At 70.9% G+C, this 57,671-nt stretch carries 48 protein-coding genes (1 of these 48 running past the window's edge); 16 read left to right on the top strand and 32 right to left on the bottom strand.

The annotated features are described in order from the left end of the window. From ABZ840_RS28370 to ABZ840_RS28355, 4 genes are all read right to left on the bottom strand, one after another. A protein-coding gene (locus ABZ840_RS28370) for a hypothetical protein (protein WP_361563747.1) crosses the window boundary here: on the bottom strand, positions 1-930 show its start. 1,158 nt of this gene lie to the left of the window's left edge; only the first 930 of its 2,088 coding nucleotides appear in the window; the start codon lies at positions 928-930; the stop codon falls past the left edge of the window. Positions 931-1,095: 165 nt separating this feature from the next. After that, positions 1,096-1,560, bottom strand: a complete 465-nt coding sequence (locus ABZ840_RS28365) for a DUF6113 family protein (protein ID WP_361563744.1) — start codon at positions 1,558-1,560, stop codon at positions 1,096-1,098. After that, a complete protein-coding gene (gene mshB / locus ABZ840_RS28360) occupies positions 1,557-2,492 on the bottom strand; it encodes an N-acetyl-1-D-myo-inositol-2-amino-2-deoxy-alpha-D-glucopyranoside deacetylase (RefSeq protein ID WP_361563741.1) in 936 nt (311 codons plus the stop codon). Before mshB ends, ABZ840_RS28365 begins: the two co-directional genes overlap by 4 nt. 147 nt (positions 2,493-2,639) lie before the next feature. After that, positions 2,640-2,834, bottom strand: a complete 195-nt coding sequence (locus ABZ840_RS28355; protein ID WP_052867828.1) for a hypothetical protein — start codon at positions 2,832-2,834, stop codon at positions 2,640-2,642. Positions 2,835-3,041: 207 nt separating this feature from the next. Between ABZ840_RS28355 and ABZ840_RS28350 the strand changes: the two genes are divergently transcribed. The 6 genes from ABZ840_RS28350 (at position 3,042) to ABZ840_RS28325 (ending at position 11,863) form a co-directional block, all read left to right on the top strand. Beyond that, the gene (locus ABZ840_RS28350) at positions 3,042-5,213 is read left to right on the top strand and encodes a prolyl oligopeptidase family serine peptidase (RefSeq protein ID WP_361563738.1); all 2,172 of its coding nucleotides are present in this window, start codon (positions 3,042-3,044) and stop codon (positions 5,211-5,213) included. 415 nt (positions 5,214-5,628) lie between these two features. Continuing rightward, positions 5,629-6,660 carry an ABC transporter permease gene (locus ABZ840_RS28345; protein WP_361563735.1) on the top strand — a complete coding sequence of 344 codons (1,032 nt, stop codon included), beginning with the start codon at positions 5,629-5,631 and terminating at the stop codon, positions 6,658-6,660. A gap of 89 nt (positions 6,661-6,749) precedes the next feature. Further along, on the top strand, positions 6,750-8,549 hold the full coding sequence (locus ABZ840_RS28340) for an ABC transporter substrate-binding protein (RefSeq protein ID WP_361563732.1): 1,800 nt from the start codon (positions 6,750-6,752) through the stop codon (positions 8,547-8,549). A 114-nt stretch (positions 8,550-8,663) separates the two neighbouring features. Continuing rightward, positions 8,664-9,641, top strand: a complete 978-nt coding sequence (locus ABZ840_RS28335) for an ABC transporter permease (protein WP_361563729.1) — start codon at positions 8,664-8,666, stop codon at positions 9,639-9,641. Positions 9,642-9,652: 11 nt separating this feature from the next. Then, complete coding sequence (locus ABZ840_RS28330) at positions 9,653-10,714, top strand: ABC transporter ATP-binding protein (RefSeq protein WP_361563726.1); 1,062 nt, start codon at positions 9,653-9,655, stop codon at positions 10,712-10,714. 15 nt (positions 10,715-10,729) lie between these two features. Continuing rightward, a complete protein-coding gene (locus ABZ840_RS28325) occupies positions 10,730-11,863 on the top strand; it encodes a dipeptide ABC transporter ATP-binding protein (protein WP_361563723.1) in 1,134 nt (377 codons plus the stop codon). A gap of 192 nt (positions 11,864-12,055) precedes the next feature. On the opposite strand, the gene ABZ840_RS28320 is transcribed toward ABZ840_RS28325, so the two are convergent. The 6 genes from ABZ840_RS28320 to ABZ840_RS28295 all read right to left on the bottom strand — a co-directional run bounded on the left by ABZ840_RS28320 (position 12,056) and on the right by ABZ840_RS28295 (position 18,530). Next, positions 12,056-13,120, bottom strand: a complete 1,065-nt coding sequence (locus ABZ840_RS28320) for a dipeptide ABC transporter ATP-binding protein (RefSeq protein WP_361563720.1) — start codon at positions 13,118-13,120, stop codon at positions 12,056-12,058. After that, complete coding sequence (locus ABZ840_RS28315; RefSeq protein ID WP_361563717.1) at positions 13,110-14,159, bottom strand: ABC transporter ATP-binding protein; 1,050 nt, start codon at positions 14,157-14,159, stop codon at positions 13,110-13,112. Before ABZ840_RS28315 ends, ABZ840_RS28320 begins: the two co-directional genes overlap by 11 nt. A gap of 81 nt (positions 14,160-14,240) precedes the next feature. Next, complete coding sequence (locus ABZ840_RS28310; protein WP_361563715.1) at positions 14,241-15,215, bottom strand: ABC transporter permease; 975 nt, start codon at positions 15,213-15,215, stop codon at positions 14,241-14,243. Continuing rightward, positions 15,208-16,131, bottom strand: a complete 924-nt coding sequence (locus tag ABZ840_RS28305) for an ABC transporter permease (protein WP_361563712.1) — start codon at positions 16,129-16,131, stop codon at positions 15,208-15,210. The genes ABZ840_RS28310 and ABZ840_RS28305 overlap by 8 nt, the downstream gene beginning before the upstream one ends. A 4-nt stretch (positions 16,132-16,135) precedes the next feature. Then, positions 16,136-17,764 carry an ABC transporter substrate-binding protein gene (locus ABZ840_RS28300; protein WP_361563710.1) on the bottom strand — a complete coding sequence of 543 codons (1,629 nt, stop codon included), beginning with the start codon at positions 17,762-17,764 and terminating at the stop codon, positions 16,136-16,138. A 211-nt stretch (positions 17,765-17,975) separates the two neighbouring features. Next, a complete protein-coding gene (locus ABZ840_RS28295) occupies positions 17,976-18,530 on the bottom strand; it encodes a hypothetical protein (protein WP_361563707.1) in 555 nt (184 codons plus the stop codon). 65 nt (positions 18,531-18,595) lie between these two features. On the opposite strand from ABZ840_RS28295, the gene ABZ840_RS28290 reads away from it, so the two are divergent. After that, a complete protein-coding gene (locus tag ABZ840_RS28290) occupies positions 18,596-21,250 on the top strand; it encodes a hypothetical protein (protein WP_361563704.1) in 2,655 nt (884 codons plus the stop codon). A 57-nt stretch (positions 21,251-21,307) separates the two neighbouring features. Here the strand turns inward: ABZ840_RS28290 and ABZ840_RS28285 are convergent, their stop codons facing one another. The 7 genes from ABZ840_RS28285 to ABZ840_RS28255 all read right to left on the bottom strand — a co-directional run bounded on the left by ABZ840_RS28285 (position 21,308) and on the right by ABZ840_RS28255 (position 32,186). Then, entirely contained in the window at positions 21,308-22,369 is a 1,062-nt protein-coding gene (locus ABZ840_RS28285; RefSeq protein WP_361563701.1) for a dipeptide ABC transporter ATP-binding protein, read from the bottom strand. Further along, positions 22,362-23,399: an ABC transporter ATP-binding protein gene (locus ABZ840_RS28280; protein ID WP_361563698.1), complete on the bottom strand. Its 1,038-nt coding sequence runs from the start codon at positions 23,397-23,399 to the stop codon at positions 22,362-22,364. The genes ABZ840_RS28285 and ABZ840_RS28280 overlap by 8 nt, the downstream gene beginning before the upstream one ends. Before the next feature lie 11 nt (positions 23,400-23,410). Then, positions 23,411-24,337 carry an ABC transporter permease gene (locus tag ABZ840_RS28275; protein ID WP_361563695.1) on the bottom strand — a complete coding sequence of 309 codons (927 nt, stop codon included), beginning with the start codon at positions 24,335-24,337 and terminating at the stop codon, positions 23,411-23,413. Then, positions 24,330-25,253, bottom strand: coding sequence for an ABC transporter permease (locus ABZ840_RS28270; protein ID WP_361563692.1), 924 nt, complete (start codon positions 25,251-25,253; stop codon positions 24,330-24,332). Before ABZ840_RS28270 ends, ABZ840_RS28275 begins: the two co-directional genes overlap by 8 nt. A gap of 141 nt (positions 25,254-25,394) precedes the next feature. Next, on the bottom strand, positions 25,395-27,023 hold the full coding sequence (locus ABZ840_RS28265) for an ABC transporter substrate-binding protein (RefSeq protein WP_361563689.1): 1,629 nt from the start codon (positions 27,021-27,023) through the stop codon (positions 25,395-25,397). Positions 27,024-27,480: 457 nt separating this feature from the next. Next, on the bottom strand, positions 27,481-29,388 hold the full coding sequence (gene typA / locus ABZ840_RS28260) for a translational GTPase TypA (protein WP_361563686.1): 1,908 nt from the start codon (positions 29,386-29,388) through the stop codon (positions 27,481-27,483). 149 nt (positions 29,389-29,537) lie between these two features. After that, positions 29,538-32,186, bottom strand: a complete 2,649-nt coding sequence (locus ABZ840_RS28255; RefSeq protein ID WP_361563683.1) for an ABC transporter substrate-binding protein — start codon at positions 32,184-32,186, stop codon at positions 29,538-29,540. A gap of 308 nt (positions 32,187-32,494) precedes the next feature. Between ABZ840_RS28255 and ABZ840_RS28250 the strand changes: the two genes are divergently transcribed. From ABZ840_RS28250 to ABZ840_RS28235, 4 genes are all read left to right on the top strand, one after another. Then, positions 32,495-32,806 (top strand): hypothetical protein, encoded by a 312-nt coding sequence (locus tag ABZ840_RS28250; RefSeq protein WP_361563681.1) that lies wholly within the window; start codon positions 32,495-32,497, stop codon positions 32,804-32,806. Between the two features lie 72 nt (positions 32,807-32,878). Further along, complete coding sequence (locus tag ABZ840_RS28245) at positions 32,879-33,706, top strand: hypothetical protein (RefSeq protein WP_361563678.1); 828 nt, start codon at positions 32,879-32,881, stop codon at positions 33,704-33,706. 26 nt (positions 33,707-33,732) lie between these two features. Further along, positions 33,733-35,679 (top strand): fumarate reductase/succinate dehydrogenase flavoprotein subunit, encoded by a 1,947-nt coding sequence (locus tag ABZ840_RS28240; RefSeq protein ID WP_361563676.1) that lies wholly within the window; start codon positions 33,733-33,735, stop codon positions 35,677-35,679. Next, positions 35,676-36,449: a succinate dehydrogenase/fumarate reductase iron-sulfur subunit gene (locus ABZ840_RS28235; protein ID WP_361563674.1), complete on the top strand. Its 774-nt coding sequence runs from the start codon at positions 35,676-35,678 to the stop codon at positions 36,447-36,449. Before ABZ840_RS28240 ends, ABZ840_RS28235 begins: the two co-directional genes overlap by 4 nt. Before the next feature lie 24 nt (positions 36,450-36,473). Here the strand turns inward: ABZ840_RS28235 and ABZ840_RS28230 are convergent, their stop codons facing one another. The 6 genes from ABZ840_RS28230 to ABZ840_RS28205 all read right to left on the bottom strand — a co-directional run bounded on the left by ABZ840_RS28230 (position 36,474) and on the right by ABZ840_RS28205 (position 43,664). Next, positions 36,474-39,161: a SpoIIE family protein phosphatase gene (locus tag ABZ840_RS28230; protein WP_361563671.1), complete on the bottom strand. Its 2,688-nt coding sequence runs from the start codon at positions 39,159-39,161 to the stop codon at positions 36,474-36,476. Between the two features lie 290 nt (positions 39,162-39,451). Continuing rightward, positions 39,452-39,823, bottom strand: a complete 372-nt coding sequence (locus tag ABZ840_RS28225; RefSeq protein ID WP_361564074.1) for an ATP-binding protein — start codon at positions 39,821-39,823, stop codon at positions 39,452-39,454. Positions 39,824-40,048: 225 nt separating this feature from the next. After that, positions 40,049-40,459: a (deoxy)nucleoside triphosphate pyrophosphohydrolase gene (locus ABZ840_RS28220; protein WP_361563668.1), complete on the bottom strand. Its 411-nt coding sequence runs from the start codon at positions 40,457-40,459 to the stop codon at positions 40,049-40,051. Between the two features lie 51 nt (positions 40,460-40,510). Continuing rightward, positions 40,511-40,690: an SPOR domain-containing protein gene (locus ABZ840_RS28215; protein ID WP_361563665.1), complete on the bottom strand. Its 180-nt coding sequence runs from the start codon at positions 40,688-40,690 to the stop codon at positions 40,511-40,513. A gap of 269 nt (positions 40,691-40,959) precedes the next feature. Next, positions 40,960-42,651, bottom strand: coding sequence for an APC family permease (locus ABZ840_RS28210; RefSeq protein ID WP_361563663.1), 1,692 nt, complete (start codon positions 42,649-42,651; stop codon positions 40,960-40,962). A 260-nt stretch (positions 42,652-42,911) separates the two neighbouring features. Next, positions 42,912-43,664 carry a GntR family transcriptional regulator gene (locus tag ABZ840_RS28205; protein WP_361563660.1) on the bottom strand — a complete coding sequence of 251 codons (753 nt, stop codon included), beginning with the start codon at positions 43,662-43,664 and terminating at the stop codon, positions 42,912-42,914. 448 nt (positions 43,665-44,112) lie between these two features. Between ABZ840_RS28205 and ABZ840_RS28200 the strand changes: the two genes are divergently transcribed. Further along, positions 44,113-44,868, top strand: coding sequence for a PIG-L deacetylase family protein (locus tag ABZ840_RS28200; RefSeq protein WP_361563657.1), 756 nt, complete (start codon positions 44,113-44,115; stop codon positions 44,866-44,868). A 6-nt stretch (positions 44,869-44,874) separates the two neighbouring features. Here the strand turns inward: ABZ840_RS28200 and ABZ840_RS28195 are convergent, their stop codons facing one another. Next, positions 44,875-45,636: a MerR family transcriptional regulator gene (locus ABZ840_RS28195; RefSeq protein ID WP_361563655.1), complete on the bottom strand. Its 762-nt coding sequence runs from the start codon at positions 45,634-45,636 to the stop codon at positions 44,875-44,877. A gap of 45 nt (positions 45,637-45,681) precedes the next feature. Here ABZ840_RS28195 and ABZ840_RS28190 point away from each other — a divergent pair, with 45 nt between their 5' ends. Then, complete coding sequence (locus ABZ840_RS28190) at positions 45,682-46,152, top strand: DUF6194 family protein (RefSeq protein WP_361564071.1); 471 nt, start codon at positions 45,682-45,684, stop codon at positions 46,150-46,152. Positions 46,153-46,168: 16 nt separating this feature from the next. Here the strand turns inward: ABZ840_RS28190 and ABZ840_RS28185 are convergent, their stop codons facing one another. From ABZ840_RS28185 to ABZ840_RS28170, 4 genes are all read right to left on the bottom strand, one after another. Beyond that, the gene (locus ABZ840_RS28185) at positions 46,169-47,587 is read right to left on the bottom strand and encodes an amidohydrolase family protein (RefSeq protein WP_361563652.1); all 1,419 of its coding nucleotides are present in this window, start codon (positions 47,585-47,587) and stop codon (positions 46,169-46,171) included. A gap of 122 nt (positions 47,588-47,709) precedes the next feature. Beyond that, positions 47,710-48,567, bottom strand: a complete 858-nt coding sequence (locus ABZ840_RS28180; RefSeq protein WP_361563649.1) for an alpha/beta hydrolase — start codon at positions 48,565-48,567, stop codon at positions 47,710-47,712. A gap of 3 nt (positions 48,568-48,570) precedes the next feature. After that, positions 48,571-49,551 carry an alpha/beta fold hydrolase gene (locus ABZ840_RS28175; protein WP_361563646.1) on the bottom strand — a complete coding sequence of 327 codons (981 nt, stop codon included), beginning with the start codon at positions 49,549-49,551 and terminating at the stop codon, positions 48,571-48,573. Next, positions 49,548-51,161, bottom strand: coding sequence for an NAD(P)/FAD-dependent oxidoreductase (locus ABZ840_RS28170; protein ID WP_361563643.1), 1,614 nt, complete (start codon positions 51,159-51,161; stop codon positions 49,548-49,550). Before ABZ840_RS28170 ends, ABZ840_RS28175 begins: the two co-directional genes overlap by 4 nt. A gap of 152 nt (positions 51,162-51,313) precedes the next feature. Here ABZ840_RS28170 and ABZ840_RS28165 point away from each other — a divergent pair, with 152 nt between their 5' ends. Both ABZ840_RS28165 and ABZ840_RS28160 read left to right on the top strand, forming a co-directional pair. After that, positions 51,314-52,339, top strand: a complete 1,026-nt coding sequence (locus tag ABZ840_RS28165) for an AraC family transcriptional regulator (RefSeq protein ID WP_361563640.1) — start codon at positions 51,314-51,316, stop codon at positions 52,337-52,339. A 178-nt stretch (positions 52,340-52,517) separates the two neighbouring features. Continuing rightward, a complete protein-coding gene (locus ABZ840_RS28160; protein WP_361563638.1) occupies positions 52,518-53,387 on the top strand; it encodes an SDR family NAD(P)-dependent oxidoreductase in 870 nt (289 codons plus the stop codon). A 41-nt stretch (positions 53,388-53,428) separates the two neighbouring features. On the opposite strand, the gene ABZ840_RS28155 is transcribed toward ABZ840_RS28160, so the two are convergent. The 4 genes from ABZ840_RS28155 to ABZ840_RS28140 form a co-directional block, all read right to left on the bottom strand. Next, a complete protein-coding gene (locus tag ABZ840_RS28155) occupies positions 53,429-54,397 on the bottom strand; it encodes a hypothetical protein (protein WP_361563636.1) in 969 nt (322 codons plus the stop codon). After that, positions 54,387-55,598, bottom strand: coding sequence for a hypothetical protein (locus tag ABZ840_RS28150; protein WP_361563634.1), 1,212 nt, complete (start codon positions 55,596-55,598; stop codon positions 54,387-54,389). The genes ABZ840_RS28155 and ABZ840_RS28150 overlap by 11 nt, the downstream gene beginning before the upstream one ends. Positions 55,599-55,764: 166 nt before the next feature. Continuing rightward, positions 55,765-56,436: an MOSC domain-containing protein gene (locus tag ABZ840_RS28145; protein WP_361563631.1), complete on the bottom strand. Its 672-nt coding sequence runs from the start codon at positions 56,434-56,436 to the stop codon at positions 55,765-55,767. Positions 56,437-56,445: 9 nt separating this feature from the next. Further along, positions 56,446-56,856 (bottom strand): hypothetical protein, encoded by a 411-nt coding sequence (locus tag ABZ840_RS28140; RefSeq protein ID WP_361563628.1) that lies wholly within the window; start codon positions 56,854-56,856, stop codon positions 56,446-56,448. Between the two features lie 281 nt (positions 56,857-57,137). On the opposite strand from ABZ840_RS28140, the gene ABZ840_RS28135 reads away from it, so the two are divergent. Then, on the top strand, positions 57,138-57,470 hold the full coding sequence (locus tag ABZ840_RS28135) for a hypothetical protein (RefSeq protein WP_361563625.1): 333 nt from the start codon (positions 57,138-57,140) through the stop codon (positions 57,468-57,470). The last annotated feature ends 201 nt before the right edge of the window (positions 57,471-57,671 follow it).

The following is a 57,671-nucleotide window of genomic DNA, read 5'->3' as shown; positions in this document are numbered from 1 at the left end:
GCCGGCCGGCGGCTGCGGGGTCAGCTCGGCGGTGTCGTCGCTCCTCGGCGGCGGGGTGGCACCACCGGTCAGCGCACCACCGGCGAACGGGCCGCCGTGCAGCGCGCCACCGGTCTGCTCGCCGCCCGGCCGCTCGCCGGTGAGGCTGGCCGGCGGCAGCGTCTCGCCCGCCGCCAGCGCCTCCAGGCCGGAGCGCTGCCGGTCGCCGCCGGGGGCGGCCGGCGGGAAGGACAGGTCACCGGTGGCCGGGCCGGTCGTCGGACCCGACGGTCCGGGCGCGCCGGGGGTGGGGCCGCCGGGGCCCGCCGGACCGCCGCCACCGGGCGCCGCGGGTCCGTCGGAGAAGTACGGCAGGACGGAGTCCTGGCCCGGACCCTGCTGTGCCGGCCGGTCGGCGGGACCCGGGCGCTGCCCGGCACCGGGGCCCTGACCGGCACCGGGGCCCTGGCCGCCGCCGGCCGGAACGCCGCCGGCCGGGGTGCCGCCCTGCGGCGCGGCCTGGCCGCCCGCGGACCGCTTGGGCCGGCGCGGCGCGAACCAGTCGCTCGTGGCGGACGAGCCCGCGGACTCCTTCTTCTCCTCGGGCGCGCTCTCGGCGGGCGCGGCGGGCGCCGCCTGCGGGCGGGGCCGCGGCGTGCTGCCGGTGCGCTCGGCACCGGCACGGCCGCCCTGCGCCCCGTCGGCGCCGTTCGCGGCGGTGTCCTCGCCGACCGGCTTGCGCACCACGACCGGCGGGATCGGCCGCGATCCCGGAATGTTGATCTTGATGCGCGTGGTCAGCGTGGTCTCGGTCTTGGGCTCCTCCGACCGCGCTGCTACCGCCTCGTCGGCGTCGCCCTGGCGGGGCCCGTACGGCGGGGTACCCGAGGGGTAGGCGGCAGCGCCGCGCCCCTGGGGCCCGGAGGACGAACTCTCAGATTCACGACTCAAAGCAGGATCTCCCGGTTGGCTCCGCCGCTCGTCATCGACGTGCTTGGGCGGCTCGGCGGCGCGCACCACCATACTGTCCGGCGCGTGCGGGGTATCGGGGTGTGTGAGAACGCTCCCCGTACGGACGTCCGCACGCACCGCGGAACAACGGCCTCGGACGGCCCGTCACATGCCACGACGGGCCGCACCCAGGTTCGCGGAGCGGCCCATCGACGCCGTGGTGCAGATCACAGCGACGGCGATGCCGCCCAGCAGGAAGGCGTACGCGCCGAGGCCGGCGCCGAAGACGAAGTCGCCTTCCGCGCGCGTCGTACTGAGGCCGATCACCGTGATCAGCCAGCCGGCGGCCGGGACCAGCGCCCCGACGACCGAGACGGCCGCCCGCGCGCCGCCGGTGAACAGCGCGGCGGCGCCCGCCAGCGCGAGCAGCAGCCCGCCGGGGAACCACGCCCCCTGCACCAGCGCGCCGGCCACCGCGGTCAGCGCGCCCAGGACGAACAGCAGGACGTACAGCCCGGCCTTCAGCGCGCCGGCGGGCGGGGTCTCCGGCCGCGGCGCCGCGTCGGCGGACTTCCCGGCGCCTCCGCCGGCCGCCCTGCTGCGCTTGTTCGCGTCGTCGTTGCCGCTCATCGCCGTGCCTCCGACCGCTCCGCCGCCGTCTCCGGCCCGTCCTTCGTCCGTACGCCGGCGAACAGGTCGTCCTCCCGCTCGCCGTCCTTCGCGCCGGACGTGCCGCGCACGAGCCGGTAGTGCTCACCGCTGATCAGCGGCTGTCCGAGGTCGTTGGAGAGCGCGAAGAACGGGCCGTCGACCGAGATCTGGGTGACGTGCGCGCGCATCGCGGCGGCCTTGGCCGCGCTGTACTCCGGCGTGGCCGGGATCGAGGCCGTGACCTCCGCGTCCGCCACCACGCCCGGCACGTCGTCCACGTCGGCCACGCCGGGGAAGGACATTCCGGCGGCGCGCAGCCGCTCGAAGCCCTCCTCGACCACGGAGCGCGGGTTGCAGTTCCAGTAGATCTTCTCGATCGCGTGGGGCGCGCCGAGCTCCGGCCGGAAGGCGGGGTCGGCGGACAGGTCTGCCGCGCGCATCGCGACCCGGTGGGCCTGGATGTGGTCGGGGTGGCCGTACCCGCCGTCCGGGTCGTAGGTGACCAGGACCTGCGGGCGGACCTCGCGGACGACCTCGACCAGGTCTCCGGCGGCCGCGTCCAGGTCGGCCTGCCAGAAGGCGTCCGGGCGGTCGTTCTGCGGCGCGCCCATCATCCCGGAGTCGCGGTAGCGGCCCGGGGCGCCGAGCTGGCGGTGGTCGGTGACGCCCAGCTCCGCCATGGCCGCGGCCAGTTCGCCGCTGCGGTACGGGCCGAGCACGTCGTCCTTGTCGGCGGCCAGATGGGCGAGATCGGCGGGGATCACCTCGCCCTCCTCACCCAGCGTGCAGGTCACCAGGGTGACGAGGGCACCCTCGGCCGCATATCTGGCCATGGTGGCGCCGTTGTTGATCGACTCGTCGTCGGGGTGCGCGTGCACCAGGAGCAGACGGCGGGCGGGAAGCTCGGACATGAGGACAGCGTACGAGTCGTACGCACGGCACGGAGAACCCGACCGGGTGATCCACCCGGTCGGGCGCTTCGTCCGCCCGTCACGGCCGGGCGGGTGGTGGAGCCACGGGCGCGGGCGGCCGTACCGCGCGGGCCCGTGGAGTCGGGGTCAGAACTTGATGCCGCCGATCATCCCCGCGACATTGGTGGTGAACTCTCTGATGGTCGGCGCGATCGACGAGCTGGCGATGTAGAACCCCAGCAGTATGCAGACGACTGCATGGCCCGCCTTCAAGCCTGACTTCTTCACCAGCAGGAAGACGATGATCGCCAGCAGCACCACCGCCGAAATCGAGAGTGCCACGGCGGTCACCTCCAAGTACGCACGGACGGAACGGGATTGGGCGGGCAGGGCCCGGGCCGCTTTGGCCAATGGCTCCATACCCACACGCCTCAGCGATCATAACTATCGATCCGCGCGCATATGCCGGTGCACGGGTGCAGAGTGGGGGCGCACACGATCTTGACGAGTGCGGCTGCCGTGAGCCCCGGGGCCCTTACGCTCGACCGCATGACCGGACAGCTCTCATTTCCCCGGCAGCACGCGCGCACCCAGCGCTTCAGCCTGGGCGTACCGCGCGGCTTCAGCGTTTCGCCGGATGGTACGCGCGTCGCCTTCCTCCGCTCCCGATCAGGCACCGATCGGGCGAATCTGTTGTGGGTCCTTGACCTTGACGCCGGGCGCGAGTACGCCGCCGCCGACCCGGCGGAGCTGCTGGGCGGCGCCGACGAGGAACTGTCCCCGGAGGAGAAGGCGCGCCGCGAGCGGACCCGGGAGGGTTCGGGCGGCGTGGTCGGGTACGCCACCGACGCGGCCGTGGAGCTGGCCGCCTTCCCGCTCTCCGGCCGGCTGTTCGTCTCCGAGCTGCGGGCCGGCACCTGCCGCGAACTGCCCGTGCCGGGGCCGGTGGTGGACCCCCGCCCGTCCCCGGACGGCCGGTATGTGGCGTATGTCGCGGAGGGCGCGCTGCGGGTCGTGCCCGTGACGGGTGACGGCACGGCGGACGGCGACGGAGCGGCGCACGGCGACCGCGCGCTGGCGGCACCGGACGGGCCGAACGTCACCTGGGGCCTCGCGGAGTTCATCGCGGCCGAGGAGATGAGCCGGTACCGCGGCTTCTGGTGGTCGCCCGACAGCGAGCGGCTGCTGGCCGCGCGGGTCGACGACTCCCCCGTACGCCGCTGGTGGATCGCCGATCCGGCGCACCCGGACAAGGCGCCCGCCGAGGTGGCCTACCCGGCCGCCGGCACCCCCAACGCCGAGGTCGGCCTCGCCCTGCTGGACCTGAGCGGGGAGCGCACGGACGTCGTCTGGGACCGCGAACGCTACCCCTACCTGGCCCGGGTGCACTGGTCGGCGGCCGGCCCACCGCTGCTCCTGGTCCAGTCCCGTGACCAGCGGTCGCAGCGCTATCTGGCCGTCGACACCGAGACCGGCGCCACCCGGCTGGTGCACGCCGACGAGGACCCGGTGTGGGTCGAGCCGTATCCGGGCGTGCCGGCCTGGACGCCGGACCGGCGGCTGGTGCGGATCGCCGACGAGGGCGGCGCGCGCAAGCTCTTCGTCGGGGACCGGCCGCTGACGTCCGCGCCGCTGCACGTGCGCGCGGTGCTCGATATCGGCCAGGAAGATGTCCTGTTCTCGGCGAGCGCCGAGGATCTGCACGACGTCGGGATCTACCGGGCCTGGTACCGGGGCAGCGGCGACCAGGGCGGCTGGGAGCGGGTGACGGAACGCCCCTACGCCTCGTACTCCTCCGCGGTGCGGGTGGGCGAGACCGCGGTCGTGTCGCACATGAGCGCGGACCGGCCCGGGGCGCGGGTGGAGGTGCTGCGGCTGGCCGCCGACGGCAAGGAGACCCGGCTCGCCGAGATCCCCTCGTACGCCGAGACGCCGGTGCTCACCGCCCGGCCGCGGTTCGTGACGGCGGGCGAGCGGGACATCCCCTGTGCCGTGCTGCTGCCGACCGGCTACCAGGAGGGGGACGGGCCGCTGCCGGTCCTGATGGACCCCTACGGCGGCCCGCACGCCCAGCGGGTACTCGCCGCCCACAACGTCTTCCTCACCTCGCAGTGGTTCGCCGACCAGGGCTTCGCCGTGGTGGTGGCGGACGGCCGGGGCACCCCGGGCCGCTCCCCCGCCTGGGAGAAGGCCATTTCGGGGCAGCTCGCCGACGTGGTGCTCCAGGACCAGGTCGACGCGCTGCACGCGCTGGCGGAGCAATTCCCGCTGGACCTGGACCGGGTGGCCATCAGGGGCTGGTCGTTCGGCGGCTTCCTCGCCGGACTGGCCGCATTGCGCCGCCCGGACGTCTTCCACGCGGCGGTGGTGGGCGCGCCCGTGACCGACCAGCGGCTGTACGACACGCACTACACGGAGCGGTACCTGGGCCACCCGGCCGAGGACCCTGCCTCCTACGTGCGGAATTCCCTGGTCACCGACGAGGGTCTGTCGGGCGCAGCCGAGCAGCACCGGCCGATGATGATCGTGCACGGGCTGGCGGACGACAACGTGGTGGTGGCGCATTCTCTGCGGTTCTCCTCCGCGCTGCTGGCCGCCGGCCGCCCGCACGAAGTACTGCCGCTGTCCGGCGTGACCCATATGACGCCGCAGGAACAGGTGGCCGAAAACCTGCTTCTTCTGCAAGTCGCATTCCTCAAGCGGAGCCTGGGTCTCTCCTAGTACCAGGAATCCCCGGCCGCCCCGCATGGATATGTGCACGCGGACGTGCGGCGGGGCCGGACGAAAAACGACCGGCCGGGGAGACGTTCGGTCTCCCCGGCCGGTCCACGGCACCCGCACGGCCGTACGCTGTCCAGGATGGCGCGTTCGTATATCGGTACTGCGACGGCCAAGTGTCCTTCATGTTAAGGATGTTGGGGACGATATGTCGCCCATGCCGTACACCTTCCATACCTGTCAAGCACGCCCGGGCGTCAATCTGCGCAATCTTCGCTCAAGAAGCGAACAAGCTGGCTACGGTCGGTCCGCAGACTCTTGACTCCGCCGTAAATCACTTGCGAAAGTCCGCTCAACCAGCGGTGCGACTCTGTGCCGCTTCATGTTCCAAGAGAACTCGGCGCGGGGGCACTTCGCGATGACTAGTCCATCCCAGACCGCGGTTTCCAAGACCGACACCCCAGGACTTGGACCCGACGGGCTGAGCAAGGGAAAGGACCGCAAGGGCGGCGAATTGGTCGGCCGTTCGCCGGGCCAATTGATGTGGGCCAGGTTCAAGCGGGACCGCACCGGAGTGATCAGCGCCTATGTCGTGATCTTCTTCTTCGCCGTCGGTCTGCTGGCCCCGGTCATCTCCGCGCTGTACGGCAAGGACCCCTACACGCGGTACGGCATGCTCACGCCGGGCCTGCTGACCAACGGCTACCCGACCCAGCCCAACGGCGGCATCTCGGGCGACTTCTGGTTCGGCATCGAACCGACCCTGGGCCGCGACGTGTTCATGCAGCTCGTCTACGGCATCCGCACCACGCTCTTCACCGCGGTCGCGATCACCATCGCCTCGGTGCTCACCGCCATCGTGCTGGGTGTGGCGGCCGGTTACTTCGGCGGCAAGATCGACTACTTCATCGGCCGGGCCACCGACCTGCTGATGGCCTTCCCGAACCAGCTGTTCTTCGTCGCCTTCGTTCCCGTCGTGGCCGCCATCTTCGTGGCCCCCGAGGACGCCATGCCGACCTGGCTGCGGGCGACCATCCTGATCCTGGTGATGTGGTTCCTGGGCTGGATGAGCCTGGCCCGCCTGCTCCGCGGACAGGTGCTCTCGCTGAGAGAACGGGAGTTCATCGAGGCCGCGAAGGTCTCCGGCGCCTCACCGGCCCGCATCATCCGCCGCGAGCTGCTGCCGAACGTCGTGACGCCGATCCTGGTCCAGACGACGTACATGCTCCCGAACTTCGTGACGTCCATCGCGGGCCTGTCCTTCCTGGGCGTCGGCTACGTCGAGCCCACCCCGGACTGGGGCCGGATGTTCGCGAACGCCGCCGACTACTACCGCAACGACATCACGTACTTGTTCTTCCCGGGTGTGGCGATGGTCCTCTTCATTGTCGCCTTCAACCTGCTCGGGGATTCGGTCCGGGACGCTTTCGACCCGAAGCGGGCTCGATGAGATCCGTTCCATGGGGGGTGCTGCCACCCCGGCATCGCATGAGTCAGGCAGCAGCATCGGATCAACGACAGGCAGGTGCATTTACCGTCATGAGCAGCAACCGTACGCGCAGAACTCACGCCACCCTGGTCGCGCTGGCAGCCGGCGCCCTGGTCCTCACCGCGTGCAGCAGCGGCGCGGGCGCCGGCGGCGGGGACAACGCCAACGAACGTTCCGGCGCCGAGGCGCAGCGCTCCCAGATCGCGTTCGGCGACGCCGCGGCGTCCAAGGGCAAGGCCGAGGAGGTGCCGGGCGCGCAGAAGGGCGGCACCCTCAAGGTCTACCAGCGCGACACCTTCTCGCACCTGGACCCGGCGCAGATCTACGTCAGCGACGAGGGCGCGCTCGCCACGCTGCTCTTCCGCAAGCTGACGTCGTACCACATGGACAACAAGGGCAAGTACACCATCGTCGGTGACCTCGCCACGGACAGCGGCCAGTCCTCCGACGGCGGCAAGACCTGGAAGTACACGCTCAAGGACAACGTGAAGTGGGAGGACGGCTCCCCGATCACGGCCAAGGACATCCGGCACACCTTCGAGCGGCAGTTCGCACCGTTCATCACGGACGGCCCGTACTTCGTCCAGCAGTGGCTGGCGGACTCCACCGACTACCGCAAGCTCCTCAAGGACGGTCCGTACAAGGGGAAGCACCTCCCGGACAGCGTCCTGGAGACGCCGGACGACAAGACCATCGTCTTCCACTTCAAGACGCCGCACCCGGACCTGCCGTACGCCCTGGCCATGGCCGGCTACGCCGCGGTGCAGGAGAAGAAGGACACCAAGGAGAAGTACGACAAGGCCCCGCAGTCCTCGGGCCCGTACAAGATCAAGCCGGGGTCCTTCAAGTCCGGCAAGGGCATGACGCTGGTCAAGAACACCGAGTGGGACGCGAACACCGACAACTCGCGCCACCAGTACGTCGACAAGTTCGACATCCAGTTCGGTGTGTCCTTCCCGGACTCGACCCAGCGTCTGATCGCGGACAACGCCGACAACCAGAACGCGGTCAGCTTCAGCAACCAGGTCGACGCGGCCAGCATGCAGACCGTGACCAACGACCCCAAGGTCAAGAAGCGTTCGATCGACGGCTACCAGCCCTACGTCGGCGTCATCAACTTCAACATGAAGCGGATCAAGGACAAGAAGGTCCGTGAGGCCCTCGCCTACGCGATGCCGACGCAGGCCGTCCTGGACGCGTACGGCACGCCGGGCGGCGGCGAGCTGGCGGGCAGCTACATCAGCCCGACGGTCACCGGCTACAAGGACGTCGACCCCTACGGCAAGCTGAAGAAGCCGCTGGGCGACATCGAGAAGGCGAAGAAGCTCCTGAAGGAAGCCGGCAAGACCGGCATGAAGATCACCTTCGCCTACATGAACGCGCCGGAGCCGCAGAAGTACTCGGTCTCCATCGTCGACAACCTCAAGAAGGCCGGCTTCGACGTCCAGCCGAAGGACCTGCCCTCCGACACGTACTACGACGTGATCGGCAAGGTCGACAACAAGTTCGACATCTACGCCTCCGCGTGGGGCGCCGACTGGCCGAGCGCCTCGACCGTGCTGCCGCCCACCATGGACGGCCGGCAGATCCAGGACGGCTCGCCGAACTACTCGCACTACAACAACCCGGCCGTCAGCAAGGAGATGGACCGCATCTCCAAGATGTCGGACCAGGAGAAGGCGTCCGAGGAGTGGTTCAAGCTCAACGAGAAGATCCTCAAGGAGGACCTGCCGGCGATCCCGACCTTCTACTACAAGCAGATCCAGCTGCACGGTTCCAAGGTCGGCGGCGTCGTGAACAACGACATCATCAGCGGTGTCGACCCGACGAAGCTGTTCCTCAAGAAGTAACCGTGCCCTCGCGCCGGTAACCCTGGCGCCCGGTGTGCCCGTCCGGACCGGACGGGCACACCGCGCGGTCCCCACCCACCTCCTTCCGCTGCCCCACGAGAGCTGCGATCTGCCATGCTTCGTTTCCTCTTCCGCCGGTCCCTCGGCGCGATCGTGATCCTGCTGCTGATCAGCGCGTTCACCTTCTTCCTGTTCTTCGCCGCCCCCCGGGATCCCGCGCTGCTGGCCTGCGGAAAGAACTGCACGCCGGACGCCGTCGCCCTGATTCACAAGAACCTCGGTCTGGACAAGCCGATCCCGGTTCAGTACTGGGACTTCATGTCCGGCATCGTGACCGGGCGCGACTTCGCCCAGGGGCCCTGCCCGGCCCCCTGCTTCGGCTACTCGTTCGCCAACGGCGATCCTGTCTGGAACACCATCGTCGACCGCTTCCCGACCACGATCTCGCTGACCATCGGCGCCGCCGCGGTCTTCCTGACGGTCGGCCTGGGCACCGGCATGCTCGCCGCCTGGAAGCAGGGCAAGCTGCTCGACAAGTTCTTCAGCTCCGCCTCACTGGTGCTGAGCTCGATGCAGATCTACTTCATCGGCCCGATCGTGCTGGCTCTGCTGGTGTACAACCTGGAGATCCTGGGGCAGCCCAAGTACGTGAACTTCACGGACAATCCAGGGGCCTGGTTCATGGGCCTGCTGATCCCCTGGTGCGTGCTGTCGATCATCTTCACCGCGCAGTACACCCGTATGGCGCGCTCCTCCATGATCGAGCAGCTGGCCGAGGAACACGTCCGTACCGCCCGCGCCAAGGGCATGACGCGGGGAACGGTCTTCTTCCGGTACGCCTGGCGCGGCTCGCTCATCCCCATCGTCACCATCTTCGGCATCGACCTCGGGTCGCTCTTCGGCGGCGCGATGATCACGGAACAGACCTTCGCCCTGCCGGGCCTCGGCACACTCGCGGTGAAGTCCGTACAGGACACCGACCTGCCCATGGTCATGGGCGTGATGCTGTTCGCGGCGACGTTCATCGTCCTCTTCAACATCATCGTCGACGCGGCCTACGCGTTCATCGACCCGCGCGTGCGCCTGTCCTAGGAGAGCCACCAGTGACCACACTCACCAAGACCGAGGGCGCACCGGTCCCGACCGGGTCGGACCCCTTCCTGTCCGTGCGCGACCTGTACGTGCGGTTCTCCACCGAGGACGGCATCGTCAAGGCCGTCGACGGGCTCTCCTTCGACCTGGAGAAGGGCAGCACGCTCGGCATCGTCGGCGAGTCCGGCTCCGGCAAGTCGGTGACCAACCTCGCCGTGCTGGGCCTGCACAACCCCGCCTCCACCGAGATCGCCGGCGAGATCACGCTGGACGGCCAGGAGCTGACCGGCGCCGGCGAGCGCACGCTGCAGAAGCTCCGCGGCAACAAGATGGCGATGATCTTCCAGGACCCGCTGACGGCGCTGTCGCCGTACTACACGGTGGGCCGGCAGATCGCCGAGCCGTTCATCAAGCACACCGGCGCGAGCAAGCGCGAGGGCCGGCAGCGCGCCATCGAGATGCTGACCAAGGTCGGCATCCCGCAGCCGAACCTGCGGGTGGACGACTACCCGCACCAGTTCTCCGGCGGCATGCGCCAGCGCGCCATGATCGCCATGTCGCTGGTCTGCAACCCCGCGCTGCTCATCGCCGACGAGCCGACCACCGCGCTGGACGTGACCGTCCAGGCGCAGATCCTGGACCTCCTCAAGGACCTCCAGCAGGAGTTCGGGTCGGCGATCATCCTGATCACCCACGACCTGGGCGTCGTCGCCGACATGGCCGACGAGCTGCTGGTGATGTACGCGGGCCGGGCCGTCGAGCGCGGCACGGTACGGGACATCCTCACCGAGCCGCAGCACCCGTACGCCTGGGGCCTGCTCGGCTCGATGCCGCGCCTGTCGGCCAGCGTCGACGAGCCGCTGCACCCGATCCCCGGCGCCCCGCCGAGCCTGCTCACCCCGCCGAGCGGCTGCCCCTTCCACCCGCGCTGCGCGTTCACCTCCGAGGTGGGCGGCACCCGCTGCGCGGACGAGCGGCCGCCGCTGGCACCGGGGCGCGCCTCGGCCTGCCACCTCACGGCCGAGCAGAAACACACCTTCTTCACCGAGCAGATCAAGCCCCGGCTGGGCTAGGGAGCGACGACCATCATGAGTGAAACGAAAGACGTCACCCTCCCCGCCCCCCGCGACGCCGCCCCCGCGGGCGAACCGCTGCTGGTCACCGAGGGCCTGACCAAGCACTTCCCGATCAAGGGCGGCTTCCCGATCCGGCGGACGATCGGCGCGGTGCAGGCGGTCGACGGGGTCGACCTGACCGTGCACGCCGGCGAGAGCTTCGGCCTGGTCGGCGAGTCGGGCTGCGGCAAGTCCACCACGGGCCGGCTGCTGACCCGGCTGCTGGAGCCCACCAGCGGCAAGATCTCCTACCGCGGCCGCGACATCAGCCACGCGAACCGCAAGCAGCTCGCGCCGGTCCGGTCCGAGATCCAGATGATCTTCCAGGACCCGTACTCCTCGCTGAACCCGCGGCAGACCGTCGGCACCATCATCGGCGGCCCGATGGAGATCAACGGGATCAACCCGCCCGGCGGCCGCGAGAAGAAGGTCCGCGAGCTGCTGGAGACCGTCGGCCTCAACCCGGAGCACTACAACCGCTTCCCGCACGAGTTCTCCGGCGGCCAGCGGCAGCGCATCGGCGTGGCCCGCGCGCTCGCCCTGGAACCGAAGCTGATCATCGCCGACGAGCCGGTCTCCGCGCTGGACGTCTCCATCCAGGCCCAGGTCGTCAACCTCCTCCAGGAGCTCCAGCGGGAGCTGGGCATCGCGTTCCTCTTCATCGCCCACGACCTGGCGATCGTCCGGCACTTCAGCCAGCGGGTGGCGGTGATGTACCTGGGCAAGATCGTCGAGGTCGGCGACCGCGATTCCATCTACACCCGCCCGCGCCACCCGTACACGCACGCGCTGCTCTCCGCGGTACCGGAGGCGAAGTTCACCGAGGACGACGAGGAGCAGCGCGAGCGCATCCGGCTCGCGGGCGACGTGCCCTCGCCGGTCAACCCGCCCTCCGGCTGCCGCTTCCGCACCCGCTGCTGGAAGGCGCAGGAGAAGTGCGCGACGGAGGAGCCGCCGCTGCTCCAGATCGCCGGCAACGCCGCGGGCCACCTGACGGCCTGCCACTTCCCCGAGGAGCCGACGCTCGCCGCCCGCGGCGAGGACATCGTCCTCGACCCGGCCCTGGCGGCGATCGAGGACACAGGAGGTCCTTCGAAGGAGGCCTGACCCCACCGCGGTCCCTCGCGAGGCCTGTTCCCACCGCCGCGGTGGTCCGGGCCGTGGCGGTCTTTCCCGCCGCGCCGGTTGCCCGCGCAGGTCCCCGCGCCCCGTCAGGAGCGCGGGGAACTGCGCGACCGGCCACGACGGCGCGGCAGTCGGCCACCGGGGCTCAGGGGTACCCCCGCCCCGCCCGGCCGCCTATTCGCTCGGCACGACGTGGCGCTCCTCCGCGAAGTGGCACGCGGAGGGGTGCGCCGGCCCCGCGGCCCCCGCGAACCATTCGGGTACGGCCAACGGAGGAACGACCTCGGCACAGACCTCGCGCGCCTTCCAGCACCGCGTGCGGAACCGGCACCCCGACGGCGGATCGGCCGGCGACGGCACGTCCCCGTCGAGCAGGATCCTCCCCCGGCCACCGCCGGGAGGTGCCCCCACCCGGTGCTCCCGCGCCTCGGGATCCGGTACGGGCACGGCGGACAGCAGCGCCTGCGTGTACGGATGCGTGGGGTGCCCGTAGATCTCGTCCTCGGTGCCGGTCTCCACGATCCGGCCCAGGTACATCACCGCCACCCGGTCCGAGATGTGCCGCACCACCGACAGGTCGTGCGCGATGAAGACGTAACTCAGGTCGAACTCGTTCTGGAGGCGCTCCAGCAGGTTCACCACCTGCGCCTGGACCGAGACGTCCAGCGCGGAGACCGGTTCGTCGGCGACGATGATCTCGGGCCGCAGCGCCAGCCCCCGCGCGATGCCGATGCGCTGCCGCTGCCCGCCGGAGAACTGGTGCGGATAGCGGTTCACGTACTCCGGGTTCAGCCCCACCACGTCCAGCAGCTCCTGGACCTTCTGGCGCCGCGAGCCCTTCGGCGCCACCTCCGGGTGGATGTCGTACGGCTCCCCGATGATGTCGCCGACCGTCATCCGCGGGTTGAGCGAGGTGTACGGGTCCTGGAACACCATCTGGATGTTGCGGCGAACGGCCTTCAGGGCCCGCCCGGACAGCGCGGTGATGTCCTCGCCGTGGTAGCGGATCGCCCCGGCGGTCGGCCGCTCCAGGCCGACCAGCATCTTGGCGACGGTGGACTTCCCGCAGCCCGACTCCCCCACGATGCCCAGCGTCTCGCCCTTGCGCAGGTCGAAGGAGACCCCGTCGACCGCCTTGACCGCGCCGACCTGCCGCTTCAGGACGATGCCCTGGGTCAGCGCGTAGTGCCTGACCAGGTCGCGCACTTCGAGAATGGCCTCGGTGGCCTCAGCGGTCATGCGGCGGCTCCTCGTCTCGCAGGGTCTCCTCCCAGAAGTGGCAGGCGCTGGTCCGGCCCGCCGCCACGTCGTACTGCGGCGGCCGGTCCGTGGTGCACCGGTCGCGGGCCCGGGGGCAGCGCGGGTGGAAGGGGCAGCCTGGCGGGATCGCGGTCAGGCTCGGCGGCAGGCCCTTGATCGCGTACAGCTCCTGGCCCTTCCGGTCCAGGCGCGGGATGGAGTCCAGCAGGCCGCGGGTGTACGGGTGGGCCGGCGCGCGGTAGAGGTCGTGCACGGGCGCGTGCTCCACGATCCGCCCGGCGTACATCACCGCGATCCGGTCGGCGACGTCCGCGACCACCCCCAGGTCATGGGTGATCAGAATGAGCCCCATGTCGTACTCCCGCTGGAGGTCGGCCAGCAGGTCCATGACCTGCGCCTGCACCGTGACGTCCAGCGCGGTCGTCGGCTCGTCCGCGATGATCAGGTCCGGCTCCAGGGCCAGCGCCATCGCGATCATGATGCGCTGGCGCATACCGCCGGAGAACTGGTGCGGGTAGTCGCCGACCCGGCAGCGCGCCGCCGGGATCTTCACCCGGTCCATCAGCTCCACCGCCTTGGCGCGCGCGTCCTTCCGCTTCATGCCCTGGTGGACCTCGTACATCTCGCCGAGCTGGGCGCCGACGGAGAGCACCGGATTCAGCGCGGACAGCGCGTCCTGGAAGATCATCGCCATCCGGGCGCCGCGTACCTTGCGCCGCTCCTCGGGCGGGGCCTTGAGCAGGTCCTGTCCCCGGAAGAGGATCTCGCCGCCCGTGACGAAGCCGGGCGGCGAGTCGAGGATGCCCATGACGGCCTGCGCGGTGACGGACTTGCCGGAGCCCGACTCGCCCAGCACGGCGAGCGTCTCGCCCGCGTCGACGCGGTAACTGACGCCGTTGACGGCCCTGGCGACGCCGTCCCGGGTACGGAACTCCACGTACAGGTCGCGCACGTCGAGCAGCGCGGGCGACGCCGCGCCGGGATCGGGCGCGGCGTCGGGGTTCGTCGCGGTGGCCATCGGCTCTCTCCGTCTCCTCAGCGCAGCTCGGGGTCAGCGCAGCTCGGGGTCAGCGCAGCTTCGGTTCAGCGTGGCTCGGGGTCAGCGCAGCTTGGGGTCGAGGGCGTCGCGCACCGCGTCGCCGAGCATGATGAACGCCAGCACCGTGATCGACAGCGCGCCCGCCGGATACAGCAGCATGTGCGGCGCGTTGCGGATGTAGGTGGAGGCGGTGGAGATGTCGATGCCCCAGGAGACGTTGGGCGGCTTCAGGCCCGCGCCGAGGTAGGACAGCGTGGCCTCCAGGGAGATGTACGTGCCCAGCGCGATGGTGGCGACGACGATGACGGGGGCCACCGCGTTCGGGGCGATGTGCCGCAGCAGCATCCGGCCGTTGGAGGCGCCGAGCGCCCGCGCGGCCTGGACGTAGTCGTTCTGCTTGGCGGTGACGACGGAGCCGCGGGCGATCCGGGCGATCTGCGGCCAGCCGAGCAGCACGATGAAGCCGACCACCGGCCAGACCGTCTTGCTGGTGACGACCGAGAGGAAGACCAGGCCGCCCAGGAGTACGGGGATGCCGAAGAAGATGTCGGCGAGCCGGGAGAGCAGCGCGTCCCACCAGCCGCCGAAGAAGCCCGCGAGGCCGCCGAGGAGGCTGCCGAGGAGCGCGGCGCCGGCGGTGGCGCAGACGCCGACGGTGATGGAGGCGCGCGCCCCGTAGACGGTACGGGTGTAGACGTCCCGGCCCTGGGTGTCGAAGCCGAAGGGGTGGCCGGGGGCCGAGCCTTCCTGGGCCTTGGCGAGGTCCGCGCGGTACGGGTTCCCGTCGGTGATCAGCTGCGGCCAGATCGCGATCACGACGAGGAAGAGGATGATCAGCGCGGAGATCAGGAAGACCGGGTTGCGCCGCAGGTCGCGCCAGGCGTCGCCCCACAGGCTGCGGGGCCTGCCGTTGGGGCGTCCGCCGCCCCGTCCGTTCCGGCCGCCCTCCAGGGTCTCGGCCTCGGCCATCGCCAGGGCGGTGGTGGCGCCGTCCCCGTGCGTGACCGCCTCCTTGGGCACGTAGCTCTCAGGCATAGCGGATCCTCGGGTCGAGTACGGCGTACAGCAGGTCGACGACGAGGTTGGCGAAGAGGAAGACCAGGACGAGGACGGTGACGAAGCCGACGACGGTGGGCGAGTTCTGCCGCAGGATGCCCTGGTAGAGCTGGAAGCCGACGCCGTGGATGTTGAAGATCCGCTCGGTGACGATGGCGCCGCCCATGAGCTGGCCGATGTCCGTGCCGATGAAGGTGATCACCGGGATCAGGGAGTTGCGCAGCAGGTGGCGGGTGACGACCCGGCGGCGCGGCAGGCCCTTGGCCACGGCCGTCCGTACGTAGTCGGCGCGCGCGTTCTCCGCCAGCGACGTACGCGTCAGCCGGGTGACGTAGGCCAGCGAGACCAGCGCCAGCACCACGCCGGGAAGGAACAGCTCGGTCAGGTACGCGTCGGTGGAGGCGGTCGGCGTCACCCACCCCCACTTCACGCCGAGCAGGAACTGCAGCACATAGCCGCTGACGAACGTCGGAATGGACACCACGACGAGCGTGAAGACGAGCACCGAGGTGTCCAGCGCGCGCCCGCGGCGCAGCCCGCTCAGCACCCCCAGCGTGATGCCGACGACGATCTCGATGACGATGGCGACCAGGGTCAGCCGCAGGGTGACGGGGAAGGCGGTGCCCATCAGCTCGGTGACCGGCTGCCCGTTGAAGGCGGTGCCGAAGTCCCCGCGGAAGATCTGGCCCATGTAGTGCAGGTACTGCTTCCACAGCGGCTGGTCGAGAAGGAGTTCCTCGCGGATCCTCGCGGCGGTGGCGGGGTCGGGGGCGCGGTCGCCGAACATCGCGGCCACCGGGTCCCCGAGCGCGTACACCATGAAGAAGATCAGGAACGTGCTGCCGATGAACACCGGGATCATCTGGAGCAGCCGCCGGATGACATAGCGTCCCATGGGGTCAGCTGCCGACCTTGATCTGCTCGTAGACGGGCACGCTGAACTGGTTCAGCCGGACGTTGCTCAGCCGGTCCGTATATCCCCCGCTGCCGTTCTGGTACCAGAGCGGGATCACCGGCATGTCCTTGACCAGGACCCGCTGCGCGTCCTGGAACTTCTTCACCGCCGCCTGCTGGTCGGGCTCGGCATTCGCCTCGTCGACCAGCTTGTCGAACTGCTTGTTGCTGTACTTGCCGTCATTGGAGGAGGCGCCGGTGTAGTACATCGGCTGGAGGAAGTTCTGAATGAGCGGATAGTCCATCTGCCACCCGGCCCGGAACGGCCCCTTCATCTTCTTCGCGGAAATCTGGTTCCGGTAATCCGCGAACGTCCCCACCGGATTGCCCACACACGCCTTGTCGTCCTTCAGCACCTTGTTGACGCTGTTGCAGAGCGCGTCGACCCAGTCCTTGTGCGAGCCGGTGTCGGCGTTGTACGTGACGGTGACCTTGCCGCCGGGCAGCCCGCCGCCCTCCTTGATGAGCTTGCGCGCCTCGGCCGGCTTGTACTGGCACGCCTCCCCGCACAGGCCCGCCTTGTAGCCGCCGTCCGCCTTGAGCACCGGCGAGGTCCAGTCGGTGGCCGGGGTGCGGGTGTTCTGGAAGATCTGCTTGGTGATCGTCTTGCGGTCGATCGCCATGGACAGCCCCTGCCGTACCTTGGCCATCTTCTGCGTCCCCCACTTCGGGTCGTACATGGGGAAGGTCAGGGTCTGAATGATTCCGGCGGGCTGATTGATGTACCGATCACCAAGATCCGCCTCGGCGTTCTTCAGCTGCGCGGCCGGAATGTCGTCCGTCAGATCGAGATTGCCGGCCTGCAGATCGGTGTAGGCGGTGTTGTTGTCGGTGTACACCCGCAGATCGACACCCCCGTTCATGGCCTTGTCGGGCCCCTTGTACTTGCTCCACTTCCGGAGCTTCATGGCCGAACCCTTGTCGTACGACTCGATCTTGTACGGCCCGTTCCCGACCGGCTTCTTCAGCCACCCGTCATGGTCCTTGAAAAACGCCCGCGGCAACGGAGCGAACGCCGGATACCCCAGCGTCTGCGGCCACGTCGAGAACTTCTGATTGAGCGCCACGGTAAACGTGGTGTCATTCTTGACCTTCAACCCGGAGAGCGTCTTCGCACTCGGCTTCCCGCTCTCGGGGTGCACCTTCTCATACCCCTCGATATACCCGAAGAAGTAAGCATTCTTCTGATTATTATCGAGATTCGCCCCGTAATTCCACGCATCCACGAACGACTGCGCCGTGACCGGCTCCCCGTTGCTGAACTTCCACCCCTTCTTGATCGTGACCGTGTAGTTCTGCTGGTCCTCGGTCTCGATCTTCCGGGCGAGCATGTCCTTGGCCTCGCCGGTCTTCGGGTCGTACCGCTTCAGCCCCCGGAACACCATGTCCAGGACCTTGCCGCCCTGCACCTCATTGGTATTGGCCGGCTCCAGCGGATTCTGCGGATCCCCCCACGACGAACTGAGCACCCCCTTCCCGTCACCACCACCGCCGCCCCCGCCACCACATGCCGTCGCCACGAGAGCGACCGCCACCGTTCCCACCGCCCACTTCGCACGGGTGGCTCCACGCATCCGGTGCCTCCTCCGACCAATAGGTACGTAGGCCACATAACAGCCCATAGGAGGCTTCCTCGCACCCGTACCTCCCCCGTACGAGCACGCCACGCCGCACATTCCCCCCGAACGCACGAGAGCGGCACCCGCCGCGACAGAACGACACAGCGCCCGGGAGAGCAGACACTCTCCCGGGCGCTGCACCCGGATGGACCAGTGAGGGGGAGGGTCAGGGCTGGGGCGGGCTGACTCGGTCGATGCCGGCGAGGATTCGGCGCTTGCGCTCGATGTTGAACTCGATCAGGTCGCGGGAGAAATCTTCCGGATCCTTCGCATAGAGCGCCTTACCCAGCTCCGACGTAAAAGCGCTCGCCGGGATCCTGTCCTGTCCGTCGGGAAAGAACTTCAGCACCTCTTCCACGGCGGCGAGCGAGTACGCCACCGCAGGCCGGTGCTTGCGCCGCTCGCCTTCCGGAGTCTCCAACAGAAGTGGTCCGATTCGCGTGGAAATCCGGTTGGATACATCAAAGAACTGCCCCGGGTCAATGATCCGGGACGGCTCCGGACCGCCAAAGGCCGGCGGAGGAGGCGGCAGCTCATCGACCATCTCGAAGACGAAACGGCGCTGACGGCCACACCCGGCGCATACACCCTCGTACACCGACACCATCGCACCGCCCTGCTGCTGAAGACTGTGCTGCCGCGCGAAGTCCGCCACACCGCACTCGCACGGGTGCAGATCCATGTACAAGTGAGCTTCCAGTGACGAACGCGCTATCAGCATGATCACGACCTTATACGCTGCCGCACACGACCGTAGGGGACTTGAGGTCACCAGGGGGAGAGCGCGTGGACGGGGCATACGATCCCAGGCTGTTGCTGAGCATGCCCGAGCAGTCGGGGTCATGGGAACGTCAGCGTGATCTGCTCGAGGCCGCCGAGCAGCTGTTGCCGCAAGTACTGCAGCATGTCGGCCGATACCAGGGCGACTTCACGTCGACCGACGAGAGGAACCCCCGCAAGTACTTCCTCGCGCAGAACGAAGCCGGCAAAGAGATCTCCGTCTGGGTGGACGCAGTGCCGCTCCCGGGCGGCATGGTCGCGCGCACGCTGGTCAACACGACGTCCGACCACTACATGATCCATGTGTCGGACCGCGTGCCGCTCAACGAACTGGGACGAGTGCTTTCGCATGGCACCGGTGAATTCCTCGCCTGCCGCGAGCGATCCGCCGCGGGGCTTGCCCCCGTCATGAATGACATGCTGCAGCGCGGTCCGGAACTGCCTGTGGACCGCACCCTGTCGGCCACCGACCGGGGACAGATCGGCCAGCTGAACTGGTTGGCCGAGCGGCATTTCAGTACAACACCCGAGGCAGGGCAGCAGGAACAGGCACGTACGGCATTCTCCGCTCTGATCGACCGATGCGGACTTCGCCCGACGCAGCCTCTCGACGCCTCAGAGGCTGTCGCACGGGAAGCCGACGCGGCGGACATCCGCGTCGATTACGCGACACCCCATATGTCGGCGCAGGCCAAGCGACTCATGCGCGAACTCGCCCGCCCCATCGAACACCTCTCCCCCGCCGACGCCTCCGCGCTCAGCGCATACCGTCGGGCGGAGGCCGAGGCGCGGGGTGCCACGCGGGTGGCGGCGTTCGTCGGCGGGCAGTCCGTTACGGTGCCGCTGCCCGGACTCGACGCGAACGGGCTGCCGTTGCCGCAGAGCCGGTTGAGCGAGAAGGCCGCCGCCTGGGCGGCAGCGCGTACCGAGAGGACCGTCGTCACCGAGGAGCAGTTGCGGGACGCGGCGCTGCGGCACGGCGGCTGGGCGCCACCGCAGAAGGTGATCATCGGTGGCGGGGCCAGCCTGACGGGGCGGGATCCCGACGCATTGCTCATCGACGCGCGCGGCCGGTGGCACCTGGATCCCGGCGCCGGCATCGTGCAGTCCGCCGACCAGACACGGGACATGGCGCAGGCAGGGCTGGAGGACCCTCACACGTACACCGCGCCCACGGGACGGGTGCCGATCGAGGCGGCCCGCGCCTGGGAGGACGAGCTGGCCGTGCGGGGCCCGGTGGTGGACGGGTACGGCCGGTTGAGCGTGGACGCGGACGGCAGACTCGTCGTCCGGATCCAGCCCCAGAGCGGCGGCGGGCACATCGGTGTCGAGGTGGACGGGGCGCCGATCATCGCCACCGGCCTGACGCCGGAGGTGGTGCCGGGCGTCGCGCGGGACAGCCCCAGTGAAGGTCTGCGAGGGGTGGAGAGTCTCGGCGAAGCCGTTCGTGTTCTGGACGAGCGCATACAGGGGCTGGCGGGAGTGGACCCCCGGAGTGCGGCGGCCGTCCGGCAACAGCTGCTTCACACGGAGCGTTCGGGCGGCCGGGCGGCGGATGTGCTCGGGGTGCTGGACGCGGCCGGTATCCGGCAGCAGCTGGGGGACGACAGGGCCATACGTGACTGCTTCCAGACGCTGGAGGCGACGCAGAAGTGGGAAGAGGCGCGTGCCGCGGCCCCGGGCCGCGCCCTGCTGGGTGACGAGGTCGCCGACAACCGCTTCGATCCGCGGGCGGCCCAGCACTGGATCGTCGCCGGCTCCGGCGGTACCGGCGTCGCCAACGCCGAGATCATCCTGCGCGAGAACCCGGACGCGCGCGTCACCATCATGGGCGGCGAGGCCCCGCCCGCGCTCCACCACCAGGTGCAGTACCTGGAGATGACGCACGAGGATTCTCCGTACATGACGAGCGGCCGGCTCGACATCAAGCAGACCCGGCTGGGCGCGGTCGAGACCGTGCCGGGACCCGACGGGAAGCCACTCTTCCGGGTGCCGTTCAAGGACGAGAACGGCAATATGACGGCGGTGGTCGCCGACGGGTACGTCGCCAGCCTCGGCCGTACGAATCCGTTACCGCCGGCCACCCGGGAACTCGCGGAGCGCGTGCGCGACGCGGGTGCCGAGGTCCGGGGGACGCTGCTCTTCGACGAACACCAGCAGTACCTGGGGTACGGGCTGACCTTCCCGGTGGACGGCAGGGAACACCGGGTGAACGTGACCGGCGCGGCGTCCTGGCAGCTGCCGCGAGAGGTCTTCGACCAGCAGACCGTGGTCAAGCTGGGTGCCATGGGGGTGCGGCAGGTCCCTTCCGAGAGTGCGAACGCCGCTCCCGGGTTCGCGCCCGTCGCCCACCAGAGCGCGGCATACGCCCGCGCCCGGGCGGCGGGAACGGTGACCCAGGCATCCCAGGTGCCCGAACGGTGGGTGGGCCCGGCCCCGAGCGCCGAAAGCACGGCCCCCGCTGCCCGGCACTCCGCCGGCGGCACCCCGGCTCAGCAGCCGAACCGGTCGGTGGCCAAGGCTGCCAAGAGCCGGTCCGGCGGTGGAGGCCGGTCGTTCACCGCGCAGCCCCGTAACTCTCCCAAGCCGGGGGCCTCTCGGCCACAGGTCCCCCCGCAGCGGCCCGGCGGACCCGAACAGGGAGGCGGACGGCGGCGATAGGCGAAGGCGCCCGGAGCGTGAATGCTTCGGGCGCCTTCGGGGGGCGGGGTAGGGCGGTCAGGCTGCTCCGACCACGTCTTTTTCTTCGGCGAAGTGGCAGGCCGAGTGGTGGGCCGCCGGGGAGTCGGTGTTCTTGAAGGGGGTGGGGATGGCGAGGAGGGGGGTTTCCTCGGCGCACTTGTCCTGGGCTTTCCAGCAGCGGGTGCGGAAGCGGCAGCCGGAGGGCGGGTTGGCCGGGGAGGGGACGTCGCCGCTGAGGATGATGCGCTCGCGGGCGCCGCTGACCTCCGGGTCGGGGACCGGGACGGCCGAGAGGAGCGCCTGGGTGTAGGGGTGCGTCGGGTGCTCGTAGATCTCTTCGTCGGTGCCGATCTCGGCCATCCGGCCCAGGTACATCACGCCGACGCGGTCGGAGATGTGCCGGACGATGGACAGGTCGTGGGCGATGAAGAGGTAGGAGAGTTCGTACTCGTCCTGGAGCTTCTCCATCAGGTTGATCACCTGGGCCTGGACCGAGACGTCCAGGGCCGAGACCGGCTCGTCGCAGATGATGATCTCCGGGTTGAGCGCGAGGCCGCGGGCGATGCCGATGCGCTGGCGCTGGCCGCCGGAGAACTGGTGCGGGTACCGGTTGACGTACTCGGGGTTGAGGCCGACCACGTCCAGCAGCTCCTGGACCTTGCGCCGCCGGTCGCCCTTCGGGGCCACCTCGGGGTGGATGTCGAAGGGCTCGCCGATGATGTCGCCGACCGTCATGCGCGGGTTCAGCGAGGTGTACGGGTCCTGGAACACCATCTGGATGTTGCGGCGGACGGCCTTCAGGGCACGGCCGGACAGCTTGGTGATGTCCTCGCCCTTGTAGAAGACCTCGCCCGCGGTCGCCCGCTCCAGGTTCATCAGCAGCTTGGCGACGGTGGACTTGCCGCAGCCGGACTCGCCGACGATGCCCAGCGTCTCGCCCCGGTACAGGTCGAAGGAGATCCCGTCGACCGCCTTGACCGCGCCGACCTGCTTCTTGAACAGCACGCCCTGCGTGAGGGGGAAGTGCTTGACCAGGTTGCGGACCTGGAGGATGGGCTCGCGGTCGCCCGCGGCCTGCTCGGCGGACTGCTCAGCCATGGAGCGTCTCCTTCCAGAAGTGGCACGCGCTGCCGCGGTCGTCGGCGACCGTGGCCAGGGCCGGGATCTCCGTACGGCAGACGTCCTGGGCCTTCGGGCAGCGCGGGTGGAAGGCGCAGCCGCCGGGGATGTTCAGCAGGTTGGGCGGCAGACCCTTGATCGCGTACAGCTCCTGGCCCTTCTGGTCCAGGCGCGGGATGGAGTCCAGCAGGCCGCGGGTGTAGGGGTGCGCGGGGTTCTTGTACAGCTCGCGCACGGGAGCGTTCTCGACGATCCGGCCGGCGTACATCACCGCGATCTTGTCGGCGACGTCGGCGACCACGCCGAGGTCGTGGGTGATCAGGATCAGACCCATGTTGTACTCGCGCTGGAGCTCCGCGAGCAGATCCATGACCTGGGCCTGGACCGTCACGTCGAGGGCCGTGGTGGGCTCGTCGGCGATGATCAGGTCCGGCTCCAGGGCCAGCGCCATGGCGATCATGATGCGCTGGCGCATACCGCCGGAGAACTGGTGCGGGTAGTCCCCGACGCGGTTCTTCGCCGCCGGGATCTTCACCTTGTCCATCAGCTCGACGGCCTTGGCCTTCGCGTCCTTCTTGGACAGACCCTGGTGGACGCGGAACATCTCGCCGAGCTGGTAGCCGACGGAGAGCACCGGGTTCAGGGACGACAGCGCGTCCTGGAAGATCATGGCGATCTTCGCGCCGCGGATCCTGCGGCGCTGCTCGCCGGACATCGCCAGCATGTCCTGGCCGCGGAAGAGGATCTCGCCCTGCGGGATCTTCGCCGGCGGCATGTCGAGGATGCCCATGATCGCCTGCGCTGTCACGGACTTGCCGGAGCCGGACTCGCCCAGCACGGCGAGTGTCTCGCCGGCGCTGACGCTGTAGTTCACGCCGTTGACGGCCTTCACGACGCCGTCCCGGGTGTGGAACTCGACGTGCAGGTCACGGACCTGGAGCAGCGGCGTTCCGGCCGCTTCCGGCGTCCGCGGCTCGGGAACGGCCGCGGTCTTCTCGGTGGTGGTCACGTACGCCTCCCTCAGCGCAGCTTGGGGTCGAGGGCGTCGCGCACCGCGTCGCCGAGCATGATGAACGCCAGCACCGTAAGCGACAGCGCACCTGCCGGGTACAGCAGGGTGTGCGGGGCATTGCGGATCTGGGTGGCGGCCTGGGAGATGTCGATGCCCCAGGAGACCGTCGGCGGCTTCAGGCCGACGCCGAGGAACGACAGGGTGGCCTCCAGCGAGATGTACGTACCGAGCGCGATGGTCGCCACGACGATGACCGGCGCGAGGGCGTTCGGGGCGATGTGCCGGAGCAGCATGCGCGGGGTGGACGCGCCGAGCGCGCGGGCCGCCTGCACGTAGTCCTGCTGCTTGGCGGTGATCACCGCGCCGCGCGCGATACGGGCGATCTGCGGCCAGCCGAGCACCGCCATCAGCAGCACGACGGTGAAGATCGAGCCGCCCTTGACGACGGACAGGAAGACGATGCCGCCGAGCAGGATCGGAATGCCGAAGAAGATGTCGCCGATCCGGGAGAGCAGCGCGTCCCACCAGCCGCCGAAGAAGCCGGCGAGGCCGCCCATGACGCAGCCGATGACGGCGGCGAGCAGGGTGGTGCAGATGCCGACGGTGACGGAGGCGCGGGCGCCGTGGACCGTACGCGCGTAGACGTCGCAGCCCTGCTTGTCGAAGCCGAAGGGGTGGCCGGGGGCCGCGCCCTGTGCCGACTTGGACACGTCGCAGGCGTACGGGCTGGTGCTCGTCATGATGCTCGGCCAGATCGAGACGACGACCAGGAAGAGGATCAGAACGGCGGAGATGTAGAAGATCGGGTTGCGCCGCAGGTCCCGCCAGGCGTCGCCCCAGAGGGAGCGGGCCTTGTCCTGTTGCTGGTCCCGCACGACTTCGGAGGCCGCGACGGCGGCTTGGGCGTGGGCCGTGGGGTCGATCACGTCAGGCATACCGGATCCTCGGGTCCAGGACCGCGTAGAGCAGGTCGACGAGCAGGTTGGCGGCGAGGAAGACGACCACGAGCACGGTCACGAAGCCGACCACGGTCGGCGCGTTCTGCCGCAGGATGCCCTGGTAGAGCTGGTAGCCGACGCCCTGGAGGTTGAAGATCCGCTCGGTGACGATGGCGCCGGCCATCAGGCCGCCGATGTCGGTGCCGAGGAAGGTGACGACGGGGATCAGGGAGTTGCGCAGCAGGTGCACGCTGATCACGCGGCGGCGCGGCAGACCCTTGGCGGTGGCGGTGCGGATGTAGTCGGAGCGGATGTTCTCCGCGATGGACGTACGGGTGAGCCGTGCCACGTACGCCAGCGAGACGCCCGCGAGGACGATGCCGGGCAGGATCAGCTCGTCGAACCGCACGTCGGCGGAGACCGACGGGGAGGCGAGGCCCCACTTCACGCCGACGAAGTACTGCAGCAGGTAGCCGGTGACGAAGGTCGGGATGGAGATCACGATCAGCGTGAGCACCAGCACGCCGGTGTCGATCAGGCGGCCGCGGCGCATGCCGGCGATGACGCCGAGCGTGACGCCCACCACCAGCTCGATGGCGAAGGCGACCAGGGTGAGCTGGATGGTGTTGGGGAAGGCGTCCCCCATCAGCTCGATGACGGGCCGGCCGTTGAAGGCCATGCCGAAGTCACCCTGGAAGATGCCCGCCATGTACTGCAGGTACTGGCTCCACAGCGGGTCGTTCAGGTGCAGGGACTCCCGGATCTGGGCGGCGGTGGCCGGGTCGGGGGTCCGGTCTCCGAACATGGCCGCGACGGGGTCGCCGAGCGCGTAGACCATGACGAAGATCAGGAAAGTGGTGCCGATGAAGACGGGCACCATCTGGAGCAGTCGTCGCACGACGTAGCGCCCCATGTGGTCCTCCAGATATGCGCCGACGCGGGCACGGCCGGGCCCGCGGCCTCGTGTGCGAGGCCGCGGGCGGCCGGCCGTCCCCTGCCGCCGTGAGCGGTCGGAATTACTGGGCCCCGCTCAGGGGCTCATGCGTCGGACGGGTCAGCCCTTGACCTTGATGTCGGAGAAGACCGGCACGCTGAAGGGGTCGAGCGTCACGTCGGAGACGTTCTGGGACCAGCCGGCGACGCCGTTCTGGTACCAGAGCGGGATGGCGACCATGTCGTCCAGGACCAGCTTCTCGGCGTCCTGGTAGGTCTTGGTGGCCTTCTTGGTGTCGGGCTCGGCGGCGGCCTTCTTCAGGAGGCCGTCGAACTCCTTGCTGCTCCAGTGCGAGTCGTTGGAGGAGGCACCGGTGCCGTACAGCGGCGTCAGGAAGTTCTCGATCTGCGGGTAGTCCATCTGCCAGCCGGCACGGAAGCCGCTGGTCATCTCACCCTTGGTGATCTGGGTGCGGAAGTCGGCGAAGGTGCCCACGGGGTTGCCCACGCACGCCTTGTCGTCGCCCAGCACCTTGTTGACGCTGTTGCAGACCGCGTCCACCCACTCCTTGTGGGAGTCCTTGTCCGCGTTGTAGCTGATGGTCATCTTCCCGCCGGGGAGGCCGCCGCCCTCCTTGATGAGCTTCTTGGCCTCGGTCGGGTTGTACGCGCAGGCGTCGCCGCAGATGTCCTTGGAGTAGCCGTTGGCGTCGCCGAGCACCGGGGAGGTGAGGTCGGTCGCCGGGGTGCGGGTGCCGTGGTAGATCTTCTCGGTGATCGTCTTGCGGTCGATCGCCATGGAGATGCCCTTGCGGACCTTCTCCATCCCCTTCTTGCTCCAGGCGCCCTTGTCCAGCGGGAAGCTGACGGTCTGCACGATGCCGGCCGGCTGCGAGACGTAGTTGCCCTGCAGGTCGGTCTTGGCGTTCTTGATCTGCTCGGCGGGCAGGCTGTCGAGCACGTCGAGGTTGCCGGCCTGGAGGTCGGAGTACGCGGTGTTGGAGTCCGTGTAGACCTTCAGCAGGACGCCCTTGTTCGCCGGCTTGTCGTCGCCCTTGTACTCCGGGTTCGGCACGAGCTTCATCTGCGAGCCCTTGGAGTACGAGTCGACCTTGTACGGGCCGTTGCCGACGGGCTTGTCGAGGTAGCCCTTGTGGTCGGTGAAGAACTTCTCGGGCAGCGGCGCGAAGGCCTTGTAGCCCAGGCGCGTCGGCCAGGTCGACATCTTCTGGGTGAGCTTGACGGTGAAGGTGTGGTCGTCGACGACCTTCAGCCCGGAGAGGGTCTTGGCGGTCGGCTTGCCCTCGGCCGGCGCGACCTTGTCGTAGCCCTCGATGTCGGAGAAGAAGTAGCTGTTCTTCTGCTGGTTGGTGGCGAGCGCACCGTAATTCCAGGCGTCCACGAAGGACTTGGCGGTGACGGCCTCGCCGTTGGAGAACTTCAGCCCCTTCTTCACCTTGATGGTGAAGGTCTGCTGGTCCTTGGTGTCGATGGACTCGGCGGCGTCGTTGTTGGCCTCGCCGGTCTTCGGGTCGTAGCTCTTCAGGTTGGCGAAGATCATGTCGAGGACCTTGCCGCCCTGCACCTCAGTGGTGTTGGCGGGCTCCAGCGGGTTCTGCGGGTCGCCCCACGCTGCCCGTACGACGCCGGCTTCCGAGCCCGCGCTGTCGCTGCTGCCGCCGCACGCCGAAACCCCCAGGGCCACGGCTATCGCTCCTGCGACCCAAGTGGCGCTTCTGGCACCGCGCATGGGACTGCCTCCTCATGAGTCCATTCTTGACATGGAAAGGAGCCGGTCGTCCGCTGACACCCCTGACAGCGCGCGACCAGCCCCCGATGCTCGTGAGTCGGCGCCTTTCACAGCGCGTGACCCATTGACCCGAGCTCAATAGCCCCCATCCTCAGTCACGTTCGCCCCATTAGCCACGAGTTGCTGGTTACTTTTTGGTCACATCGCGGTGACCCTCGTTCGGAATCCGGACAAAACAATCCATCCAGACGGGCAAAAAACGGACCTCCCGCCGACCGGCGGCTCCCTTGTGTCCATTTTCCGGACGCTCGGCGGGGTGGTCGACGACCCGCGGCGTCTTGACGTCACCAAACATGTGCGGTAAGTGACCCTCTCCGCGTACGAAAGCGCCCCGCCGGACAGGAAGTCCGGCGGGGCGCTCCGTCGCTCTACTGGGGCCCTGCGGGCGTCAGTTGCGTCAGTTGTGCTTGGCGCGCGAGGCGGCGCGGGCGCGCTCGCGGGCGTCCAGGTTCACCTTGCGGATGCGCACGGCCTCCGGGGTGACCTCGACGCACTCGTCGTCGCGGCAGAACTCCAGCGACTGCTCCAGGGAGAGCTTGCGCGGCGGCACGATCGCCTCGAAGGTGTCGGCCGAGGAGGAGCGCATGTTGGTGAGCTTCTTCTCCTTGGTGATGTTCACGTCCATGTCGTCGGAGCGCGAGTTCTCGCCGACGATCATGCCCTCGTACACCTCGGTGCCGGGCTCGGTGAACAGCACGCCGCGCTCCTGGAGGTTGGTCATCGCGAAGGCGGTGACGGCACCGGAGCGGTCGGCGACGAGCGAACCGTTGTTACGGGTCGTCAGCGTGCCGAACCAGGGCTCGTGGCCCTCGTGGATCGAGTGCGCGATGCCCGTACCGCGGGTGTTGGTCAGGAACTCCGTACGGAAGCCGATCAGACCGCGGGAGGGCACGATGAACTCCATGCGGACCCAGCCGGAGCCGTGGTTGGACATGTTGTCCATCCGGCCCTTGCGGACACCCATGAGCTGCGTGACCGCGCCCATGTGCTCCTCGGGCACGTCGATGGTCATGCGCTCGGTCGGCTCGTAGGTCTTGCCGTCGACCTCCTTGGTGACCACCTGCGGCTTGCCGATGGTCATCTCGAAGCCCTCGCGGCGCATCTGCTCGACCAGGATGGCCAGCGCCAGCTCACCGCGGCCCTGCACCTCCCAGGCGTCGGGGCGCTCGGTGTCCAGCACGCGCAGCGAGACATTACCGATCAGCTCGCGCTCCAGGCGGTCCTTCACCTGGCGCGCGGTGACCTTGCGGTCCTTGACCGCGGCCTTGGCGTCCGCGCCCTTGCCGGTGCCGCCGCGGCCGACCAGCGGCGAGGTGTTCGTGCCGATGGTCATCGAGATCGCGGGCTCGTCGACCGTGATCAGCGGCAGCGCGACCGGGTTCTCCGGGTCGGCCAGCGTCTCGCCGATCATGATGTCGGGGATACCGGCGACGGCGCAGATGTCACCGGGGCCCGCCACCTCGGCCGGCTTGCGGGTGAGCGCCTCGGTCATCATCAGCTCGGTGATGCGCACGCTCTGGACCGAGCCGTCGCGCTTCATCCACGCGACGGTCTGGCCCTTGCGCAGCTCGCCCTGCTCGACGCGGAGCAGCGCGATACGGCCGAGGAAGTTGTCCGCGTCGAGGTTGGTGACGTGGGCCTGCAGCGGCGCGGCCTCGTCGTACTCGGGGGCCGGAACGGTCTCCAGGAGCGTGGTGAAGAACGGCTCCAGGTTGGTGCTGTCGGACGGGACGGTGCCGTCCTCCGGCTTGGTCAGCGAGGCGACGCCGTCACGGGCGCAGGCGTAGACGATCGGGAACTCGATCTGGTCCTCGTCCGCGTCCAGGTCCAGGAAGAGGTCGTAGGTCTCGTCGACGACCTCGGCGATCCGGGAGTCCGGGCGGTCGGTCTTGTTGATGCACAGGATGACCGGCATCTTCGCGGCCAGCGCCTTGCGCAGCACGAAGCGGGTCTGCGGCAGCGGGCCCTCGGAGGCGTCCACGAGGAGGACGACCGCGTCGACCATCGACAGACCGCGCTCGACCTCGCCGCCGAAGTCGGCGTGGCCGGGGGTGTCGATGATGTTGATCGTGATCGGGTCCCCGCCGCTCTTGGGGTGATACTTCACCGCCGTGTTCTTGGCGAGGATCGTGATGCCCTTCTCACGCTCCAGGTCGTTGGAGTCCATCATGCGCTCGTCGAGGTTCTCGGCGGCGTGCGCGGCGAAGGCTCCCGCCTGCTTGAGCATGGCGTCGACAAGGGTGGTCTTGCCGTGGTCGACGTGGGCGACGATGGCGACGTTACGAATGTCGTGGCGCGTGGGCATACTTGCGGCGCTTCTCCCGGATTGTGGATGACGGCGCGTACGGTCCGGCACGCGCGCCCGCCGGGCATCATCACGCCACGGCCTCACCCCATGGTACGGGGCTGGCGCGGCAACAGCCGCCCCAGCCCGTTCGCACCCGCGCTGACCTGCTACTTCTTGTAGCCGATGTCCTGATACCTGGGCGTCGCGAAGCCAAAGGCGCCCACATTGGCCAGATCGGACCTGGCCGCGACGAGCTGCGGCTGCCGGTACAGCGGGACCGACCCGGCGGCGGCCCAGATCCGCTGGTCCGCCTGGGCGACGAGATCCCGCGCCGCCTCGGGGTCCAGCTCGGCGGAGGCCTGGTCGAAGAGCTGGTCGATCCGGTCCGTGCCGACCCGGGTGTAGTTCTGCTCGACGGTCAGCGAGCCGTCCGCCGCGGGCCGCGGCTTGGCGTAGATGGGCCGGGCATCTGTGGCCGGGTAGGCGCTGCCCGGCCAGGAGTAGAGCGCCAGGTCGTAGTCGCCGGACGCGATGTGGTCCTGGAAGTAGCTCTTGTCGGCCACCTTCTGGACGGTCGTCCGTACGCCGATCTTCATCAGCATGTCCGAGATCCGGTCGGCGACCGTCCGCAGCTGGGCCGTGCCGGGGCCGTCGGGCAGGACGAAGCGCAGCATCAGCGGCCGGCCGTCCTTCTTCACGAAAACGCTGCTCCGGCCGGCCGCCGCGTCGTCCTGGCCGCGCGCCTGCCGGCCGTGCTCGGCGGCCTTGCCGTCCTTGTCCCCGGCGTCCCCTCCGGGCGCGTCCGCCGCGCCCGGAACGTCCATCCCGGCCCGGACGGCCCGCTCCTCGGCGGGCGCCTTCTCGTCCTCGGCGGCCTGGGCGTGCTCCCGGTCCGTACGCTCCGCGTCTGCCGCGAGCCGGTTCCGCTCGGCGGCGGCCGCGGCCTCGCGGGCCTGGACGGCGCTGAGCGGGCCGGCCGGGCCGGTGCCGGCGACGTCCCGGCCTGCCCCGGGCTTGGTGTCGTCCCAGCCCGCCGCCAGCGCGGTGGTCTGCTGCCGGGCGGCCTCCGCCAGGACGTCGGCCTCGTCCCAGGCGTCCGCGGCGCGGCCGCTCGCCCGCTCGTACGCGGCGTACGCGGCCGACCCGCGGTCGCCCAGGGCGCGCCGCCGCTCCGCACGCGCCGCCGTGTCGTACAGCGTCGCGCTCTGCCGCAGCAGGGCGGCCCGCTGGACGCCCGCCGAGCCGGCGCCGGTCAGCGTGGTGAGCGTGACGGGGGCCGTCGCGGCGGGCCGGTCGGGGTTGGCGCGGCCGGGGCCGCTGTGCGCCCGTCCGGCCCCGTTCTGCGGGCCCGGCTGCCCGTTCTCGCCGTCGGACCGGCCGGTGTCCGCGTCGGCCCGGCCCCGGCCCGCCTCCCGCTCGCCGGGCTGCGCGTCGGTCTTCTCCTCGCCGCCCGCCTCCGGCATCCGCCAGCCCGCTTCGGCCAGCAGGGCCTGGGCCGCGTCGGTGTCCTGGCCGCCCAGCGCGCCGCTGTTGTCGCGGTACCCGGGCTGCCCGGCGAGCAGCAGGTGGCTGCCGACCGGCGCGGCGGGCAGCCGGAGCGGGCCCAGCACCTCCTTCGCCAGCGCCGTGCGGTCGATGGCGCGGGCCACGGCGCGGCGGACCCGCTCGTCGGTGAGCGGCCCGGTGCTGCCGTTGAGGGCGAGCTGGGTGAAGGAGGGCGACAGGGCGCGGTGGACGGTGTAGTCGCGCAGGTGAGCGCGGCGGGCAGCGGCGGCGGCCGCCTCCGCGCGGCGCTCCCGCTCCGCCGTGCGCTCGGACTCGCTGCCGCGGGCCTGCGCCTGGTGGCGCAGCGCGTCGGAGGAGACGGCGCCGCGCGGGGCGTCGTCCCCGACGGCGGCCTGCTGGTTCGTGCCGCGCGCCGTGGTGATCTCCTTGGCGGTGCCGCGGTCGACGTCCGCGACGTCGATCCGGCCCTCGGCCAGCGCCTTCGCCCGTTTCGCCGCGGGCACCTCGGTGAGCACGATCTTCTTCAGCCGGGCCCGGCCGCCCCACCACTTCGTGTTCCGTACGAGGGTGAGGGTGTCCTTCCGGCCGTCCTTCGTCCGTACCCGGAACGGCCCGGCGGAGGGCGCGAGCCGGGAACGCGCGCCGTCGTTGAACGCCGCCGGGCTGCCCATCACACTCTTCGGGTACAGCGGGGTGAAGAGCGACGGCCAGTCGGCGTACGGCCGGGCGAACACCACCTCGACCTCGCCGGACTTTCCGGGCCTGACCTTCTCGATCCGGTCGTAGCCGGCGTTGCGCGCGGTCCAGTAGGCGGCGTTCTTGCCGCGCAGCGCCTTCCACTGGGCGGCGAAGTCGGCCGCGGAGATCCGCCGCCCGTCGCTCCACCGTGCCTCAGGATCGATCGTGTACTTCACGATCTGCTTCGGCTCACGCTGGGTGACCTCGGCGGCCCGGAGATAGTCGGGGTTGCGCTGCGGTACGCCGTTGGCGTCCACGGTGAACAGCGCGGGGAGGACGGCGCCCGCCACGGTGTCGGTGCTCTGCCCGGCGTCGGCCTGGAAGGCGTTGAAGGTACCGGGCAGCTCGTCCACGGCCCAGCGGACCGTCCCGCCGTCACGCAGCGTCGCCGCGGCGGCGGAGGCGATGTCCTGGCTGCCGGCCCCGGCCGCGGCCGGCTCGTCGTCCCCACTGCAGCCGGCCATCAGGGGCAGCGGGAGCAGCGCGCCCGCCGTGAGGAGTGCCACCCGGCGGCGCCCGCGGCCCGCCGCCCGGCCGCCCTGGATGCCGCGCGGTCCGACGTCGTCGGTCATCTCTGTTACCTCCGGGCTCGCCCGCGCGGCGCCGCCGCCGCTGATCACATTCGGCCGACTTTGCGGCTCATCACACCTATGGCCCGTCCACTGAAAACGACGGCGCGGGGCGTGGGGCGGCGACACGGCGGCCGTACTTCCCAAGGCCACCCGGTCGGCCCAATGGGGCGCGGACCGACCGGCATCGCTCCCCTATGCGCCATCGTGACCCGGAATACGGCCCTATCCCTTCCCAACCGCGACTGTGACGCGCGACACTCGCAGGCGCATGAGATTGCCGACCGCACCCTCGGAAGTGAGGGCTCGTCATGTCCTTGCACGATGATCTGACGGCTGTGCAGCGCAGCCTGGAGGACCTGGTCCGCTCGGTCGGGCGCCTGGAGCAGCGGGTCGGCGGCGGGCTGGAGATCCGCCGGGTCCGCAGCGACACCGAGCACCTGCGCGAAAGCCTCGAACTGCTGCGCGCCCAGATGGCTCCCGACTCCTCCGACCGGCCCGCGCCGACCGCGGGACGCGCGGTGTCCGACATGGTCACCATCCCCGACGCGCCGTACGACGCCTCCCTGTGGACCGACGCCGAGGACGAGGGGCTGGGCGCACGCGACCGCCGGGCCCCGTAGGCACACCCCGCTCGCGTCCGGACGTCCCCCTCCCCCCCAGCCCAACTCACCCACCGCTCACGGAGTTTGACGTTGGCCACAGGTACCGAACCTTCAAGGACAACCGGCGCGAGCGGGGTGCACGGTCCCGCTCGCGCCGCCATCCCCGCCCGCCACCTGCGCACCGAGCGCTGGTGGCTCTATCCGGCGGGCACCGCCGCCGGGCTGCTCGCGTTCATCGTGTACTCGACCTGGCGGGCGTTCGCGAACGCCGACTACTACCACGCGCCCTACGTCTCGCCGTTCTACTCCCCCTGCCTCGCGGAGAACTGCGAGACCATGCGCGGCGGCCCCAACTGGGAGCTGTTCGGCGGCTGGTGGGGCCTGTCCCCCGCGCTGCTGATCCTGATCTTCCCGCTGGGCTTCCGGCTGACCTGCTACTACTACCGCAAGGCCTACTACCGCGGCTTCTGGGCCTCGCCCCCGGCGTGCGCGGTCGCCGAGCCGCACAAGAAGTACAGCGGCGAGACCCGTCTCCCGCTGATCCTGCAGAACATCCACCGGTACTTCTTCTACGCGGCGCTGCTGGTCGCGGGCGTACTGACGTACGACACCGCGCTCGCCTTCCGCGACGAGAGCTACGCCTGGGGCCACATGGGCCTCGGCTCCCTGATCTTCCTCGTGAACATCGCCCTGATCTGGGCGTACACCCTCTCCTGCCACTCCTGCCGGCACATCGTCGGCGGGCGTCTGAAGCATTTCTCCAAGCATCCGGTGCGGTACCGGATGTGGGGCTGGGTGAGCCGGCTGAACGCCCGGCACGCGGTGCTGGCCTGGGCCTCGCTGATCAGCGTGGCCGCCGCCGACTTCTACGTCTATCTGCTGTCCGTCGGGGCCTTCGACGATCCGCGGTTCTTCTAGAGCTCCCAGGAAGGGTGCGCATTTCCATGACGCAAGTCGAACGGCAGGCCTGGGACGTGGTCGTGGTGGGCGCCGGCGGCGCCGGGCTGCGGGCCGCCATCGAGGCCCGCGAGCAGGGCATGCGGACGGCCGTCATCTGCAAGTCCCTGTTCGGCAAGGCCCACACGGTCATGGCCGAGGGCGGCATCGCGGCCAGCATGGGCAACGTCAACGAGGGCGACAACTGGAAGGTCCACTTCCGCGACACCATGCGCGGCGGCAAGTTCCTGAACCACTGGCGGATGGCCGAGCTGCACGCCCGGGAGGCCCCGGACCGGGTCTGGGAGCTGGAGACCTGGGGCGCGCTCTTCGACCGCACCCCGGACGGCCGCATCTCGCAGCGCAACTTCGGCGGGCACGAGTACCCACGCCTCGCCCACGTCGGCGACCGTACGGGGCTGGAGCTGATCCGCACCCTCCAGCAGAAGATCGTCTCGCTGCAGCAGGAGGACGAGCGCGACCACGGCGCGTACGACGCCCGCCTGAAGGTCTTCCAGGAGTGCACGGTCACCCGGGTGCTCAAGGACGGCGACCGGGTCGCCGGGACGTTCTGCTACGAACGCGAGTCCGGGCGGTTCTTCATCCTGGAGGCCCCCGCCGTGGTGCTGGCCACCGGCGGCATCGGCAAGTCCTTCAAGGTGACCTCCAACTCCTGGGAGTACACCGGCGACGGGCACGCGCTGGCCCTGCTCGCCGGGGCGCCGCTGGTCAACATGGAGTTCGTGCAGTTCCACCCCACCGGCATGGTCTGGCCCCCGTCGGTGAAGGGCATCCTCGTCACCGAGTCGGTCCGCGGCGACGGCGGCGTGCTGCGCAACAGCGACGGCAAGCGCTTCATGTTCGACTACGTCCCGGACGTCTTCAAGGAGAAGTACGCGCAGTCCGAGGACGAGGGCGACCGCTGGTACGAGGACCCGGACACCAACCGCCGCCCGCCCGAGCTGCTGCCCCGCGACGAGGTCGCACGGGCCATCAACGCCGAGGTCAAGGCCGGTCGCGGCTCCCCGCACGGCGGCGTCTTCCTGGACGTCTCCACCCGCATGCCCGCCGACGTGATCCGGCGCCGGCTGCCGTCCATGCACCACCAGTTCAAGGAGCTGGCGGACGTGGACATCACGGCGGAGGCGATGGAGGTCGGGCCGACCTGCCACTACGTCATGGGCGGCGTGGACGTCGACCCGGACACCGCGGCGGCGACCGGCGTCCCCGGCCTCTTCGCCGCGGGCGAGGTGGCCGGCGGCATGCACGGCTCCAACCGGCTCGGCGGCAACTCCCTCTCCGACCTGCTCGTCTTCGGGCGGCGGGCCGGGATGTACGCGGCGGAGTACGCCGCGGCGCTGGCCGCCGGCGAGCGGCCCGCCGTGGACCCGCTGGAGACCGGGGCCGCGGAGGCGGAGGCGCTGCGGCCGTTCAGCGCGGAGGGCTCGGGCACGCCCTCCGCCGGGGTCCCGGCGGAGAACCCGTACACCCTGCACCAGGAACTCCAGCAGGCGATGAACGACCTGGTCGGCATCATCCGGCGGGAGCCGGAGATGGAGCAGGCGCTGGAGAAGCTGGCGGACCTGCGGGTACGGGCCCGGCGGGCCGGGGTCGAGGGCCACCGGCAGTACAACCCGGGCTGGCACCTCTCCCTGGACCTGCGGAACATGCTGCTGGTCAGCGAGTGCGTGGCGCGGGCCGCGCTGGAGCGCAAGGAGAGCCGGGGCGGCCACACCCGGGACGACCACCCCGAGATGGACCGCCGCTGGCGCCGGGTCAACCTGCTGTGCCGGCTGGCCACGACCGACGGCCGACCAGGACTGCCCGAGGACCCGGCGCTCGCGCACATCCGGCTGGAGCGGCGGGAGATGCCGGCGATCCGGGGCGACCTCGTGGAGCTGTTCGAGCGGGACGAACTGGCGAAGTACCTGACGGACGAGGAGCTGAGCTCGTGAGTTCGTACGACGCGCACTTCAGGGTGTGGCGGGGGGACGCGGCGGGCGGCAGCCTCGGCGACTTCACCGTCACGGTGAACGAGGGCGAGGTGGTGCTGGACATCATCCACCGGCTGCAGGCGACCCAGGCCCCGGACCTGGCGGTGCGCTGGAACTGCAAGGCCGGAAAGTGCGGTTCGTGCAGCGCGGAGATCAACGGCCGGCCGCGGCTGCTGTGCATGACGCGGATGTCGGTCTTCGACCGCGCGGAGACCGTCACCGTCACCCCCATGCGGGCCTTCCCCGTCATCCGCGACCTGGTCACGGACGTCTCCTTCAACTACGCCAAGGCCCGCGAGGTGCCGTCGTTCATCCCGCCCGCCGACCTCAAGCCCGGCGAGTACCGGATGCAGCAGGAGGACGTGGGGCGCGCGCAGGAGTTCCGCAAGTGCATCGAGTGCTTCCTCTGCCAGGACACCTGCCATGTCGTCCGTGACCACGAGGAGAACAAGGAGGCGTTCGCCGGCCCCCGCTTCCTGATGCGCGTCGCCGAGCTGGACATGCACCCGCTGGACGCCGCGGCCGGCGAGGGCCTGGACCGCAAGCGGGCCGCGCAGGAGACCCACGGCCTGGGCTACTGCAACATCACCAAGTGCTGCACCGAGGTCTGCCCCGAGCACATCCGGATCACCGACAACGCGCTGATCCCGCTCAAGGAGCGGGCCGTGGACCGTAAGTACGACCCCCTGGTGTGGCTGGGGAAGACGATCCGCCGGCGCCGCTCGGGGTGACCTCCCCCGGGCGGGGCGCGCTGCTCAGAACAGGCTGAGCAGCGCGTCCGCCGGGTCCACCGGCTTGGTGTCGCCGTCGGGCAGGTCCAGCTCGAACCAGACGGTCTTCCCGCGGGGTGTGCGGCGGCTGCCCCAGCCCCGGCTGAGGAGGCCGACCAGCTGGAGGCCGCGGCCGCCCTCGTCGGTGTCCCGCGCGCGCCGCCGCCGCGGCTGGGCGAGATCGGCGTCCCAGACCTCGCAGACCAGGGTGCGGTCCAGCAGCAGGCGGAGCCGGATGTCACCGTGGCCGTGCCGCAGCGCGTTGGTCACGAGCTCGCTGACCAGCAGCTCCGTCGTGTCGACCAGGGCTTCCAGGCCCCAGTCGGTGAGCTGGTCGCGGGCCAGTTCGCGGGCGCGGGCGACCGAGCGGGCCTCGGGCGCGAGGCTCCAGTCGCCCACCGCGTCCTTGGGCAGGCCGTGCACCCGGGCCATCAGCAGCGCGATGTCGTCCTCGCCGTGCCGGGTGTCCAGCGCGGAGAGCACGTGGTCGCAGGCGTCCTCCAGCGGCCGGCCCGCCGCCGACAGGGCCGCGCGGAACGCCTGCAGCCCCTCCTCGAGCGGATGGTCCCGGGACTCGACCAGGCCGTCGGTGTACAGCGCGAGCAGCGCCCCGTCCGGCAGCTCGACCTCGGTCTCCTCGAAGGGCTCGCCGCCGACGCCCAGCGGCATGCCGGGCGGTACGTCGAGGAGCAGGGCGTCCTCGCCCTCCTCCACCAGGACGGGCGGCAGATGGCCGGCGTTGGCGAACGTACAGCGCCGGGTGACCGGGTCGTAGACGGCGTACACGCACGTGGCGAGGTAGACCTCGGAGAGGTCGGCGGCCCGGTCGGTGCGCCGGGAGCCCACATGGGCACCCGCGCCCGCCTGCGCACCGGCCCCTGCACCGGTCTCCGCGCCCGCGTCCGGCCCGGCGTCGCCCTCCGCTCCGCGCCCCCGCGGGCCCGAGCGCGCCCCGCTGCCCGTGGCACCGAGCCCGCGCGCGATCTCGTCGAGCGCCGAGAGCACCTCGGCGGGCTCCAGGTCCAGCAGGGCCAACGTACGTACCGCCGTACGGAGTTCTCCCATGGCGACAGCGGCGCGCAGGCCGCGGCCCATGACGTCGCCGACGACCAGCGCCGTGCGGTGGCCGGGCAGCTCGATGACGTCGAACCAGTCGCCGCCGACCTCGGTGGCGGTCGTGCCCGGCAGATACCGGCAGGCGATGTCCAGGCCCGCCGCCTCGGGGTCGCCGGGCGGCAGCAGGCTGCGCTGGAGGATCAGCGCGCGCTCGTGCTCGCGGCGGTACAGCCGGGCGTTGTCGATGCAGACGGCGGCGCGCGCGGCCAGCTCCACGGCGAGGGCCGTGTCCCGCTCGCCGAAGGACTCGCTGCCCTTCGTACGGGAGAACTGCACCAGGCCGACGACGGTGTCCCGGGCGACCATGGGCACGGCGAGCGTGGAGTGCACGACGGCGCTGCCCAGTTCGGGCCGCTCGTCGGTCTCCCGGCCCGGGATGATCTGCGCCTGGGCGGTGCGGAGCGCGCCCGCGCAGGGGGAGTTGAAGGGGAAGCGGTGCACCGCGCCGACCGCGACCGTGCCGTCGTCGTCCGCCGCGTCCCCGCCGGGCACGCCGCCGCCGCTGCCGCCCTGGGGCAGCGGCCCGTCGGACACGGCGCTGGCGAAGGCGACCCGGCGCAGCTCGGCGCTGCCGTCGGCCATGCCGGGCGGCGCCTCGTCCCCGGCCAGCAGCCCTTGGTAGAGGTCGACCGAGGCAAGGTCGCAGAACTGCGGTACCGCGACGTCCAGGAGCGTGCGCGCGGTGGTCTCCAGGTCCAGGGAGTTGCCTATCCGCGCCCCGGCCTCGTTCAGCAGCGCCAGGTTCCGGCGGGCGTTGGCGGCCTCCCGCTCGGCGCGGCGGCGTCCCGTGACGTCGGAGGCGAGCGCGGCGACGCCGATGGGGCGGCCGCTGGCGCTGTGCAGCCGGTACAGCGACACCGACCAGCGGCGGCGCTCCTCCTCGCCGTGCGGGGTGCCGATCAGCTGCATCTCGGCGACCGGCTCACCGGTCTCCAGGACCCTGCGCAGCGCGGCGTTGAGCCGGTCGGCCTCGGGGCGGGGGAGGTAGTCCTCGGGCGCCGCGCCGCAGAAGCTGTTCGGCGTGCCGCCGAAGACGGTGGCGAAGCGTTCGTTGACCCGGCGCAGCCGCAGGTCCGTGCCGAAGAGCATGAAGCCTATGGGGGACTGTCCGAAAACCGCCTGCGCGGCGGCCAGGTCGGTCTCGATGCCGCGCAGCGCGCGGACATCCACGACGAGGCAGACCGCGGCGCGCTCGCCACTGCCGGTCTCGGACGGCATGACGTAGATCTCGGCGAGGCCGTCGACGGGGGCGTCCGGGCCCGTGCGGTAGGGCACCAGGCCGGTCCACTCGCGGCCGTCGAGGATCTCGCTGACCGTGCGGTGGCCGGCCTCGCGCAGCTCGCGCGGGACGAAGGCCTCCACGGGGTCCTGGCCGATGGCGTCCTTGGCGGGGATGCCCAGCATGTCGGCGGCGCGGCGGCTCCACTGCTCGATGCGGCCGTCGGGTCCGAGGGCGAAGGAGGCGACACGGATGTAGTCATAGATCGATCCGGGCGCGCTGCTCTGCCAGACCGGCGGACCGTCCGGTGCAGCCGTACGGCCCGACCCATCCCTCATCGCAGGGTGTTCCTCACCCGCTGACATCTCGCTCACGAGCCCCGTCCCCTCCAGCTCATCGTGCCCGGACCGGACAGGCCGAGTATCCAGCAACACGGCTATCCGGAACACGGTCTTCACGATCACAGCACAGTCTCGATCGCAGGTCATCGACAAGATCTCGATGAATTCGCAACGATCGTGACCCACCCTGACTCATAACCAGCCACGGTGCGCTCCAACCTCCCCACCAGGCACGAAGCAGTGATTTCTGCTCACGGTCCGCAGGGGGCGCGGCCGTCCGGCGTGCCTCAACCGGTCTCGGCGAGCTCGAACCACACCGTCTTACCGCTCCTGCCCCGTCGGGTGCCCCAACGACGGGCGCTGCATGCCACCAGCTGCAGTCCCCGGCCACCCTCGTCGTCGGGGGCCGCCGTGCGCTCGCGCGGCGGGTCGGGCAGCGGGTCGGACACCTCCACGAGGAGGTCACCCCCGCGCAGCCGGACGATGCGTACGCCGATCGGCCCGCTGGCGTACCGCAGGGAGTTCGTCACCAGCTCGCTGACCAGGAGGACCGCCACGTCCACCGCCGGCTCCAGATCCCAGTCGTGCAGCGTCTCGCGGACCATGGCGCGGGCCGTACGGACCACGCCCGGCTCGGCGGGAAAGCTCCACTCCGCGATCGGGGGGACCGCGGCCGTACCGAGGCGGCGGGCCTGCGACGCAGGAGACCCCGGGGGCCCTGCCGCTGCGCTGTCGCTCACGCCGATCACTTCCCCAGCCCGATGCTCCCCCGGCGGTTTTGTACATTTTGAGGGGGGGTTAATCAGCACATACCCGATATCAGGGCTCGGTTATCGCCCCAAGAGGGTCATCGCGGTGCATCGTGGCGCGAACGGCGTAGCCGATCAGTCGAGCGCCCCCTGCCTCGTGAGCCTGCGCACGGCCTCCGCCACGGCCGGCCGGTCCTGGTCCAGCCAGTCCACCGCCCCTTCCTCGCCGGGCGCCAGCCAGCGCAGCACATCGTGGTCCTGAAGGGGCCGCGGAGTCCCGGAGACCAGCCGTACGGTCCACACCTGGAGCACCAGTCCGGGTTTCAGCGGCCACTCCCCCGGGATGCGCGCCAGCGGCTCCACGGCCACGCCCAGCTCCTCGCGCAGCTCCCGCACGAGCGCCTGCTCGGGCGTCTCACCCTCCTCGACCTTGCCGCCGGGCAGCTCCCAGCGGCCGGCCAGCTCCGGCGGCGCACTCCGCCGCGCGGCCAGCAGCCGCCCCCGGTCCAGCACCGCTCCGCCCACCACCACGCGTACCGCACTCATGCGCCGCAGCTTATGCGGCCCCGCTCCCCTTCCTCCCCGGACCCGGAGGCCTCAGGCGGTGGCGCGGTCGACCCGCTCGACCACGTAGAGCCGCTGGTGTCCGCGGTCGTCGAGCCGCTCGGCGACCTGTTCCGCCTCCGCGCGAGTGGCGTACCGGCCGACGCGGTAGCGGTTGCCGTTGTCGTCCTCGCGGATGACCAGCCACGGCAGTACGACGCCACTGTCGGTCATCGCGCTCCTCCGTCCGCCGTCCTGCGCGCGGTAGCGCGCCCGTCCTGCACTAACACCGAAAACCCGTTCCGCATATGCCCGAGCCTACGCCCGACCTTCACGCAACGGATACGTCTTTGCACAAAGAGACACCGAACCGGCCATGCCACCGTCCACATGCGATAACAGGCGTCCCGCGCACCACGGACGGACGGCCCGGAAGGCCCACGAACGACGGCCGCCCGGCACCGAGGAGGTGCCGGGCGGCCGGGCGGTGTGCGGGCGGCGGATCAGGCGCCGGCGCCGACCTTCTCGGCCGGGCCGCGGCCCTTGCCGTCACCGTCGGTGTCCGCGTCCTGCTCAGCGGCGGCCAGCGCCTCGGCCTCGGCCGCCACGAGCGACGGGTTGCGCCAGGAGCTGCGGACGCCCCAGTAGTAGAAGGCCAGGGCGATCACCACGACGACGGCGAGGTCCACGCCCTGCGGGATGAAGCCGCGGCCGCCGAACTCCGTGCCGCCGCAGTACGACACCGCGGCCATCACCAGGAGGTACGCCACCATCCAGGAGCCGGCCTTCAGGTGCGGCTTCAGCTCGGCCCACGGCTTGCGCAGCTCGTACCAGGCCCAGACCGGCAGGCCGACGGCCATGATCAGGATGACCTTGCCGGTGAGCGGCCAGCGGCCCCAGTAGAGGACCAGCGAGCCGAAGACCATGGCGATCGGCGCGATGACGGGCATGGCGCGCAGCTGCACCGGGCGCTTGAGGTCCGGCGAGAGGCGGCGCAGCGACATCACGGCGACGGGGCCCGTGATGTAGGAGATGACCGTCGCGATGGAGACGATCTCGGCGAGCGAGCCCCAGCCGCGGAAGACCGCGAGGAACAGGAACGCGATGACCAGGTTGAGGACCAGGGCCGGGCGCGGCACACCGGTCTTCTTGTCGACCTTGCCGAAGATGCCGGGCAGGTGGCCGTTCTCCTGCACGCCGTGGATCATGCGCGAGGTGGTGGCGGCGTAGATCATGCCGGTGCCGGACGGGGAGATGAAGGCGTCCGCGTACAGCAGCATCGCCAGCCAGTTCAGGCCCCAGGCGAGCGAGAGGTCGGCGAGCGGGGAGTTGAAGCCGAGCCCGGCCCAGCTGCCGGCCTCGGTCAGGTCCTGGGCCGGTACACCCATCAGGAAGGCGACCTGGAGCGCCAGGTAGATGACCAGCGCGATCACGATGGAGAGGATGACCGCCTTGGGCAGCGACTTGCCCGGGTTGCGCGCCTCGGCCGCCATGTTCAGCGGGGACTGGAAACCGTTGTAGGCCCAGACGATGCCGGAGAGGGCGACGGCGGTGAAGACCGCGCTCCAGCCGTTCGGGGCGAAGCCGCCGAACTGCTTCACGTTGCCGGTGTCGAAGTGCGCCAGCATGAGCGCGCCCGCGGTCATGATCGGCACGACGACCTTGAAGACCGTGATCGCGGTGTTGGTCTTCGCAAACAGCGTGATCGCGAACCAGTTCAGGAAGAAGTAGAAGACCAGCAGCACGCTGGCGCACGCGACGCCGGAGCCGGTGAGCTCCTTGCCGTCGTACAGGCCCTGCGCCCAGCCGAAGTCCCAGGAGCTCATGTACTGGACGGAAGCGGTCGCCTCACCGGGGATGACGGAGACAATCGCGATCCAGTTGGCCCAGGCGGCCAGGTAGCCGGCCAGCGAGCCGTGCGAGTACTGGCCGTACCGGACCATGCCGCCGGCCTTGGGGAACATCGCGCCCAGCTCGCTGTAGGTGAGGGCGATGGTGAGCGCGACGACCGCGCCGATGACCCAGGCCAGGATGGCGGCGGGGCCGGCGATGGCGGCGGCCCGCTCGGCCCCGAACAGCCAGCCGGAGCCGATGATCGACCCAAGTCCCGTGGCCGTCAGGGCGATGGTCCCGAGGGACCTGCGGTAGTTCGAGTGGGAGCCCTGCTCCGCGCTCGAGGTCTTCGGCGTGCTCAACGTGCTTGGTCTCCTGATCTTCCCCCACGGCCGTGCACAAACTTCGCCATCGTAAAAGCGAAACGGAAGATCGGAATCCAAGGAAGGGTCAAATACCCCCGCTCACTGAGGGGGTGTGAGTTTTTCAACATCACCTCCCATCCGGCAAATGCGGACAAATAGCCCCAGAAAGGCTGCCGGAGTGGGAGGTTACGTGCCGGTACGCACGGTGAGCGGCGGAAGTTGGGCATTGCGGCGCATTGCGACGCCTGCCGTCACCCTCACTTCACCGGGAGGTGGTACGCGACCCGGTGCCGGTCGGCGAGCATGACCACGTCGGCGGTCTCCACGGGGCGGCCGCCCGCGTAGTACGTCCGCGAGACGACCAGGACCGTGTGCCCGGGGACCCCGCCCAGCGCCATGGCCTCCTCGGCCAGCCCCGGCCGCGCTCCGACCTCCTCGACGACGTTGTCAACGATCAGGTCGATGGCGGCCATCCGCTCGACCACGCCGCGCCCGGCCAGCGGCCCCTCCTCGGGCAGCATCACGGGGGTCCGCCCGGTCACCTCCAGCGGCTCCCAGGAGGTGGAGAGCATCGCCGGCTCGCCCTCGGTGCGGAAGAGGTAGTGGGTGCGCATGACCCGCTCGCCCGGCCTGATGCGCAGCCGGTCCGCTACGGCCTCGCTCGCCTCGTCCTGCTCGCTGCTGGACTCCCAGGTGCCCTTGACCTTCTCGTCCGACTGCTCCTGGCGGAACGGCGTCGCGCCGGCCCCGGTGCGGTAGCCGGCGCGGGCGACGCGGCGCTGGGCGGGGCGCTCCCGGACGTAGGTGCCCGATCCCGAGCGGCCCTCCACCAGCCCTTCGGCCATCAGCACCTTGCGTGCTTCCAGCGCGACGGTGTCCGAAACGCCGTACTCCTCGCGGATGCGGGCCTGTGAGGGGAGGCGGGTGTGCGGCGGCAGCACGCCGTCGACGATCTTCTGACGCAGGTCACCGGCGACGCGAAGGTACGCGGGCTGCTCACCGAAAGGCACATGCCCTCCCAAGGGCTTGACAGTCAGCAACAGCGTGGCAACCCACCGTTGTCACCCGCAAGCCTGGGCCACTTATTCACCCGATGTGATGAAACGCAGCTCAGCAGGCATACGAGCGGGGTCCCGCGCGCCCCGGCGCGCGCCTCTGCCGAGCGCCGACACCCCTCGTGAGCCCGCGAGATCGGCGCGTCCCTCGCGTCACCGGCGCCCTCTCTCCCTCGCGTACGCATATGCATCCGCACACCCCCTCGCAAGTGCAGCCGCATCCGCACCATCCGGCCCTCCTGTGCCCGCCTCCCGACCGGCGAGGATCAGCCGCGTCGCACGGGCCGGTTTCCGGCCATCTCCCCGGGGCCCCGTGGGAGGATCGGCGAAGGCGTACGCCGCCGTCGGCACGCCGTTCAGGGAGTCGGCGCACGCGTGCGCCGTCCCGGGAAAGGAGCCCCCCGTGCCCGCACCCGACCCCACCTCCTCCGGACCGGCCGGCCTCACCCCGCTGCCCGACGACTGGGAGCGTGCCCTGGCGATCGTCGCCCACCCCGACGACCTCGAATACGGCGCGGCCGCTGCGGTCGCCGAGTGGACGGACGCCGGCCGCGAGGTCACGTACCTGCTGGTCACCCATGGCGAGGCGGGCATCGACGGGATCGGCCCGGACGAGTGCGCGGTGGTCCGCGAGGCCGAGCAGCGGGCGAGCGCGGCGGCGGTCGGCGTGCAGAACGTGGAGTTCCTGCACCACCCCGACGGCGTCATCGAGGCCGGGCTGCCGCTCCGCCGCGACCTGGCGGCGGCCATCCGCCGGCACCGCCCGGAGCTGCTGCTCACCATCAACCACCACGACACCTGGGGCGGGGTGCACTGGAACACGCCCGACCACCGGGTGGTCGGGCGGGCCGTCCTGGACGCGCCGGGCGACGCGGGCAACCGCTGGATCTTCCCCGAGCTGTTCGAGGAGCACGGGCTCGCGCCCTGGAACGGCGTGCGCCGGGTGGCGGTAGCGGGCTCGCCGCACCCCACGCACGCCGTCGAGGTCGGCCCCGGCATCGAGCGCGCCATCGCCTCGCTCGCCGAGCACCGCGCGTACATCGAAGGCCTCAACAGCGGGGCCGAGGCCCCGGAGACCTACGCCCGTGACTTCATCGAGCAGATGCTCGGGGCGGCGGGCGACCGCCCGGCCGTCACCTTCGAGGTCTTCCCCCGCTGAGCGCTTTCAGGAACGCCGCCGGGCCTCCTGGGTGGTCGTCGTCCCCTCCCCTGACGTGACGACGGCCGCCAGGTCCGCGCCCGCACGGAGCAGCGCCACGGTACGTGCGGCGATCCGGTCGAGCCGCTGCCGCAGGATGCGCCGAGTCTCTTCCAGGCCGTCGAGCCGGTGCAGGGCGCCCATGATCTCGCGCACTGCGGGGATGCCGTGACCACTGCTGCGGAGGGCCGCGACGATGCGGGCCGCCCCGATGACCTGAGGACCGTAGCGACGTGCGCGCAGCGACGTCACCCGCTCGGGGCTGATGAGTCCTTCCTGCTCCCAGAAGCGCAGGGTCGAAGGGCGGACTCCGAGCGCCGCGGCCAGCTCCGTGATCGTCATCGCGTCGGCCTCCCGCTCGTCCCCGGGCGTGTCCGCCTCGGCCCTGATCGCACGCAGCGCTTGCTGAGCGCGCAGCGCCTCGTCGCGCTCCCGCGCGAGCCGGACATGGACCGCACTGACCGCCGAGGCCGCCTCCGCGAGCGTCGCGGTGCGCAGCTCCGAGAGCAGCTGCCGGGCCGCGACCGGCCCGACGGCACCCGCGAGTCCGCGATACGCCCGCAGCGCGTGCACGTGGACCGGCGCGTACGTGCGGTAGCCGTTGGCCGAGCGGGGAGCCGGGGGAAGGACCCCCAGCCGCTCCAGGTCGCGCACCTGCTGTACCGAGTACCCCGTCTCCCTGGCGACATCGGCCGTCCGGAGCGGACCGTCCGCCGGCTCGTCCGTCATGCCGACCCCACATAAGCACTTGAAGCTGATGCTTGAACCATGAGTATGGAGCAGATCATCGCGGCCGTGCGGGCTCTGGACGGCGCGCTCGTGGTTCTCCCGGCGCCGGGCGGCGACTTTCCCGAGCTCGCTCGGGGGGACGCGTTCTTCTATTACGCCCCCGACGGCGACGTGCCCCGGAATGTTCAGCCGTACGGGACGATCGTCACGAAGAACTACCCCGGCGACGAGGCTTCCGACCTCGATCCTCCGGGCCGCTGGCGGGTGAACGTGCACGTCGGCCGTGCGGCGTTCCGGCAGCTCACCGGGGAGGAGCCGGGCGGCGGCGGCCCCCGCGACCACACGGCCGCCGACAGCGTGCTGCCTCATCCGGTGTACGGCGCGCTCGGCTGGGTGTCCGTCGTCAATCCCGGCGGGAAGACGACGGACACGGTCGTGCACCTCCTGCGCGGCGCTCACGACGCTGCTCGCACCCGGTTCGAGCGGCGGCACGGACCGGAGCGGTCGCCGGACTGACGCGTGCGGCGCGGCCCTATACGGCGGTTCCGGCGCGCGCGTCCCGCACGTGCCCCGCCGCCCGCTCCGCCTCGCGGACGACCTCTTCGGTGTCGACGCCGACCAGCTCCCCGTGCGCCTTGCGCAGCTGCCCGTCGACGAAGACGTAGGAGACGTTCGGGGGCTGGCCGTTGAGGACGATCTGGCTGACCCAGTCGAAGCGGGGCGCGAAGTTGAGGGTGCCGGGGTCGAGGACGAGGACGTCGGCACGCTTGCCGGGGGTGAGGGAGCCGACCTGGTCGGCCATGCCGATGCACTCGGCGCCGCCGAGGGTCGCCATCCGCAGCACGGCCGGGATCGTGGGGTGGATCTCGGCGTCCTCGTGGCGTGCCCGCTGCAGCCCGACCGCGGCCTTCATGACGTTGAACATGTCGGAGGTGTCGTTGGTCCCGCCGTCGTGGCCGAGCCCGGCCCGGACCCCGCGCCGGTGCATCGCGGGCAGCGGCATGATGCCGGAGGCCAGCCGCATGTTACTGAGCGGGCAGTGCGCCACCCGTACGTCGTGGTCGGCGGTGAGCGCGATCTCCTCGTCCGTGAGGTGGATCGCGTGGTTCATGAGCAGCCGGGGGCCGAAGGCGCCGGCCTCGCGGAGCGAGCGGATCGGGTCGTCGGCGCGGTCGTCGCGGTGTTCCAGGACGTGGGAGTTGAGCATGGTGCCGAGGTCGTCGGCGACCTCCCGGAAGCGGCGCAGCTCCGGTACGGCCCGCATGCCCGCGTGCACCGAGACCTGCGCGGAGGCCAGCGGCAGCGGGTCCAGCAGCTCCTTCTTCACCCGGGGGATCAGGTCGATCGTGCCGGCGTTCTGGGTCATCGCGTACACGAAGCGCAGGCCGGTGTCGTCCAGCGCCCGTACGTAACTCTCGCTGGTGTCGTACGGGATGGCGTGCACCCAGTCGACGACGGTGGTGACGCCGGCCTGGAGGGCGTCCAGGGCGGCGAGGTGGACGAAGCGGTACATGTCCGCCGGGTCGATCTTCGGGAGGGTCGATCGGTTGCAGGCGGCCAGCCAGCCGTTCAGGTCCTGGTCGGCGCAGCCGCCGCGGATGCTGGACTGCCACAGGTGGTTGTGCAGGTCGACGAAGCCGGGCAGGACGAGCCTGCCGCGCGCGTCGATCACCCGGGCGCCCGCCGGCGCCGTGAGGCCGTGGCCCACCGCGGCCAGCCGGCCGCCGCGTATCAGCACGTCCGCGTTCTCCAGGGCGCCCAGCTCGCCCTTCCCGAGATCCGGGTCCATGGTGAGAACGAGGTCGGCGCCGCGCAGGAGGGTGCCGCGCCCGCCGTCGCCGGGTCTCGGCGGTGCCTCCGGCCGTGGCGCCGCGCCGGCGATGCCCGCGGCCAGCGGCACACTTCCCAGACCTGCCAGAACCGTTCTGCGCGTCAGTTTCGGAAAACTCATTCCGCCGTTGTACCGCGGGTAACACTCGCCCCCGAGAGGCGACTTCCAGCCAACTGACTCTCTGTCAGTTCTACCGACCGGCCCCACCGATTGCTCGTATCAATACACGAGTTGACCGTACGTCAGGCCCGCGCCGAGCTGCTCCGCAGCAGTCCTCGCACCGCCGCGAGCGAGCGGCGCGACTCACGCGTCCACACGGCGCTCACATACACATGCTCCCCCTCCGGCTCGAAGGTGAACGTTCCGCCGTTCCCGGCCGCCTCCAGCCGCTCGGCCAGCAGCCGCGCGTCGGCGGCGAAGAGGTCCCGACCGCCCTGGAAGACGTGCACCGGCGGCAGTCCGGTCACGTCGGCGAACTGCGGGCTGAGCAGCGGGTCGCGCGGATCGGTGCCGTTCGCCCACAGCCGCCCCGCCTCGATCAGGTCCTCGGTGCGCAGCAGCGGGTCGAACGGTTCGAGGGAAGGCAGCGCGGGATGCGACATGGTGAGGTCCAGCCAGGGCGAGAACAGCAGCACCTGGCGGGGCCGGCCGGCGCCTGTGTCCCGGTACGTGAGGGCCTGGCCGAGCGCGAGCCCGCCGCCGGCCGAGTCGCCCCCGAGCGTGACGGCGCCGGGCCCCGCCTCGGCGCACAGGCCCTCGTAGACCTCACGCAGCAGGGCGTACGCCTGCCGCGCGTCACCCTCGGGCGCGAGCCGGTAGAGCGGGACGGTGAGGGTGACGCCGGTGTCCTTGGCGGCGTGCTGGAGGAGCCACCAGTGGGGCTCCTGCAGCGGGAAGGCGTACGCGCCGCCGTGCGTGTAGAGCAGGTGCCGGCCGGTGGCCCCACGGCGCGGGGTGAGCCGCAGGGCCGGGCGGCCGGCCACCACGGAGCGGGTGACCGCGTACCGGGCGCGCAGCGGGGCGGGGACCGGTGCGGCCTCCGGTGCCGGTGCCGGTGCCGGTGCCGGTGCCTCCGAGACCGTCCGCCGCGTCCCCGCCATCCGTCACGTCATCCCTTCGCCGTACCTCTCACCGGGCCTCGTCCGGCGCCCCGCCACGGGCGCGGCCCCGGTGTCCGCCCCGGCGGCGTCCTCGGCACCATCCTTCGGGCGGTCCGCCGCGGAGTCCAGGAACCCCGCCGCCAGCGCGGCGAAGTCCGCCGCCCGTTCGATCTGGGGCATGTGCCCCGTGGCCGGGAAAAGATGGCTGCGGGCGTGCGGCAGCGCGGCCACCGCGGCGTGGAAGTGCGTGACCGGCAGCACCTTGTCCGCGTCGCCCCAGACGACCAGCGTGGGCACCCGGGCCGCCGCCGTCCGTGCCAGCAGGGCGCGGCGCCAGCCGGGGTACGTCCCGAGGGCCGGCACGCCCAGGCTCAGCAGCGTGGCGACGAACGTGCCCCGGAAGTCCGGCTGCCCGCCGACCTTTCCCGCGTGCCGGATCATCTCCTCGGTGGCGTGCCGCGGGTCGTGGAACAGGTCCCGGTTGACCTGGACACCGGCCGCCCTCGCCCGTCCCCGGAACCGCCTACCGATCCCGGGCAGCGCGGCCAGCACCGCGTACCCCATCGAGCCCAGCGAGAGGTTGGCCTCGCGTCCGAAGCCGGCGCTGTTGGCGAGCACGAGGGTGGCCACCCGGCCGGGGTGCTCGGCGGCGACGGTCATGGCGACCGCGCCGCCGAGCGAGTTGCCCATCAGGTGTACGGGCCGCCGCTCGCCGAGGGTGTCCAGCACCCCGACCACGGCCCGCGCGAAGGTGGCGAGCCCGGCGCGGCCCGGCATGCGGCGGGTCAGCCCGAAGCCCGGCAGGTCGGTGCTGAGGACCCGGTACCCGCGCGCGGCGAGCAGGTCGTGGGTGAGCTGCCAGTCCTCCAGACTGCGGGCGATGCCGTGCAGCAATACGACCGGCGGGCCGTCGGCCGGGCCGCTGACGCGTACCCGGACGGGGTGCCCGCCGACCTCCACGTAGATCGCGTCGGCGGCGGTCACTTGGCGGCCTCGGCTCGCGTGTGCGCCTGCGGCCGGCCCGGCGCGTGCCCCGGCGCCCGGCCCGGTGCCTGCGGCCGGCCGCGCACCGCCGCGCGGGGCGTGGGCTTCAGCGAACGCCGGAGGTTGGTGCGCATCGTCGTGGCGGCGTCGAGCACGTAGTTCTGGCGTACCTTCCACGGCCCGCGGTCGCCCTGGCGCGGGAAGGCGTCGATGGAGCGCTTGACGTACCCGGCGGCCAGGTCGAGGAGCGGGCGTTCGGCGAGCGGGCGCCCGGGCTCCGGCACCACCGCCGCGTAATCGTTCCGGTCCATGAAGTTCAGCACCTTGCACACCAGCCGCGACGTGAGGTCGGCGCGGAGCGTCCAGGAGGCGTTGGTGTAGCCGATGCACACGGCGAAGTTGGGCACGCCGGTCATCATCGCGCCGCGCCACACGAACTGCCGCGACAGCTCGACCGGCCGCCCGTCGACCCGTGGCGCGATGCCCCCGAAGGCGAGCAGCTGCAGCCCGGTGGCAGTGACGACCACGTCCGCCTCCAGCACCTTGCCCGACGCCAGCCGGATGCCCTCGGGCACGAAGCTGTCGATGTGGTCGGTGACGACCTCGGCCCGGCCCTGCTTCAGCGCCTTGAACAGATCCGCGTCCGGCACCGCGCACAGCCGCTGGTCCCACGGGTCGTACGACGGCGTGAAGTGGTCCCGCACCGCCTGCTCGTCCTTCAGGACCCGGGTGTTCAGGCGGGTCAGCAGCTTCCGCGCGGCCTGCGGGCGGCGCCGGCAGAACTGGTAGAAGCCGATGCCGAAGAGAATGTTCTTGGTGCGGACGGCGCGGTGCGCCACGCCCGCCGGCAGCGCGCTCCGCAGCTTGTCGGCGATCCGGTCCCGGCCCGGTACGGCGCTGATCCACGTCGGCGTGCGCTGCAGCATCGTGACCCGGTCGGCCCGCCCCGCCATCGCGGGGACGAGCGTGACGGCGGTGGCCCCGCTGCCGATGACGACGACGCGCTTGCCCGCGTAGTCCAGGTCCTCGGGCCAGAACTGCGGGTGCACGACGGTCCCGGTGTAGCTCTCGATCCCGGGGAACTCCGGCGCGTGCCCCCGCTCGTAGTCGTAGTACCCCGCGCAGGAGTACAGGAAGTCGCAGGTCAGAGTGGTGCGTACCGGCTCTCCCTGCGCGCCCTCCGGCCGCCGCTCGACGGTCAGCGTCCACCGCGCGTCCGCGGTCGACCAGTCCGCCGAAACCACCTTCGTGCGGTAGTGGATGTGCCGGTCGATGTCGAACTCGGCCGCCGTCTCCTTGATGTACCGCAGGATCGAGGGTCCGTCGGCGATGGACTTCGCGTCCCGCCACGGCTTGAAGGGGTAGCCGAGGGTGAACATGTCCGAGTCCGAGCGGATGCCCGGGTACCGGAAGAGATCCCAGGTCCCGCCCATGGCGTCGCGGGCCTCCAGGAGCGCGTACGACCGGCCGGGACACTCGGTCCGCAGCCGGTAGGCGGCGCCGACGCCGGAGAGGCCGGCGCCGACGATCACGACGTCGAGGTGCTCGGGGAGCGGGCGCCCGTCGGCCGGGCGCTCGGAGGTCGGCTGCGAGCCTGCGGAAGTCGTCATGGTCACAGTCTGCGGAACGCGCCCGGCGGCGTTCTTGACTTCACACGACACGTATTTGACTCTGAACGACATGTCTCCGCCCCTCAACGACATGCGCCTGGCCCTGAACGACATGTCAGCGACCAGCCCGGCGCACCCGTGACGGGGTCGGCATGTCGATGATCAGGTCGGCGGGGCTGCGCGGCTTCCGGGCGACCGTCGCCGAGCTGGGCGGCAACGCCGAGGAGTACGCCACGGCCACCGGCCTGCCCGTCGCGGCGCTGGACACCGACGACCTGCTGGTCGACGACCTCGCCGTGACCGAGGTCCTGGAGCTCGCCGCCACCGCGCTGGACCGCCCCGACCTCGGGCTCCGCGTCGCGTCCCGGCAGGATTTCGGCATGCTGGGCGCGCTGGCCCTGGCGATCCAGAACTCGCCCACCGTCGCCGACGCCCTCGAATGCACCTCGCGCTACCTCTTCGTCCACGCGCAGGCCCTCAGCCTCACCCTCGAACCCGACCCGTACGAAGCGCCCGGCATCGCCGCGCTGCGCTACGGCCCGCACCCCGGCCTCCCGGCCCCCGTCCAGGGCACCGACCTGGGTCTCGGCTTCCTCCACCGCGCCATCCAGTTCCTCGTCGACGGCCCGTACGGCCTGCGCACCGTCGAACTCCCCTACCGCCCCGCCGCGCCCCTCGCCGTCTACGAGGAATTCTTCGGCGCCCCCGTACGCGTCGGCCGCCCCGCCGCCCTCCTCCGCGTACCGAAGAGCCTCGGCGACCGGCCGCTCGCGGGCGGCGACGAACACCTGCGCCAGCTCGCCCTGGCCTTCCTCGCGGAACAGGCGCCGGGCGACCGGGCCAGCCTCGTCCTCCGGGTCCGCGGCGCGGTGCAGCAGTCGCTGGGCACGGCCCCGCCCGACATCGGCGCGGTCGCCCGGCTGCTCAGCATCCACCCGCGCACCCTGCAACGCCGGCTGCGCGAGGAAGGCACGACGTACGCGGCGATCCTCGACGACGTACGCCGCCAGGCGGCCCGCCACTACCTCACCGGCACCGCCCTCCCCATGACCCAGATCGCCGCCCTCCTCGGCCTCTCCGAACAGTCGGCCCTCAGCCGGTGCTGCCGACGCTGGTGGGGGGTGTCGCCGACGGCGGTGCGGCGCGGGGACGCCGCGACAGATGTCGCCCAGGGGTAGGGGGCTGTCGCGCAAGGATGAGCAGCTAAGGGATGAGTCGCTGTCGCGCAGGGACAAGCGTCTGTCGCGCAAGGTCAAGTACGGTGCCGCCCTCCCCGGGCAGACTGGTGCCTGACTGATGCCGCCCGCAGACCGCCCGCCGCCGGCCGCACGGCCGCCGAGCCCCTTGGAGGAGCCCATGCCCGCAGCTCTCGCCCCCTACCGGTTCGCCGGCGGCACCGCGGTCCTGACCGGCGCGGCGAGCGGAATGGGCGAGCACATGGCCTACGGCCTCGCCGCGCGCGGCAGCGGTCTCGTCCTCATCGACCGGGACGCCGACCGGCTGGCCACGGTCGCCGACCGGATACGCAAGGACCACCCGGCCCTGCCCGTCGACACGCACGTGGCCGACCTCGCCGACACCGCGGGCCTGGACGCCCTCGTCGCCCGCATCACCGCGGCGCACCCACGGATCACCCTGCTCATCAACAACGCGGGGGTAGCGCTCGGCGGCCGGTTCGAGCAGCTGACGGCCGAGGAGTTCGACTGGGTCATGGCCATCAACTTCCGCGCCCCGGTGGCCCTCACCCGCCTCTTCCTCCCGCACCTGCTGCGCACGCCCGGCAGCCACATCGTCAACCTCTCCAGCCTGTTCGGGCTGATCGCGCCGCCCGGCCAGTCGGCGTACGCGGCCAGCAAGTTCGCCCTGCGCGGCTTCAGCGAGTCGCTCCGCCACGAGCTCGCCGACCGGGCCACCGGCGTCACCACCGTCCACCCCGGCGGCATCCGCACCCGTATCGCGGAGACCGCCCGGCTGGCCGCCGGAACCACCGAGGCCGAGATCCGCGCGGGCAAGGAGTCCTTCGCGAAGCTGCTGACCTACCCCGCCGACAAGGCGGCCGAGCAGATCCTGACCGCCGTCCGCACCCGCCGCCCCCGCCTCCTCATCGCCCCGTCCGCCGTCGTCCCCGACGTGCTGGCCCGCCTCTTCCCCGCCTCGTACATGAACGTCATGAACCGGCTGAGGCCGGCGGCGGGCCGCAGGGCGACGGCTACAGCGAAGTCCTGACGCCAGGTCAGCCCTGACGTCCGACGGGTTCTGGCTGCCCGTCAGCCCTTCTTCGGGCAGGGCTCGTGCTTCCCCTCGCTCCGGGCCCGGGCGTACGCCTCGCCGGTGGCCGTGAGCCACTTGCCCTGCTGCTTCACACCGGGGCAGAGGAAGGGCGGGAAGTGAACGGCGCGGTACCCGGCGCCGCGCGGCAGCTCGCCGGTCATCTCGAAGGGCTTGTTGTCCGGGCGGCTGAGGACCATCTCCGCCGGGGTGCCGGCCACCTGGTAGTGGATCCGGTACCGCCAGCGGCAGTGGCCCTGCTTCGACGTGGCGTGGATCAGGAACGCCTCGCTCTCGTTCTGCTTGAGCGTGATGTGCTTGGCGTGCGGGCCGGTGAAGTACGGCTCGCTCTTGTCGACGCCCTTGGCGGTCGTGGTGGTGGTCATCATCCTGGGCGTCGGCGAGTCGACGGCGACCTCCAGCGGGATGACGTGCGCCTCGCCCTGGCTCGGACTGAGTACGAGCGTGCCGCCGAGCGGCGCCCCGCACTGTCCGCCCTCCACCTCGGGCACGATGTCGGTGATCCGCACCTGCTGGGCGGCGCGGCCCTCCAGGGTGACCATCCACTCGGAGGCCCCGACGTCGACGACGTCCGCCTTCTCCCGCCAGTTCGGCGTACCGAGCATCGCCGCGGCGGCTCCGTCGCTCTTGCCGCCGCGGATCACGTACGTGCCGTTCTCCTTGACGTCCTGCACCTCGACGACGTCGATGGCGCCTTCCGGCGAGATCCGGTCCGGCAGCCGGTCGAGCGAGAACACCGACTTCGCCGCGCCCACCAGCACGTCCTGGAACGTCACGGCCGCCACGCTCAGCAGGATCCCGGCCAGCCAGGTGGCGGGGCTGCGCAGAAAGCGCAGCCGGCTCGGGCGTTCCTCGGGGGCGGGCCGGGGCCGGCCACCGCGGCGGACGCTGGCCCGGGTCAGGGCCCCGTTCCCGTTCCTCCGGGCCGCCGGTCGGTTACTGGGCATGGCCGGTTCGTACCTCCTCCGGGGCCGGCTCCGTACCGTGCCCCCGACGTCTCATCACCAGAACGGCCACCAGACACGCGGCGCCCGTGGCCCAGCCCCACGCCGTGCCGAACCGGACGGCGTCACCGATGGCCAGGTCGAACGACGTGAGAGCGTCCGTCGAATCCTGCCGCGGAGCCAGCGGCCACGGCAGCGCGCTGTCCTTGTCGTCACCGCCCACGACAGCGCCCTCCACGACGGCGGCCGCCACCGCGGCGAGCAGCGTCGCGTACCAGCACCGCATGAAGAGGCGCAGCGGGCGCCGGGCGTCGGCGCGCCGCATCACGGCACGCAGCGCCACCGCCAGCGCCACCAGCAGCACCAGGCAGACCAGGAGCGTCGCCAGCCATCCGGTGGTGGTCTCCGTCGGCAGGGGGCGCAGCCGCAGCGCCGGGTAGAGGATTCCGCTCCACTCGTCCGCCGGTTCCGGCGGCCGGTACGGCAGCCAGAGTTCGGGGTCGAAGGTGAGGGCGGGCTCCTGTTCCAACCGGCGTACGTTCATGTGCCGCAGGACGGGACCGCCCGCGACCGCGAGCAGCACCGCCGGAATGAGCGCCGCGAACACCGCCTCCCAGCACTCACGCCGCGTGCCGAGCGCCGGCGTCACCGGCTCTTCGTCACCGGTTTCGCCGGTCACCCGCAGGAGTTCCCGTACCGGCGCCCAGTGCCGCAGGATCCACAGTTCCGCCCACGTCAGAATCGGCATCCAGAAGAACAGGAGGGCGAACTGCGCGGACCCGCCGGAGCCGCCCGTCTGCCGGGCCAGCACGAGCTGGTCATGGGACGTCGGCAGGTACGTCCACTCCAGCGGATGCAGGACCGGTCCGATCAGATCGGCGGCCCCCGCGGCCAGCAGCGCGGCTCCGAGCAGCGCCAGGCACGTACCCCACCGCGGCCGCAGCCCCGGCGCGCTCCGCAGTACGGCGTAGGTCAGCGCGGCGCAGACCACGACGAAGAGAAGCTGAGGCAGCCACCCGCCGACGTGGCCTGGGTCCCGCACGACGAACCCGACGGCATCCAGGCCGAGCAGTCTGGCCTGCCCGGTGAGACAGAGCTCCTGGACCGCCAGGACCCGGCGGCACACCGGCACGAACCCGAACAACAGGCCGGCCTGGGCCGCGGCGGAACTGCCGGCCAGCAGGACGGACAGAACGCGGTTCACCGTGAGATCCCCCGAAAACACATGTCATCAGCGCCACCGCTGGGGCGTTCCGCACCAGCACGAGCACCGATCACAGACCGCTCACCAGTGTGCACTACAGGCCGCACACGCACCATGCGCAGCTCAGCTCAACTCCCCCTCTCACCGCGCCGCTTCTGCACCCCTCTCACCCGTCCCCGTACTTGGCCGCGTACTTGCGGGCGATCTCCAGTTGCTCGCGTTCCATCCACGGTGCGGCGGCCAGCATGTCCGGCAGCGTCTTGCGCTCGGTCGTCACGGCGCGGAACAGCCGCCCGACGGTCACGTCGTGCTCGGGCCGGTCCACCACCTCGACCGCGTCCCCGGCCCGGAACTCCCCGGGCCGTACGACGCGCAGCATCACCCCTGGCGAGCCCGCGAGCGTGAACCGCCGCAGCCAGCCCTTCTCGCCGAGCCAGCCGGCGAACGTACGGCACGGAATCCGGCCGCCCGTCACCTCCAGCACGACCTCGTCCCCGATCCGCCACCGCTCGCCGACGAGCGCGTCACGCAGATTCATGCCGACCGTGGTGAGGTTCTCGCCGAACGCCCCGTCGACGAGCGGCCGCCCCAACTCCCGCTCCCAGTCGTCCAGTTCCTCGCGGGCGAACGCGTAGACGGCCCGGTCGTCGCCCCCGTGGAACCGCAGGTCGCAGACCGCGTCCCCGGCCACCCCGCTCGCCCCGACCCCGGCCGGCCCGGGCGCCGCCACCCGCACGGGCCCGCCCACCGGCCGCTTGTCGATACCTGTCGTCCCGGACGGCGCATCGGTGTACTCGACCGCCCTCGCCACCCCGACATTCACACTGAGGATCTCCATGATCCGAACCTATGCCGCCCGGCAAGTGCTTTTCGTCAGCGTGCCCGAGTCGTTGATCAGCAGCTCGGGGACGTCATCCTCGTAGAAACGCACCTGGCCGACGACTCCCACGGTCCGGGAATGCGGCGCAAGACGTTCCACGAGTGCCTCGAATTCCGGCAGAACCTCGGCATGAATTTCCTGCCGCACCGTCAGAGCCCAGCCTCCGGGCTCCTGCCCGTATCCGCCGGGCTTCTGGACGAGTTCGCCGATCAGCACCCCGCCGATGCGTACCGCCGGACCGCGCTCCGCGAGCACCGGGAACATGCCGTCCACCTCACGGTCCCCGGGGTCGAGATGCCACCGCAGGTCGGCGAGCAAGGTGTCCGGTACGGAGGCCCGGAGGTCCAGGGCAAGGTCCACGGCGTACAGATCGCTCATGGCCTCAGCATCACTCATGGCCTCGCGGCATCGCTCATGGCCTCGACCTGGGTGCGAGGCACCGCGATGAAGTTCCGGTTACGCGTCGGAGGCGCCGTCCCGAGTGGCGAACGAATGCACGCAGCCACTAACTGTGGACATGTCCTCATTAGGCACTTTCGTGGCGGCATCGGCCGTGTCACGGGTGTGCTACGCCCCCCTACCCTCGATTGCACCGCCCATAACGGCTTGATAGACATGACTCCGCTTATGTAGCCGTCCAGCCCGGCAGGGGGAGCCAGATGAAGTTCGACATGGGTGCGCAGGTGCTGTCGACCCTGCAGACGAAGTCGCGGGGATCGAGCGAGGACCTCGGCGGACTGATCCGCCAGCTCGTGGACGCCGCCGCCCCTCTGGAGGGCAAGTTCAACGGTTCCGGCAAGGCGGCCTTCGACCAGTTCAAGGCCCGTTCCGACGAGATCGCGTCCTCGCTGCAGAGCTCGCTCTCGGGAATCCTCGGCGGCCAGAAGGGCATGGACTCGGCGTTCAGCTCGGGTGACCAGGAGCACGGCGACAACGCCCGCACGCAGATGTCGTCGGCCAATTTCGACGCGGCCCGGTTCGGCGGCCGCTGAGCCACAGGGATTCCGGCCCGCTCTCACCACGGACGGCGGGCCGTTGATTCTTCGATCCTTCGACGGACCCCGGCAGCCGGGCCGTCGAGCTGATGGAACTTTCACGGGGAGTGAGTGTTGATGGGTGCTGCGGGTCAGGACCGTCGTTCGTACGACACGGGTGCGTCGGCGGATGCGCAGGGCAATATCCAGACGGTGATC

The sequence above is a fragment of the Streptomyces sp. NPDC047117 genome, assembly GCF_040643545.1.
Taxonomy (GTDB): Bacteria; Actinomycetota; Actinomycetes; order Streptomycetales; family Streptomycetaceae; genus Streptomyces.
The sequence above is the reverse complement of the archived record's forward strand: the minus strand, read 5'-3'. Positions and strand labels throughout refer to the sequence as shown.

Bases quoted from the DNA above. Each gene is read 5' to 3' on its own strand.
- ABZ840_RS28365 (WP_361563744.1), bottom strand. From the start codon at position 1,560: ATGAGCGGCAACGACGACGCGAACAAGCGCAGCAGGGCGGCCGGCGGA.
- mshB (WP_361563741.1), bottom strand. From the start codon at position 2,492: ATGTCCGAGCTTCCCGCCCGCCGTCTGCTCCTGGTGCACGCGCACCCC.
- ABZ840_RS28350 (WP_361563738.1), top strand. From the start codon at position 3,042: ATGACCGGACAGCTCTCATTTCCCCGGCAGCACGCGCGCACCCAGCGC.
- ABZ840_RS28345 (WP_361563735.1), top strand. From the start codon at position 5,629: ATGACTAGTCCATCCCAGACCGCGGTTTCCAAGACCGACACCCCAGGA.
- ABZ840_RS28340 (WP_361563732.1), top strand. From the start codon at position 6,750: ATGAGCAGCAACCGTACGCGCAGAACTCACGCCACCCTGGTCGCGCTG.
- ABZ840_RS28335 (WP_361563729.1), top strand. From the start codon at position 8,664: ATGCTTCGTTTCCTCTTCCGCCGGTCCCTCGGCGCGATCGTGATCCTG.
- ABZ840_RS28325 (WP_361563723.1), top strand. From the start codon at position 10,730: ATGAGTGAAACGAAAGACGTCACCCTCCCCGCCCCCCGCGACGCCGCC.
- ABZ840_RS28320 (WP_361563720.1), bottom strand. From the start codon at position 13,120: ATGACCGCTGAGGCCACCGAGGCCATTCTCGAAGTGCGCGACCTGGTC.
- ABZ840_RS28315 (WP_361563717.1), bottom strand. From the start codon at position 14,159: ATGGCCACCGCGACGAACCCCGACGCCGCGCCCGATCCCGGCGCGGCG.
- ABZ840_RS28310 (WP_361563715.1), bottom strand. From the start codon at position 15,215: ATGCCTGAGAGCTACGTGCCCAAGGAGGCGGTCACGCACGGGGACGGC.
- ABZ840_RS28305 (WP_361563712.1), bottom strand. From the start codon at position 16,131: ATGGGACGCTATGTCATCCGGCGGCTGCTCCAGATGATCCCGGTGTTC.
- ABZ840_RS28300 (WP_361563710.1), bottom strand. From the start codon at position 17,764: ATGCGTGGAGCCACCCGTGCGAAGTGGGCGGTGGGAACGGTGGCGGTC.
- ABZ840_RS28295 (WP_361563707.1), bottom strand. From the start codon at position 18,530: ATGCTGATAGCGCGTTCGTCACTGGAAGCTCACTTGTACATGGATCTG.
- ABZ840_RS28285 (WP_361563701.1), bottom strand. From the start codon at position 22,369: ATGGCTGAGCAGTCCGCCGAGCAGGCCGCGGGCGACCGCGAGCCCATC.
- ABZ840_RS28275 (WP_361563695.1), bottom strand. From the start codon at position 24,337: ATGCCTGACGTGATCGACCCCACGGCCCACGCCCAAGCCGCCGTCGCG.
- ABZ840_RS28270 (WP_361563692.1), bottom strand. From the start codon at position 25,253: ATGGGGCGCTACGTCGTGCGACGACTGCTCCAGATGGTGCCCGTCTTC.
- ABZ840_RS28265 (WP_361563689.1), bottom strand. From the start codon at position 27,023: ATGCGCGGTGCCAGAAGCGCCACTTGGGTCGCAGGAGCGATAGCCGTG.
- typA (WP_361563686.1), bottom strand. From the start codon at position 29,388: ATGCCCACGCGCCACGACATTCGTAACGTCGCCATCGTCGCCCACGTC.
- ABZ840_RS28255 (WP_361563683.1), bottom strand. From the start codon at position 32,186: ATGACCGACGACGTCGGACCGCGCGGCATCCAGGGCGGCCGGGCGGCG.
- ABZ840_RS28250 (WP_361563681.1), top strand. From the start codon at position 32,495: ATGTCCTTGCACGATGATCTGACGGCTGTGCAGCGCAGCCTGGAGGAC.
- ABZ840_RS28240 (WP_361563676.1), top strand. From the start codon at position 33,733: ATGACGCAAGTCGAACGGCAGGCCTGGGACGTGGTCGTGGTGGGCGCC.
- ABZ840_RS28230 (WP_361563671.1), bottom strand. From the start codon at position 39,161: ATGAGGGATGGGTCGGGCCGTACGGCTGCACCGGACGGTCCGCCGGTC.
- ABZ840_RS28220 (WP_361563668.1), bottom strand. From the start codon at position 40,459: ATGAGTGCGGTACGCGTGGTGGTGGGCGGAGCGGTGCTGGACCGGGGG.
- ABZ840_RS28215 (WP_361563665.1), bottom strand. From the start codon at position 40,690: ATGACCGACAGTGGCGTCGTACTGCCGTGGCTGGTCATCCGCGAGGAC.
- ABZ840_RS28195 (WP_361563655.1), bottom strand. From the start codon at position 45,636: ATGACGGACGAGCCGGCGGACGGTCCGCTCCGGACGGCCGATGTCGCC.
- ABZ840_RS28190 (WP_361564071.1), top strand. From the start codon at position 45,682: ATGGAGCAGATCATCGCGGCCGTGCGGGCTCTGGACGGCGCGCTCGTG.
- ABZ840_RS28185 (WP_361563652.1), bottom strand. From the start codon at position 47,587: ATGAGTTTTCCGAAACTGACGCGCAGAACGGTTCTGGCAGGTCTGGGA.
- ABZ840_RS28180 (WP_361563649.1), bottom strand. From the start codon at position 48,567: ATGGCGGGGACGCGGCGGACGGTCTCGGAGGCACCGGCACCGGCACCG.
- ABZ840_RS28170 (WP_361563643.1), bottom strand. From the start codon at position 51,161: ATGACGACTTCCGCAGGCTCGCAGCCGACCTCCGAGCGCCCGGCCGAC.
- ABZ840_RS28165 (WP_361563640.1), top strand. From the start codon at position 51,314: ATGTCGATGATCAGGTCGGCGGGGCTGCGCGGCTTCCGGGCGACCGTC.
- ABZ840_RS28160 (WP_361563638.1), top strand. From the start codon at position 52,518: ATGCCCGCAGCTCTCGCCCCCTACCGGTTCGCCGGCGGCACCGCGGTC.
- ABZ840_RS28155 (WP_361563636.1), bottom strand. From the start codon at position 54,397: ATGCCCAGTAACCGACCGGCGGCCCGGAGGAACGGGAACGGGGCCCTG.
- ABZ840_RS28145 (WP_361563631.1), bottom strand. From the start codon at position 56,436: ATGGAGATCCTCAGTGTGAATGTCGGGGTGGCGAGGGCGGTCGAGTAC.
- ABZ840_RS28140 (WP_361563628.1), bottom strand. From the start codon at position 56,856: ATGAGCGATCTGTACGCCGTGGACCTTGCCCTGGACCTCCGGGCCTCC.
- ABZ840_RS28135 (WP_361563625.1), top strand. From the start codon at position 57,138: ATGAAGTTCGACATGGGTGCGCAGGTGCTGTCGACCCTGCAGACGAAG.